The organism is Gallaecimonas pentaromativorans, from assembly GCF_003751625.1.
Classification (GTDB): Bacteria; Pseudomonadota; Gammaproteobacteria; order Enterobacterales; family Gallaecimonadaceae; genus Gallaecimonas; species Gallaecimonas pentaromativorans.
In genome coordinates, this window is sequence record NZ_RJUL01000005.1 from 225,356 (window position 1) to 283,026 (window position 57,671).

Sequence of the window (57,671 nt, forward strand, 5' to 3'; positions counted from 1 at the left end):
CCGTGCCTGGCGCCTGGATTTGGAAAACGCCGTGCTGATTGACGACCCCAAGGCCGAGCTTCGCGAGCGGCGCCAGCAAGAACTGGCCTGTATTCGCCATCATTGCCAGCAAGTGGTGCACTTTACCGACTTGCAGGCCATTGGCGATTACCCGGCCAAGGTCAAAAAACTGATCCGCCGCCTGCGCCGGGTACGCATCGACAGGCTGATTAACCGCATCCTCTGATAAGGCCTAAGCGTCTTGTCATCCGTTGGCGCTATGCTGGCCGCGCTTATCAAAAATAAGGAAAATCCACATGCCTTTTCTTCGCCCCTTGGGAATGCTGCTGGCAGTGCTGATACTGGGTGGCTGCGCCAATGCTGCGCCGCATAATGCCGATGCCCTGTGGCAACTGATTAGCCAAAAATGCGTGCCGGGTATGGCGCAAAAGGGCGAACCGGCGCCTTGCCAGTCGGTTGATGTTAAAGCCGGGTTTGTCACCCTCAAGGACCGGCGCGGCGTGCTGCAATACCTGGTGATGCCCACCACCAAAATCACCGGTATGGAAAGCCCGCTGCTGCTCAAGGCATCGACGCCGCACTTTTTTGCCCTGGCCTGGCAGCAGCGCCAGCTCGCCAGCCAGCATTATGGCCACAAGGTGCCAGACCGCGATTTGTCGCTGGCCATCAACTCGGCCTATGGCCGTAGCCAAAACCAGCTGCACGTGCATATCTCCTGTCTGCGCCCAGCCCTTCGCCAGCAGCTTGACGCCCTGGCCCCTGGCCTTGGCCGCCAATGGCAAAGCCAAAGCCTGATGGGGCATCCTTACCTGCTGCGCACCCTAAGCCCAAACGAGCTGGGCCAGCAGAGCGTCTTTATGCACCTGGCCGAGGAAGTGCCTGGCGCCAAGGGTGAGATGGGGCGCTATGGCATGGCCATGGCCACCTTGCCTGACGGCCAATTGCTGCTGATGGCCACCCGTGCCGGCAGTGGTGGCAGCCAGGGCTCGGCCGAAGAAATCCAGGACCACGACTGCGCCATAGTGAAGGGTTGATAAACCGTGTCTCGTGCTGCCCGGCTGTTGCAACTGATGCAAAACCTTCGCCGCCGCCGTTTTCCGGTAAGTGGCCAGGAGCTGGCGGCCGAGCTTGGGGTGAGCCTTCGCACTTTGTACCGGGACATTGCCGCCTTGCAGGCCCAAGGGGCAGATATCGAAGGGGAGGCGGGGCTGGGGTATAGCCTTAAACCCGGCTTTACTCTGCCGCCGATGATGCTAAGTGCCCAGGAGATTGAAGCCCTGGTGCTGGGGGCGCGCTGGGTCAGCCAGCGGGCCGACCCGGAGCTTGCCGGCGCCGCCCGTGACATGCTGGCCAAGGTCTCGGCGGTGCTGCCCCAGCGCCTTCGCCAAGAGCTCGCCGCCACCAACCTGCTGATTGGCCCCGGTCCGGCGCTGCCGGCCACCCAAACCGATCTTGGCCTGCTGCGCCAGACCATCCGCCGCCAGCACAAGCTGCTCATTGATTACCTGGACAAGGACGGCGCCCCCAGCCAGCGGGTGGTGTGGCCCTTTGCCATGGGCTTTTTCGACCATTGCCGAATGCTGCTAGCCTGGTGCGAGGCGCGGGGCGCCCATCGCCATTTTCGGGTAGACCGCATCCAGCAGCTCACCGCCCTTGACGAGCGCTACCCTGTATCGCGCCAGCGCTTGCTGCGCCAGTGGCAGCAATCTGAAGGCATCGACCCGACCGGCGGCTGCTGACACTTTCTGACACGCCCTTTTGCCACTATGGCCGAGTCTTCAACGCTGCCAAGGAAAATGCAGATGAAAACCCAAACCATGGTGCTGTTTTACGTTAATGATTGCGCCAAAAGCCAGGCGCTCTACCAGGCGCTGCTGGCCCGCCCGGCGGCGCAGCACTCCACCGACTTTGCGATGTTTGCCCTCGATGGCGGCAGCTTTGTGGCCCTGAAAAGCCGCCAGTCCGTCTTGCCTGAAACCCTGCCGGCTGCTGGCGCCGCCGAACTGGTGTTGTTGGTGGGCGACATCAGCGATGTCAACCGCAGCTTTGAGCATTGGCGGGAGCTTGGCCTGCGCATTACCCAGCAGCCCCAGGCCATGCCCTTTGGCTACACCTTTGTGGCCGAAGATTTCGACGGCCACCTGCTGCGGGTTTGTTGCCCGGCAAAATAAAGAAGGCGCCTAATGGCGCCTTCTTTATGAGGGTATTTCAGGGGCCGACCCGGTCTTTGGGGTGCCAGTACTGCGCGTTTTGGCGCAGCAGCAGGTCCAGCTCCTCTACCGGCATTGGCCTTGCAAAAAGATAGCCCTGGCCTTCGTCGCAGCCCAGTTCTGTCAGCAGCTGCATCTGCTCCTGGGTTTCGATGCCTTCGGCAATGATGGTTTTATCCAGAGAATGGCCCATGTCGATAATGGCTTTGACGATTTGCGCCTCTTTTTTATCGCGCATGGCGTTTTTGACGAAGGATTTGTCGATTTTCAGCACCTTGACCGGCAAGTCCCGCAATCTCGACAAGCTGGAATGGCCGGTACCGAAGTCGTCTATGGCCAGGGTGAAGCCGGCTTTGTCCAGGGCGCACAGCGCGGCGATGATGCGGCCCATGTCGTTCATGATGTGGGTTTCGGTTATCTCCAATTGCACTGCATCGGGGGCGATATCCTGCTGCTGGCTAAGGGCCAAAATACGGTCGCAAAGGTCGCGATGCAAAAGTTGCTTGACCGAGACATTGATGGCCATGCCGATAGCGACCCCTTCTCGCTGCCAGCGACTTAGCTGCTCCAGGGCTTGCACCAGTACCCAGTCGCCCAAGTCGAGAATAAGCCCCGAGTCTTCGGCGATAGGGATGAACTCCATGGGGGAGATCATCCCTTCCTCCGGGTGGTGCCAGCGCAGCAGCGCTTCGACGCCAATAATGCTGCCACTGCCTAAATCCACCTTGGGCTGGTAGAAGAGGCGCAGCTGGGAAGGGTCGGCCAGTGCCTGGCGCAGCTCCTGCTCTAGCTTGATGCGGCGGGTCATGTAGGTGGTCATAGCCGGCTGGAAGAAGCGGAAGCAATTACCCCCCTCGTCTTTGGCAATGCGCATGGCCTGGTTGGCGTGCATCAGCAGCTCTCTGGCACTCAGGCCATCGTCGGGGTAAAAGGCAAGACCCACCGAGGCGGTAACCTGGATACAGAAATGCTCGGTTTGCACCGGATTGGCGATGGACTGAGACAGCTGGCGTAAAAAGCGCATCAGCTCCATGTTGCTTTTACGCTGCTCAAGAGTAATGGCGAACTCCTCGCCGGTGATGCGGCCGATAAAGCCCCCGGAGCCATTGGCCAGTTTTTGCAGGCGATGGGCGATGGAGAACAACAGCTCATCACCTTTGTCGTGGCCCAGGCTGTTGTTCATGTCTTCAAAGCGGTCAATGCCCACCGAGATCACCACGAAGTTGCCTTTGTCCCGTTCGGCCAGTTCGATAGAGGTTTGAATGCGCTCGAGCAGCGACAAGCGGTTGAGCAGGCCGGTAAGGGAATCAGTAAAGGTTTGAAAGCGCACCCGCTCTGTTATCTCGCTATCCATTTCCTTTAACAGCTTGAGGTATTGCTGTTCGCGCCGGTACAGGCTGAGCAGCAGTGGCCTGAAGATAAAAAGAGCTTCGACTATCAAGGTGATGATCATGCCCAGTAAGGATATCTTGTTGTAATTCTGAAGCTTGCGTATCGCCGTTTCGCTGTCTTTTTGGTACTGGAACAGCAGGGTGTCAAGGGAGCCGACAATATCGTAATAGGCGGTGGCCTTTATTTGCTCAAAGGCGTTGGTGCGTTCATCAAGGCTCAGGGCCGGGTTGGCAATACGCCTAGCTTGGCTTAGAAACTGCTTGATGCGTTGGTCTAGGTTGATCGGCGTGGCGGTGAAAATCTGCACGACATCTCTAGATGTGGGTTTGGGAATGTGCAGCTCCTTGGAGCCGTTAAGGAGGGCCAGATGTACCTTTTCCAAGGTGTTGATGGCGTCGAGGTAGTCGTCACGCAAAATCTCGGCGGCGTAATTTTGGCGGCTGGTCAGCAGCTCGCTGGCAAAAAGGGTAATGCGCTGCGACAGCATCCGCTGGCGGCCAGCCAGGTTAACGACACGGGCGGTGGCTTCCTGTTTATTAACAATGCTTTGCACCAGGAAATGAGAGGTAAGGGATAACAGCGCAATAAAAGCCAGCGCCAACACGTAGACAAGTGTGCTGCGCCGCCAGTGCTGGCGCTGTTGTTGGGGGTTGGTATAGGCAGCCTTGTGCATGTGGGGTGAAACTCCTTGGTGCGGGATACCTAAAGCACCTGCTACAGGCCACTGCGAACATCGGCAGAGTGGGGTGGCAATTATTTTTGAATGTGCCGATATCCAGCTTAGTCGCTGTCTGGCGAGGCTGCGGCCTCGCCAGACAGCGAGTTGATCCCTATCAAGTTTAGGTGGGGCGCTACAGAGGTAAAGCAGTTGAAAAAGACAGGGTTGCAAAGATGCCAAGGCCGGGCGGCTTTGGCGCAAATAAAAAGCCCCTCGATTGAAGGGCCTCTGTTTAAACGCCTATCTCGTGCAAGCGTGTCATTGCTTCGGCTGGCAGCACCAAGTGGGCCGCGGCGAGGTTCTTTTCAGTGCTTGACCAGCAGCCGCCTGGCGCCGGGCGCCAGCACTGTGGCAAGGGTAATGGCGGCCAGCACCAGCACGTAACCGGAGTGGCTGACCACCGCCAGGGGCGAGAGGGTAAAGCTTGAGCCCAGCAGCAAGGCTTGGGCGCCCCAGGGCACCAGGCCCTGGTTTACGCAGGCAAAGATGTCTAAAAGACTTGCGCTTCGCACCGGGCTGATGGCGTTTTGCTGGGCGATGTCCTTGGCCAGTTGGCCGTTGACGATAATGGACACGGTGTTGTTGGCGGTGCAGAAGTTGGTGGTAAACACCAGGCCGGCAATGGCCAGCTCACCGTTTTTACCGGTGCTGCCGTGGCCCAGTTTGGCCGCTAGCCAGGCAAGGCCCCCTTGCTTTTCCATCAGGTAGGCAAGGCCTCCCATCAGCAGGGACAGCATGAAAATTTCCTGCATGCCGGTAAAGCCGGCGTAAATGTCTTTAACGTATTTGGCCAGACTATAGTCGCCGCTCAGGCCCACCAAACCGGCCAGTACGATACCCAAAATGAGCACCACAAAGACGTTAAGCCCGGCCACCGCCAGCACCAAAATGGTGACATAAGGCAGTATCGGCAGCAGTTGGAAGTCTTTGGCGTCAATCACATGGCTGCCGCTGCTGGCAAAACCCAACCACAGCAAGGTCAGGATGGCGGCGGGCAGGGCCAGGCGGAAGTTGGCGCGAAACTTGTCTTTCATGTCGCAGCCCTGGGTGCGGGTGGCGGCGATGGTGGTATCGGAGATGATGGAGAGGTTGTCGCCAAACATGGCGCCACTGAGCAGTGCCCCGGCGGTCAACGCCAGCGGCAAATCCCCTTGCTGGGCCAGGCCCAGGGCCACCGGCGCCAGGGCGGCGATGGTGCCCATGGAAGTGCCCATGGCGGTGGCAATAAAAGCGGCAATCACAAAAAGCCCCGGCAGCAGCAAGGAGGCCGGCACCAGGCTCAGGCCCAGGGCCACGGTGGCATCAACTCCGCCGGTGGCCTTGGCCACGGCGCCAAAAGCACCGGACAACAAATAGATGATGCACATGGCCATGATGTTGGAATGGCCACAGCCTGCCAGGAACTGCTCGACGGTTTTGTTGATGCTGTCGCGGGAGATAAGCACCGCCACAATCAGCGCCGGCAGTACCGCCACCGGCGCTGGCAGCTGGTAAAAGGCGTAGCTAACACCGGTCAGGCTCAGGTAAGTACCCACACCCAAGAACAGCGCCAGAAAGACCAGCAGCGGCAACAGGGGCAGGGGAGAGGCGTGGGGCTTGGACATCAAATTCCTCAAGGGTACCGATTAAAAAAGGAGCCCACCGGGCGTAAAGGCGCGCAAATTTACGTCAGCAGGCTATCAGTGTCAACGTCTGGACGTCCAGATGGAAATCCCTGTTGCCACCGGGTTACACCTCTTATCGCGGCCCGCCATCGGCATATCTGATCCCGTAACAAGGTATTCACTATTGGTGCGACTATTACCAATAGTGAAAAAAGAACGGAAGTACACCGACATGAAAAAAGCAGCGGTAATGGGGGCCGTGATCCTGGCAGGAGCCGCAGCGGGGCTCTGGTGGCATCAGGACCAGGCGCCAGCAAGCAGTGCCACTCCCAAAGCAACGGTGGTACGGGTGGTAACCAGCCCGGTCAAGCTGCAACTGCTGTCTGATGAAATCGAGGCCCTGGGCACCACCAAGGCCTTTGAGTCCATCACTGTGACCGCCACCGTCAGCGACAAGATTGAAAAGGTGCACTTTCGTGACAACCAGCAGGTCAAAGCCGGGCAACTGCTGGTGACCCTGACCCATCAGGAAGAACAGGCCGCCCTGGATGCGGCCAACGAAGATTTAAAAGAACAAAATCGCGAATACCGCCGCATTACCGATTTGGTGCGCACCAAAACCATTGCCGCCTCCGAGCTTGACCGTCTGCAAAGCGCCGTGGAAATAGCCAAGGCCAAGGTGGCCCAGGCCCAGGCCCAACTGGACGACCGCTTTGTGCGCGCCCCCTTTGACGGGGTGCTGGGTTTTCGGGAAGTCAGTACCGGCGCCCTGATCAGCCCCGGCACCGCCATCACCACCCTCGATGATGTCAGCCCCATCAAGCTCGACTTCACGGTGCCGGAGCGGTTTTTGCCCATCTTAAAACCCGGCAAGGACATTTACGCCACCGCCGAAGCGGTGCCCTCCGAGCGCTTCCAGGGCAAGGTGTCCAGCGTTGATACCCGTATCGACCCAGTGTCGCGCAGCGCCACAGTCCGGGCGGAGCTCGACAACAAAGACGGCCTGCTGCGCCCCGGCATGTTGCTGCGTATCCGCCTGGTCAAAGAGGCCCGTGAGGCGCTGGCGGTGCCGGCCGCCGCGATTTTTCAAATCAAATCCCAGCACTATGTGTTTGTGGTGGATGAAGACAACATCGTTGAGCAGCGCCCGGTGGTCATTGGCCTGCGCCAGCCCGGTATTGTCGAGGTCACCCAGGGCCTTAAGGAAAAAGAGCAGGTGATCATCCGCGGCCTTCTGAAGGTGCGAGAAGGAGCCAAGGTGGAAGTGCGTAAGGAAGACTTCCCGGAGGCCAAGGCATGATGCTCACCGATATGTCGGTGCGCCGCCCGGTGGTGGCGTCGGTGCTGTCGCTGCTATTGGTTATCTTCGGCATCGTCGCCTTTGGCAAATTGCCGCTACGGGAATACCCCAGCATCGACCCGCCGCTGGTGAACATTCAAACCAGCTACCGGGGCGCCTCGGCGGCGGTGGTGGAGTCGCGCATCACCCAAATTCTTGAAGACAGGGTCTCGGGTATCGAGGGCATTCGCAACATCACCTCTTCAAGCCAGGACGGCAGCTCCAACATCACCATCGAGTTCGACATCAGCCGCGACATCGATGCCGCCACCAACGACGTGCGCGACAAGATCTCCGGCGCCCTTAACAACCTGCCCGAAGAAGCCGATCCGCCGGAGGTGTCCAAGGCCGGCTCCGACGACGAAACCGTGATGTGGCTGAACCTCTCGTCAGACCGGATGACGGTGCGTGAGCTCTCCGACTACGCCGACCGCTACCTGGTGGACAAATTCTCGGTACTTAACGGCGTGGCGCGGGTGCGCATCGGCGGCGAGCAGCGCACCGCCATGCGTATTTGGCTCGACCGCCAAGCCCTGGCCGCCCGTAACCTCACCGTGACCGACGTGGAAAGCGCCCTTCGCAGCCAGAACGTGGAGTTACCGGCGGGGGATCTGGAAGCCCAGGACCGCCAGTTCACGGTGCGCCTGCAGCGCCAATACGAGAAACAGGAAGACTTTGCCAACCTGGTGATAGGGCGGGGCTCTGATGGCTACCTGGTCAAACTCTCAGACGTGGCCCGGGTTGAAGAAAGCACCGACGAAACCCGCAAGCTGTTTCGCGGCAACGGTGAGAACATGGTGGGCCTGGGGATAGGTAAAACCTCCACCGCCAACACCCTGGAAGTGGCCCGCGACGCCCACAAACTGGTGGCTAGCCTCAACAAAACCCTGCCGGTGGGGATGCAGCTTGCCATCAGCTACGACTCCTCGGTCTTTATCGAGCGCTCGGTGCAAGAGGTGTACGAGACCCTCTTTATCGCCATGGTGCTGGTGGTGGTGGTGATTTACATCTTCTTAGGGTCGGTGCGGGCCATGCTGATTCCGGCCCTGGCGCTGCCGGTGTCCCTGATGGGAGCGGTGATCATCCTCTACGCCCTTGGCTACACCATCAACCTGCTGACCTTACTGGCGCTGATTTTAGCCATCGGCATGGTGGTGGACGATGCCATCGTCATGCTGGAGAACATTCACCGGCGCATTGAAGAGGGCGAGTCGCCCCTGGTGGCGGCGTTTCTGGGTTCGCGCCAGGTGTCTTTTGCGGTCATTGCCACCACGGCGGTGCTGGTGTCGGTGTTCTTGCCCATCACCTTTTTGGAAGGGGACCTTGGCAAACTCTTTACCGAATTTGCCGTGGCCATGGCTTCGGCGGTGGTGTTCTCGGCCATTGTGGCGCTGACCCTGTCACCGATGATGTGCTCCAAGCTGCTGACCCGCCACGACGGCCACTCCGGGCTTTCGGGTTTTATGGAGCGGCGCCTTGATAGCCTTGGCCGTGGTTACCGGCGCGCCCTTGAGCACCTTATTCGCCGCCCTGTTTGGGTATTGTGCTTTGTTATTGCCAGCATGGGGGCGGTGGCCTGGTTTGTTGAGCATGTGCCCAGCGAATTTACCCCCAGCGAAGACCGTGGCTCGCTGTTTGTGCTGATCAACGGCCCCGAAGGCGCCTCCTACTCCTACATGGAAAAGTACATGGACGAGATAGAGCGCCGCCTGCTGCCCATGGCTGGCCCCGATGGCGACGTTAACCGCATGATAAGCCGTGCCCCTCGTGGCTGGGGCGGGGTGCGGGCCTACAACACCGGGCAGATCGTGGTGTCGCTGAAAGATTGGTCCGAGCGCCGGCCCATCAGTGAAGTGACCGCCGATATTCGTGCTCGCATCAGCGACATCTCCGGGGTGCGGGCCTTTACCATAGTGCGCAGCGCCTTTGGCCGCGGCACCGCCAAACCGGTGCAGTTTGTTATTGGCGGCCCCGATTACGACAGCCTGCGGGCCTGGCGCGACATCATCGAAGAAGAAGCGGCCAAGAACCCCGGGCTGGTGGGCATAGACGACGACTACAAAGAAACCAAGCCCCAGCTCAAGATAACGGTCGATACCAGCCGCGCCGCCGATCTTGGCATCACTATGAGCACCATTGGCGGCACCTTGGAAACCATGCTCGGCTCCAAGGTGGTTACCACCTTTGTGCGCGGCGGCGAGGAATACGACGTGATTTTGGAAGGGGAGCGCGACAAGCAGCGCTCGCCCCAGGCCATTGGCGGCATCTATGTGCGCTCGGATAAGAGCGGCGAGCTGGTGCCGCTCTCCTCGGTGGTAAAGATCGAGGAAATTGCCGACGCCTCGGCCCTTAACCGTTACAACCGGATGCGGGCCATCACCATCGAAGCCAACCTGGCCGACGGCTACAGCTTGGGGCAGGCCCTGGATTTTATGGATGACCTTGCCGCCCGCGTGCTGCCGGCCGAGGCCTCCATCAGCTACAAGGGGCCGTCGCTGGATTACAAAAACTCCGGCAGCTCGGTGTACTTCATCTTCGCCCTGGCCCTGGGGGTGGTGTTCTTGGTGCTGGCGGCTCAGTTTGAGAGCTACGTGCACCCGGTAGTGATCATGCTGGCGGTACCCCTTGCCATGCTGGGCGCTCTGGTGGGGCTTTATCTCACCGGGCAAACTATCAACATTTACAGCCAGATAGGCATCATCATGCTGATTGGCCTGGCGGCGAAAAACGGCATCTTGATTGTCGAGTTTGCCAACCAGCTGCGCGACGAGGGCCAGAGCTTTGACGAGGCGCTCTTAAACGCCTGTGCCCAGCGGCTGCGCCCCATCTTGATGACCGGCATCACCACCGCCGCCGGCGCAGTGCCCTTGGTGCTGGCCAGCGGCGCCGGCGCCGAGACCCGCTACGTGATTGGGGTAGTGGTGCTGTTTGGCATCATTATCTCCACCTTCTTTACCTTGCTGGTAACCCCGGTGATGTATGCCTGGATGGCGCGGCGCACTCGCTCCCCTGAGCATGTGGCCCGTCAGCTTAATGAAGCGCTGAAACAGGAAGGAAAAGCGGTTAGAGTGTTGCCCTCGTTGGAGGAAGACCTATGACCATGACACGCATTGCCATTCTGGGCGCCAACGGCCGTATGGGCCGCGCCCTTATTCGCGCCCTGGCCGCCGACCCCAAAGCCGAGCTGGCCAGCGCCCAGGTGCGCCCCGGCAACAGCCTTATCGGGGTAGACGCCGGTAGCCTCGCCGGTATCGACGCCCTGGGGGTAAACCTGGGCACCGACATCCGCGGTGACGTGGTTATCGATTTCACTTCCCCACAAAACACTGCCCTGATGGCCGCTGATTGTGCCAAACATGGCCGGGCGCTGATCGTCGGCACCACCGGCCTTGATGGGGCGCAAAAAGCGGCGCTGACCGATGCCGCTAACAAGGTGCCGGTGGTGTTTGCCCCCAACATGAGCGTGGGGGTGAACCTGCTGCTGGGGCTGGTGGAGCTTGCCAGCAAGGTGCTGGGGGACACGGTGGATATCGAGGTACTGGAAGCCCATCACCGCCACAAGAAAGACGCCCCCTCCGGTACCGCCCTGGCCCTTGGGGAAGCGGCGGCCAAGGCCCTGGGCCGTGACCTTAAAGATTGCGCCGTCTATGGCCGTGAAGGCATCACCGGCGAGCGCGACCGCCAGACCATCGGTTTTGCCACGGTGCGGGCCGGCGACATTATCGGCGAACACACCGTGCTTTTTGCCGGTGACGGCGAGCGTATCGAGCTGACCCACAAGGCCCACAACCGCGACACCTTTGCCACCGGCGCCCTGCGCGCCGCCCATTGGGTGGTCGGCAAAGGCCCCGGCCTTTACGACATGAAAGACGTGCTGGGCCTCAACGGCTAAGCCGCTTTTGTTAACAAAAACCGCAGCCTTGGCTGCGGTTTTTTTATGGGCGCGCCTTGACGCAAGCGGCAATCGCCGAGGGTGACCCAGGTCAGGTTTTTTCGAACAACAGGTTAAAAGAATATGACCAATTGCTTCTGAATACGTATGCATAGCGTTGTCGGGGGTTCTGGCTATTGCGTAGCATTCAGGTCGGGTAGCGGCTGCCTGTTGACGTAAAGGTAAATCCAATAAATCAGCCGCCTGATGAGTCGAACAATAGCCCGATTGGGTCTGGGGGAAACGATGGCAACATTCAAGCCAAATGTACTGGCACTGGCGCTGGCCGCAGCAGGTATGACCGTAACCGTGCTGCCTGCCAAAGTCTGGGCCGCTGATGCTGATCAACAGGCACCGGCTGATAGCAAAGAGAAAAAACAAGACGCCGATAAAGACGTCGAAGTGATTGAAGTCACAGGCTTTCGCGCCAGTCTGCAACGCTCTCAGGCGATCAAGCAGACCAACACCTCCATCGTTGAGGCCATTTCCGCCGAAGACATCGGCAAGCTGCCCGATTCCAGTATCGCCGAGTCCATCGCCCGCCTGCCTGGCGTGGCTGCCCAGCGCCTCGACGGCCGCGCCAGCGGTATCTCCATTCGCGGCCTGAGCGAAGACTTCAGTACCGTGACCTTCAACGGCCGCGAGCAGGTCTCCATCGGTGACGGCCGTGGCGTGGAAATGGATCTCTATCCTTCCGAGATCATGAACGCGGTGGTGGTCTACAAGACTCCCGACGCCAGCCTCACCAGCCAGGGCATTGCCGGCACCATCGACCTGCAGACCGTGCGGCCCCTAAAACAAGGCAAGCGCAGCTTCTCTGCCACCCTGACCGGTGAGAAAAACGATATCGGCAAACTCAACCCCGATGGCAAAGACAAAGGCTGGCGCTCCAGCCTGTCTTACATCGACCAGTTTGCCGACGACACCATCGGTGTGGCCATTGCCTACGCCCATATGGATTCTCCCAGCAACGAGCAGCGCTGGAACAGCTGGGGCTTTGGCAACGACGACGACGGCAACCTGGTGCTGGGCGGGGCCAAGCCTTATGTGCGCTCAAGCGAGCTCAAACGCGACACCGTGATGGGGGTGGTGGAGTTTGCGCCTAACGACAAATTCCACGCCACCTTAGATGCCATGCACATCAACTTCCGTGACGAGAAGCGGCTGCGCGGTATCGAGATCCCGGCTTTCTACGGCCAGGGCAGCATCGAGAACCTGCAGGTGGACGACGGCTTTGTCACCAGCGGCATCATTCACGACCAGCGGGTCGTGGTACGTAACGACTACGACCAGCGCAAGGCCGACCTCAACTCCTTTGGCCTGAACCTTGAATACAACCTGGGCGAAAACTGGGTGCTGGGTGGCGATTTGAGCTACTCCAAGGTCGAGCGGGAAATTTTCAGCCTTGAGTCTTACTCCGGTACTGGCCGCGGCGACACCGGCGGTGTGGCTGACGACATCGGCTTTAACCTCAACGGCGGCGCCGAGGGTGCTCACTTCACCCCAGGCCTGGATTACTCCGACCCTAACCTCATCATGCTCGGCGGCCCGCTGAGCTGGGGTAACGGTATTGCCGTACCCAGCGACGGCCAGGACGGTTTTATCAACCGCCCCGAAATCGACGACGAAATCAAAGCCGTTAAATTCACCGCCCAGCGCTACACCGACAACAGCGTGATCAGCAGCGTGAAATTTGGCGTGCACTACTCCGAGCGCACCAAGAGCCGCGAGGACCACGGCACCTACCTGACCCTCAAAGCCTACCCCGGTATGCTGGCGGTGCCTGGTGAGTACCTGCTGTCGCCCACCAGCCTTGATTTCATCGGCATGGGCAACATGCTGAGCTATGACTCCAAACGCCTGTACGATAACGGCTACTACGACGAGTTCGATCAGGGCGCCACCGAGCCGCAACGGGCGCAAAACTCCTGGGACGTCAAAGAGAAAGTCACCACCGGGTTCGTGATGGCCAATATCGACAGCATGGTCTTTGGCCTGCCGGTCAAAGGCAACATCGGTACCCAATACGTACACACCAACCAAAGCTCCCTGGGTAACCAGACCACCGTCGTCAACGGTGCTACCCAAATTCAGAAGGTGGACCGTGGCACCAGCTACAACGAGTTCCTGCCCAGCCTGAACCTGAGCTTTGAAGTGGCCGAACAGCAGTTCGTGCGCTTCGGTGCCGCCCGCACCCTGACCCGCTCACGCATGGACCGCATGAACTCCAGCTACGGCTACAGCTTCAACTCGGCCCTGAACGTGCCCAATGCCCCGGTGGGTAACTCCCCCTGGAGCGGCGGTGGCGGCAACCCCGAACTCAAGCCCTATATCGCCAACCAGTACGATCTGAGCTACGAGAACTACTTTGCCGGCCAGGGGTACTTCAGTGCCGCCCTGTTCTACAAAGACCTGAAAAACTGGCAGTTTGAAGTGCCCACCATCGAGGACTTCTCCGGTGTGCCGCCGCTTACTACCGGTACCGTATACCAGTACCAGGGCGTGGTTAACACCTGGCAGAACACAGACGGCGGTTACATCAAGGGCGCCGAGTTCACCCTGTCGTTGCCGGGCGAGCTGTTTAGCGACTACCTGGAAGGTTTTGGTGCCATCCTGAGCGCCACCTACAACACCAGTGCTGTGTCCTTTAACTACCCGTCTGCCATTAACGCCGACAACAGCGTGACTTACGCCAGCACCAACATCCAGGTGCCCGGCCTGTCTCGCCAGATCTACAACGCCACCCTGTTCTACGAGAAGAACGGCTTCCAATTCCGTACCAGCATGCGTAAGCGCAGCGACTTCAACGGTGAGGTGTCCGGCCTGTCCTTTGCCCGCACCCCGGTGAATGTCAAAGGCTCCGAGATCTGGGACGCGCAGATAAGCTACGACTTCTCTGAGTCCGGTATCGAATCCCTCAAGGGCCTGACCATCATGCTCCAGGGCCAGAACCTGACCGACGAACCCTTTACCACCACCGAGTCCGGCGATGCCCGCCAGGTGCGTGACTATCAGGTGTACGGTCGTAACTACCTGCTCGGCGTTAACTACAAGTTCTAATCTCTCTGTGTGACCATGACACTTGCCCCGACAGCCAACGGTTGTTGGGGCATTTTTTTAAGGGGCGGTGATGACAATCAAAAACGTGGTGATCCTCGGCGGCGGCAGCGCCGGCTGGATGAGCGCGGCGATGCTGGTAAAGAGCCTGGGTAAGCAACTGGCCATTACCCTGGTGGAGTCGGACCAGATTGCCACCGTCGGGGTGGGGGAGGCTACCATCCCGCCCATCGGCCTTTTTAATCGCTACCTTGGCATCGACGAAGCCGAGTTTCTGACTCAAACCCAGGGCACCATCAAGCTGGGTATCGAGTTTGAAAACTGGGGCAGGGAAGGGGAGTGCTACATGCACGCCTTTGGCGAGCTGGGCCGGGACCTGGGTATCACGCCTTTTATTCATTACTGGCTGAGGGCACGCCAGCAAGGCCACGGGCGGGGGCTGTGGGATTACTCCCTTAACTACCAGGCCGCCAAGGCCGGGCGCTTTATTCCCCTGCCCAAGGTGCCAGACAGCCCTCTCAAGGGCTTGGTACACGCCTACCATTTTGACGCCGGGCTCTACGCCGGCTTGCTGCGCCGCTACAGCGAGGGCCTTGGGGTCAAGCGCATCGAGGGCAAGGTGGTGGAGGTGGCCTTGGATGAAGGCGGCGCTATTAGCGAGTTGGTGCTGGCCTCTGGCCAGCGGGTGGCGGGGGAGCTCTTTATTGATTGCAGCGGCCAGCGCGCCCGGCTGATCGGTGAGGCCCTTGGCGGCCAGTTTGAGGACTGGGGCCATTACCTGCCGGCCGACAGCGCCCTGGCGGTACCGAGCGAAAACACCGGCGAGCCGCGCCCCTACACCCGCGCCATCGCTCATGATGTGGGCTGGCAGTGGCAAATCCCGCTGCAGCACCGCACCGGTAACGGTTTGGTGTATGCCAGCCGCTACCTGGGTGACGACGAAGCCCGGGCGAAGCTGTTGGCCGCTATCGAAGGTAAGGCCCTGGCCGAGCCGAGGCTAATTCGCTTTAAAACCGGGCGCCAGCGCCAACAATGGCTGAAAAACTGTGTCAGCCTCGGCCTTGCCAGCGGCTTTTTAGAGCCCTTGGAGTCCACCAGCCTGCACCTGGTGCAAAGCGGCATTACCCGCCTTATCAAACTTTTCCCGCGCACTGGCATCGCCGCCTCGGCGGTGGCGGAATTTAACCGCCAAAGCGCCGAGGAATGTGAGGCTATTCGCGACTTTATCATCCTGCACTACCACCTTAATCAACGGCCCGAGCCTTTTTGGCAAGCCATGCGCGAGATGGCGGTGCCTTCGAGCCTTGGCCGGCGCCTGGCGCTCTTTGGCGATTGCGGCCGGGTATTCAGGGAAGGCGCCGAGCTATTTAGCGAGGTGGCCTGGCAACAGGTACTCATTGGCCAGAACCTGCTGCCAACCGACTACGACCCGCTGGCCGACAGCCTCGATGGCAAGGAGCTGGAAGGTTACTTGGCCAACCTGGCCACCATCATCACTGCCACCCGCGACAAATTGCCCCGCCATGGCGATTTTCTGGCCAGAGCCAGGGAACTGGCCGCGACCAAAGGTAAGGGATTGACGACAAAGGGTTGAATACGTTTGCAATGCCTTGTTGCCAACGGCTGTGGCCGTTAGCGTAAGCGTCAAGTTGCCCCTTGGGCCAATAACCTGTCGCCGGCATGCCCCTGCGACTGAGGAGATCACCATGCGCGCCATGTTGCCTTTATTGCTGATGCTGGGGCCGGCTTCTGTGCTGGCTCAAAGCCTGGCGGTGAGTTCGCCCGACGGCAAGCTGACCTTTACTTTGAGTGACGACGATACCCCTCACTATCAAGTCAGCCGCGAGGGCCGGGCGCTATTGGGGGATTCTGCCCTTGGGCTGAGCATGCTGGAGATTGGCGACATGGGCCCTGGCTACCGGATAGTCAAGGTAGCGCGCCATCACAGCGACAGCCAATGGGAGCAGCCCTGGGGGGAGCGCCATTATGTGCAAGATAACCACAACGAGCTGGCCGCCACCTTTGCCAACGACGCCGGCCAACGCTTTGTGCTGCGGGTCCGGGTTTTTGATGACGGCCTTGGCTTTCGCTACGAAGTGCCGGCTCAGCCGCATCTGAGCACCGTTAATATCACCGACGAGCGCACCGAATTTCGTATCGCCGGCAGCGATAAGGTCACCGCTTGGTCTATCCCTGCCCGCCAGTGGGACCGTTACGAATATCCCTATCGCACCAGCGCCCTTGAGGCGGTGCAAAGTGCCCAGACGCCCCTGACCATGAAGCTGCCGGGCGGGGTGCACTTAAGTATCCACGAAGCGGCGTTGGTCAACTACGCCGCCATGACCCTCAACCAGCGCCGCCCCGGGGTATTGAAGGCCGACCTCACCCCCTGGGGCGACGGTATCAAGGTGAAAACCGCCGCCCCTTTCATGAGCCCCTGGCGCACCATCGAAGTGGGCAGCGCCACCGATTTGGTCAATTCCAGCCTCATCCTCAACCTCAATGAGCCCAACAAGCTGGGAGATGTGTCCTGGGTTAAACCGGGCAAGTACATCGGTATCTGGTGGGCCATGCATCTGGGGCGCATGACCTGGGGCAGCGGCCCGCATCACGGCGCCACCACCGTCAATGCCGAGCGTTATATGGACTTTGCCGCCCGTTATGGTTTTGACGGCGTGTTGGTCGAAGGCTGGAACCAGGGCTGGGACGGTGACTGGGTCAAAAACGGCGATAAGTTTAGCTTTACCCAGCCCTATCCTGACTTCGATATAAAGGCCATCACCGCTTATGGCGCCGGCAAAGGGGTCAAACTGATTGGCCACCATGAAACCGGCGGGCATGTCAGCAATTACGAGGCGCAACTGGATGACGCCATGGCGCTCTATCAACGGCTTGGGGTCAGCCAGGTTAAAACCGGTTACGTGGCGGACGGCGGCGAAATCGACCGTCGCGACGCAAAGGGCATTCGCCGCCATGAATGGCACGACGGCCAGTTTATGGTTAATCACTATCAGAAGGTGGTGACCGAGGCGGCCAAATACCATATTGCCATCAACAGCCACGAGCCCATCAAAGACACTGGCCTTCGCCGCACCTACCCCAACTGGATCAGCCGAGAAGGGGCCCGTGGCCAGGAATACAACGCCTGGGGCACGCCGCCCAACAGCCCCGAACACACCGTGATGCTGCCCTTTACCCGGTTATTGGCAGGGCCCATGGACTTTACCCCCGGCATTTTCGACCTGGCACCCACCGATCTCAAAGACGGTAACCGGGTGCAGACCACCCTTGCCAAACAATTGGCCCTCTATGTGACCATTTACAGCCCCATTCAGATGGCGGCGGATCTGCCTGAAAACTACCAAAAGCACCTGGACGCCTTTCAGTTTATCCGCGACGTGCCTACCGATTGGGAAGAGAGCAAGGCGCTGGCCGGCGCCGTGGGCGATTACCTGGTGATGGCCCGCAAGGCGCGAGGTGGCAAGGACTGGTATCTGGGCGCCATTACCGATGAGCAGGCGCGGGTGCTGCCAGTGAAGCTGGATTTTTTGGACAGCGGCACACGCTATGAAGCACAAATTTACCGCGATGGCGCCAAGGCCGACTGGCAGAGCAATCCTTACGATTATGTCATCGAGAAAAAGACGGTGAGCCGCAGCGACACCCTGGCCCTGAAGCTCGCCACCAGTGGCGGCGCCGCCATCCGTTTCAAGGCTCTGGAGCAATGATGCGCCTGTTTTTCTGTGTGTTGGCCCTGCTGACAGCTACGGCAGCCCAGGCCGCCAGCCTCGATAAAATCGAGCCCGCCAACTGGTGGGTGGGGATGAAAAGGCCCACCGTCGAGCTGATGGTCTACGGCAAGGACATTGCCAAGGCCAAGGTCACCCTGGCCCCCCATGCCGGGGTGTCGCTGGTCAAAGCAGAGGCCCTTGAAAGCCCCGACTACCTTTTTGTGACCCTCGCCATAGCGCCAAAGACTAAAGCCGGTGAGCTTGATCTGGCCTTTGAGGTGGCCGGGCAGCACTTTGACCGCCACTATCCGCTGCTGGCCCGGGCCCCGGGTTCGGCGATGCGCCAGGGCTTTTCCCAAAAAGACGTGATTTATCTCATCACCCCGGACCGCTTTGCCAATGGCGACCCCGGCAATGACGATGTGAAGGGTTACGGCGACAAGGCAAACCGCCGCCTGCCCGGTGGCCGTCACGGCGGCGACCTCAAAGGGGTGATGGACCACCTTGATTACCTTGAAAAGTTGGGGGTGACCCAGCTGTGGCTGAACCCGGTGGTGGAAAACGCCATGGCGAGTTACAGCTACCACGGCTACTCGGCCACCGATTTTTACCGGGTTGACCCGCGCTTTGGCGCCAATGCCGATTACCGGGCCCTGAGCCAAGCCGCCAAGGCTCGCGGCATGGGCCTTATCATCGACGTGGTGCTCAACCATATCGGCAGCAACCATCCTTGGGTGAAAGACTTGCCCAGCCAGGACTGGCTGAACGGCACCCGCTTTCACCCCACCAACCATCGCCGCGAAACCCTGCACGACCCCCATGTGGCGGCCAGCGACCGGGCCCAGTTTAACGACGGCTGGTTTGTGCCCAGCATGCCGGATCTCAACCAGCGCAACCCGCATCTGGCCACTTACCTGATTCAAAACAGCATCTGGTGGGTGGAATACGCCGGCCTTAGCGGTATCCGCATCGACACCTGGTCTTACTCCGACCAAGCCTTCCTGGCCCAATGGAGTGCGGCGCTGATGAACGAATACCCGCACCTGAACATGGTGGGGGAGGAGTGGAGCACCAATGCTGCCATCACCAGTTACTGGCAGCGGGGCAATCACCCCAAAGACGGTTATGTCAGCAACTTGCCGTCCTTGATGGATTTTCCGCTGCAAGAGGCCCTCATCAAGGGCCTGACCGAGCCGGAGACCTGGAACAGCGGCATCAGCATGCTCTACCAGGCCCTTGCCAACGACTTTCTCTACAGCGCCCCCAATAACCTGGTGGTCTTTGCCGACAACCACGACATGGCGCGGGTGATGACCCAGCTCCAGGGCGACCGGGCCCTGTGGCAGATGGCCATGACCTTTATCCTCACCACCCGTGGCATTCCCCAGATCTTTTACGGCACCGAGCTGGCCATGGACCCCAAAAGCAGTGACCACGGCGTGCTGCGGGCCGATTTCCCCGGCGGCTGGCCGGGGGACAAGGTCAACGCCTTTACCGGCACCGGCCTTGACGGCGGCCAGCGCCAGGCCTTGGGTTTTATGCAAAAGCTGCTGAACTGGCGCAAAACGGCGCCCGCCATCAGCGGCCGCCTGGTCCACTACGTGCCCCAAGACGGGGTGTACAGCTATTTTCGCCTGAGCCCTGCCCAGCAGGTGATGGTGGTAATGAACAAGAACGACAAGGCCCAGACCCTGGACCTTGGCCGCTTTGCCGAACTCAAGGGCCACCAACTGGGCCATGAGGTGCTGAGCGGCAACACCTATTCCCTGACTGGCACCTTGACGGTGCCTGCCAAAACAGCCTGGGTGCTGGAGCTCAAATGATGAAACTGCGTTATCTGCCTTTGTCCCTTGCCGTACTGCTGGCCAGTTGTGCCAGCAAGCCTGCCTATCACCTGGACGGCAATCGCCTGGTGATCCCCAAGGCTGGCGGTGAGCTGGTGCTCACCCCCCTGGATGCCGATGCCATTCAAACCGAATACCTCAAGGCTGGCAGCCAGCAACCGGCCTCCCGGGCCATCGTTCAGCAAACGGCGGTCAAGGCCGAGCTCAGCCAAAAGGGCGACACCCTGGTGTACCGCCTGCCGGGGCTCAGAGCTGAGATAGACACCCGAGACCTTAAAATCAGCTATTACAGAGGTGAGCACCTGCTACTGGCCGAGAGCAGCGGTTTTAAAGGCGAGCAGGGGGTAAACCTTGGCTTTTCGCTTCAACAGGGTGAAAAGCTCATGGGCGGCGGCGAGCGGGTGCTGGGCATGGACAGGCGCGGCCACAAACTGCCGCTCTACAACAAGGCGAGCTACGGCTACACCACCGAAGCGGCGCAGATGTATTACAGCCTGCCGCTTATTCTCTCCAGCGAGAAATACCTGCTGCTGTTTGACAACACCGCCTCTGGCGAGATGGATCTGGGGGCTACCCAGAGCGACCAAATGACCTTCAGCGCCGAGACCGGCCGGCGCGCCTACGTGGTGGTAGCAAGTGACCACTACGCCGGGCTCACCGAAGAATACACCCAGCTCACCGGCCATCAGCCGCTACCGCCGCGCTGGGCGCTGGGTAACTTTGCCTCCCGCTTTGGCTACCACAGCGAAGCCGAAGCCCGTGATGTGGTGAACCGCTTTAAAGAAGCCGGCATTCCCCTGGACGCCATCGTGCTGGATCTTTACTGGTTCGGCAAAGACGTCAAAGGCCACATGGGCAACCTGGCCTGGGATAAAACCGCCTTCCCAACCCCGGAGCAGATGATCCGCGACTTTAAAAAAGACGGGGTAAAAACGGTGCTCATTACCGAGCCCTTTATCCTCACCACCTCCAAGTGCTGGAACGAAGCGCTCAGCGCTGGCGCTATCACCCCGGACGCCAGCGGCAAACCGGCAACCTACGATTTCTTCTTCGGCCACACGGGCCTGGTGGATGTGTTCTCGCCCAAGGGCCGCGACTGGTTCTGGGGCAAATACCAGAGCTTGCTGGATGAAGGGGTCGCCGGATTCTGGGGCGACCTTGGCGAGCCGGAAGTGCACCCTGCAAACCTGGTGCATGCCGAAGGCTCAGCCGATGCCCTGCATAACGCCTACGGCCACCGCTGGGCCGAGATGGTGTACGACGGGGTGCGCCAGCATCGCCCTGACATGCGGCCCTTTATCCTGATGCGAAGCGGTTATGCCGGCTCCCAGCGCTTTGGCATGATGCCCTGGACCGGCGACGTGTCCCGCAGCTGGGGCGGCCTTAAGCCGCAAGTGGAGCTGGCGCTGCAAATGGGCGCCCAGGGCCTTGGGTACATTCACTCGGATCTGGGCGGCTTTGCCGGTGGCGATAAGTTCGACCCGGAGCTTTACCTGCGCTGGCTGCAATACGGCGTGTTCCAGCCGGTATTTCGCCCCCACGGCCAGGAAGAAATCGCCCCTGAACCGGTGTTCCACGACGCCCATATCCAAAAAGTGGTGGGGGATTACATCAAGCTGCGCTATAGCCTGCTGCCCTACAACTACAGCCTGGCCTTTGAGAACAGCACCACCGGCAAGCCGCTGATGCGCTCGATGCTGATGCAAAGCGATGATGTCAAAGACTTTGACAACCACCACAGCTACTTCTGGGGTGATGCCTTCCTGGTGACCCCGGTCACTGAGCAGGGCGCCAAAACCGTGACCACCCAATTGCCCAAGGGCGCCTGGTTTGATTTTTGGAGCGGTAAGCGCATCGAAGGGGGCCAAAGCTACACCCGCGCCACCAGTGTCGAGACCCTACCGGTGCTGGTAAAAGCCGGCAGCTTCGTGCCCATGGTGGCGCCAACCCAAAGCACCGACAGCTATTCCAGCAAGGCGCTGACCCTGCACTACTGGGCCGATCCCTCGGTAACCGAGGCCCAGGGCCAAATGTATGAAGACGACGGCCACACCCCGGACGCCTACGCCAAGGGCCAATACCAGCTGCTGCGCTTTAGCGCCCGCCAGCAAGGGGGCCTGACCGTGACGCTTGCCAGCCAAGGCCAATACCCCGGCATGCCCAAAAGCCGCCAGCTGACCTTGGTTATCCACCACCCGGGCGCCGTCAAGGCCGCCTTGCTGGACGGCAAGCCCCATAGCTTTAAACAAGACGGCGACCAGCTGACCCTAACCTTTGACTGGGACGGCGCCGCGCGTACCCTCGACTTGCAGTAAGGATGACATCATGAACAAGCTCTCTTCCCTGGCCCTTTGCGTGATGCTTGCTGCCTGCTCAGAGGCACCCGTTGCCAGCAACGCCGCCCAAGAGGCGCCGGCCAGCGTGCAGCCCCAAGGCTCCGGCAAGCCGGTTATCTACCAGATGTTTACCCGTCTTTTTGGCAACAAGGTCGACAGCCAGGTGCCCTGGGGCACCCTAGCGCAAAACGGGGTCGGTAAATTTGCCGACATCAACGACGCTGCCTTGGCCTCCATCAAGGCACTGGGGGTCAATTATCTGTGGTACACCGGCATTCCCGAGCATGCCCAGGTCACCGACTACAGCGCCTACGGTATAGCCGCAGACGACCCGGACGTGGTCAAGGGCCGGGCCGGCTCGCCCTACGCGGTCAAGGACTACTACAACGTTGACCCGGACTTGGCCACTCACCCTGCCAAGCGCTTAGAAGAGTTCGAGGCCCTGATTGCGCGCACCCATGCCCACGGCATGAAGGTCATCATCGACATCGTGCCCAACCACGTGGCCCGCCGCTATCACTCCAGCGTCTACCCGGAGCGGGACTTTGGCCGAAACGACGACACCAGGGTGGTCTACAAGCGCGACAACAACTTCTATTACGTGCCGGGCCAGGCGTTTAAAGTGCCCAAAGGCGACAAGCCTCTGGGCGGCTTGCCTCATCCCCTGGCCGACGGCCAGTTTGCTGAAAACCCCGCCAAGTGGACAGGTAACGGCAGCCGCAGCCCGCAGCCGGCTCTGGACGACTGGTATGAAACGGTCAAGATAAACTACGGGGTGCGCCCCGACGGCAGCTATGACTTCCCACAACTGCCCGCCGGTTTCGAGAATCAGGATTACCGCGCCCACGCGGCTTTTTGGCAGGGCAAATCGGTGCCGGACAGCTGGGTCAAGTACAAGGACATCGCCCTTTACTGGCTGGATAAAGGCGTCGACGGTTTTCGCTACGACGTAGCCGAAATGGTGCCGGTGGAATTTTGGAGCTACCTCAACAGCGCCATCAAGATGCACAAGGCTGACACCCTGCTGATGGCCGAGGTCTACAACCCGGCCCAGTACCGGGACTATATCCGCCTGGGCAAAATGGATTACCTCTACGACAAGGTAGAAACCTACGACAGCCTCAAGGCCATCATCCAAGGCAAAGAGGGCACCCAGGCGCTCGCCGATATCCTGGTGCGTAACCAGGACATTGCCGCTCACCAGCTGCACTTTTTGGAAAACCATGACGAGCAGCGCATCGCCAGCCCCGAGTTTGCCGGCGATCCGGTCAAGGCCATTCCGGCCATGGCGGTGTCGGCGCTGATGGACGACGGCGCCACCATGGTTTACTTCGGCCAGGCCCTTGGCGAGCCCGGCGCCCGTGACGCCGGCTTTGGCAAAGCCAGCCGCACCACCATCTTCGACTATTGGGATGTGCCGAGCGTGCAGCGCTGGATGAACGGCGGCGCCTTTGACGGCGGCCAATTGTCTGCCAAGGAAAAGGCCCTGCGCGGCTTTTACCAAAAGCTGCTGAACCTCAGCCGCAGCCAGGGCGCTTTCGGTGGCACCAGCCAGGCGCTGGCGCAAAGCGATGACAAGGTCTTTGCCTTTGCCCGCTGGCAGGGCAGCCAGCAGGTGTTGGTGGCCACCAACTTTGCCGCGAGCGCCAAAGAGGGCCAGATAGCTGTGCCCAAGGCCTTGATTGAAAAGTGGAAACTGGCCGACGGCCAATACGCCCTTAACGACCTTCTTGGCAGCAACAGCGGCACCCTGGTGGTCAGCAAGGGGGCAGGGCAGTGGCACTATCAGCTGGGCGCTTACGGCGCTGCCGCCTTCGAGCTAAAACTGCAATAACACCCAGAAAAAAAGGCTAAACTATTGAAACCGGCGTTGTGGCCGGTTTTTTATTGCGCCAGATTGAATTTTTATGTGAGAATTCGCGCGCTTTATGCAGTCAGTCAGCGGCGGTTTGCGTGCACGTAAAGCTGTAAAAATAACGATTTGGCGTCATTTTCGTCACGAAAACCTTTTCTAAAAATTAATGGACAAGGTCGGCCCACATCTTTATCATACCGCCAATTTGCCAAAAGCTCGGTAAAACGCATCGTTTTGATGCTCAGCTCCGATGGTAAGTTACTGATTTCTCTCAGTTACTAACTCTATGGAGGTTGTCTTGAGTCAGCCAGCGCTCTTGGTCCTTGAAGACGGGACCGTCTTCCAGGGCACGGCCATTGGGGCCACTGGAAAAGCGGTCGGCGAAGTAGTTTTTAATACTTCAATGACGGGTTACCAGGAAATTCTTACTGATCCCTCGTATTCCCAACAAATTGTTACCCTGACCTACCCCCATATCGGCAACACCGGTACCAATACCGAAGACGAAGAAGCCGATAAAATCTGGGCTACTGGCCTTGTGATCCGCGATCTTCCCCTTGTCGCTTCCAACTTCCGTAATCAGGCTTCTCTTTCTGATTACCTCAAAGCCCGCAATATCGTTGCCATCGCCGATATCGACACCCGTAAGCTGACCCGCATTCTGCGTGAAAAGGGCGCTCAGAACGGCTGCATTATCGCCGGTGAGGTGGACGAAGCGGCGGCACTGGCCGCCGCCAAAGCCTTCCCTGGCCTTAAGGGCATGGACTTGGCCAAGGTGGTGTGCACCAAGGAAAGCTACCAGTGGACGGAAGGCAGCTGGACCCTGGGTGAGGGTTTCAAGCAATTCGGCGACGAGCACTACAAATATCACGTAGTGGCGTATGACTACGGCGTTAAACGCAACATCCTGCGCATGCTGGCTGACAGGGGCTGCAAACTGACCGTAGTACCTGCCCAAACCTCTGCCCAAGAGGTGCTGGCCCTGAACCCCGATGGCATCTTCCTCTCCAACGGCCCTGGCGACCCGGAGCCTTGCACCTACGCCATCGACGCCATCAAAGCCTTCTTGGAAACCGAGATTCCGGTGTTTGGTATCTGCCTGGGCCACCAGTTGCTGGCGCTGGCCAGTGGCGCCAAGACCATCAAAATGGGCCACGGCCACCACGGCGGTAACCACCCGGTTAAAGACCTGGACCGTGACGTGGTGATGATCACCGCCCAGAACCACGGCTTTGCGGTAGACGAGGCGAGTTTGCCCGCGCACCTGCGCGCTACCCACAAATCCCTGTTCGACGGCACTCTGCAAGGTATTGCCCGCACCGACAAGCCGGCGTTTTCCTTCCAGGGCCACCCTGAAGCGAGCCCGGGTCCGCACGATGCGGCACCGCTCTTCGACCACTTTATCGAACTGATGGCGGCCAGGGGGTAATCATGCCAAAACGTACCGACCTTAAAAGCATTCTCATCCTCGGCGCTGGCCCCATCGTTATCGGCCAGGCCTGTGAGTTCGACTACTCCGGCACCCAGGCCTGTAAGGCCCTGCGTGAAGAGGGTTACCGGGTTATTCTGGTGAACTCCAACCCCGCCACCATCATGACCGACCCGGGCATGGCCGATGCTACTTACATCGAGCCGGTGCACTGGGAAGTGGTGGCCAAGATCATCGAAAAAGAACGCCCCGACGCCATTCTGCCCACCATGGGCGGCCAGACTGCGCTCAACTGCGCCCTGGACCTGGACAAGCACGGCGTGCTGGAAAAATTCGGCGTACAGATGATTGGCGCTACCGCCGATGCCATCGACAAGGCCGAAGACCGCGAGCGTTTTGTTGAGGCCATGGCCAACATCAACCTGGCCGTGCCCCGCGCCCGTATCGCCCACAGCTGGGAAGACTGCGAAGACATCATTGATGACATCGGTCTGCCTTGCATCATCCGCCCCAGCTTCACCATGGGCGGCACCGGTGGCGGTATTGCTTACAACAAAGAAGAATACGAAGAAATTTGCCGCCGCGGCCTCGATTTGAGCCCCACCAATGAGCTCTTGATTGACGAGAGCCTGATTGGCTGGAAAGAGTACGAGATGGAAGTGGTGCGTGACCGCAACGACAACGCCATCATCGTCTGCTCTATCGAAAACTTCGACCCCATGGGTATCCACACCGGCGACTCCATCACCGTGGCCCCGGCGCAAACCCTGACCGACAAGGAATACCAGATCATGCGTAACGCCTCCTTGGCGGTACTGCGTGAGATTGGTGTGGAAACCGGCGGCTCCAACGTGCAGTTCGGGGTGAACCCCAAAGACGGCCGCATGGTGGTTATCGAGATGAACCCGCGGGTGTCTCGCTCCTCCGCCCTGGCCTCCAAGGCCACCGGCTTCCCCATTGCCAAGGTGGCGGCCAAGCTGGCGGTAGGTTACACCCTGGACGAGCTGATGAACGACATCACCGGTGGCAAGACCCCGGCGTCGTTCGAGCCGTCCATCGACTACGTGGTTACCAAGATCCCGCGTTTTAACTTTGAGAAGTTTGCCGGTGCCAACGACCGCCTCACAACTCAGATGAAATCGGTGGGTGAGGTGATGGCCATTGGCCGTAACCAGCAAGAATCCCTGCAAAAGGCCCTGCGCGGCCTGGAAGTGGGCGCCAGCGGTTTTGACCCCATGGTGGACTTGGAAGACCCGGAAGCCACCTCTATTCTGCGCCGTGAGCTCAAAGAAGCGGGCGCCGAGCGGATTTGGTACATCGCCGATGCTTTCCGTAGCGGCATGACCATGGACGATGTGTTCAAGCTGACCAACATCGACCCCTGGTTTCTGGTGCAAATCGAAGACTTGCTCAAAGACGAAAAAGCCGTGGCCGAGAAGGGCCTGGCCGGTCTGGACCCGGTGTTCCTGCGCAAACTCAAGCGCAAGGGCTTTTCTGATGCTCGCCTGGCGGCCATCCTGGGTGTTGCCGAGTCTGAAGTGCGCAAAATCCGCCACGCCAACAACATCGTGCCCGTTTATAAGCGCGTCGATACCTGCGCGGCTGAATTTGCCAGCTCCACCGCTTATATGTATTCGAGCTACGACGACGAGTGCGAAGCCAACCCCTCTGACCGTGAGAAAATCATGGTTATCGGTGGCGGCCCGAACCGTATCGGCCAGGGTATCGAGTTTGACTACTGCTGCGTTCACGCCGCCCTTGCCATGCGCGAAGACGGTTATGAGACCATCATGGTCAACTGTAACCCCGAGACCGTGTCGACCGACTACGACACCTCTGACCGCCTCTACTTCGAATCCATTACCTTCGAAGACGTGCTGGAAATCGTGCGCCTGGAAAAACCCAAGGGCGTTATCGTCCAGTACGGCGGCCAGACTCCGCTGAAACTGGCTCGCGCCTTGGAAGCGGCCGGTGTGCCCATCATCGGTACCAGCCCGGATGCCATCGACCGCTCTGAAGACCGTGAGCGCTTCCAGCAAGCGGTTGAGCGCCTGGGCCTCAAGCAGCCCGAGAACGCCACCGTCACCAACCTGGAGCAGGCCATCTCCAAGGCGGCGACCATAGGTTATCCGCTGGTGGTGCGCCCCTCCTACGTGCTGGGCGGCCGCGCCATGGAAATCGTCTACGACGAAGTGGACCTGCGCCGCTACATGACCGACGCCGTGAAGGTGTCCAACGACAGCCCGGTGCTGCTGGACCGTTTCTTGGACGACGCCGTGGAAGTGGACATCGATGCCATCTGTGACGGCACCGATGTGCTGATTGGCGGCATCATGGAGCACATCGAGCAAGCGGGCGTGCACTCCGGCGATTCTGGCTGTTCACTGCCCCCTTACACCCTGTCCAAAGACATTCAGGACCGGATGCGTGAGCAGGTGCGTAAGCTCGCCTTTGAGCTGAACGTTATCGGCCTGATGAACACCCAGTTCGCGGTTAAGGACAACGAGATTTACCTCATTGAGGTCAACCCCCGCGCGTCCCGTACCGTGCCCTTTGTGTCCAAGGCTACCGGCTTGTCTCTGGCCAAGATTGCCGCCCGGGTCATGGCCGGCCAGTCTCTTGCCCAGCAGGGCATCAGCAGCGAGGTGATCCCGCCTTACTACTGCGTTAAAGAAGCGGTGCTGCCCTTTGCCAAGTTCCCGGGTGTTGACCCCATCCTGGGCCCAGAAATGCGCTCTACCGGTGAAGTCATGGGTGTGGGTAAAACCTTCCCCGAGGCCTATGCCAAGTCGCAGTTGGGCGCCAACAGCGTCACCCCCAAAGGTGGCCGGGCGCTCATCTCCGTACGCGACACCGACAAGGCGCGCGCCGTCGAGCTGGCTCGTCAGCTGCTGGCCCTGGGCTTTGAACTGGACGCCACCCACGGCACCGCCGTGGTACTGGGCGAAGCCGGTATCAACCCGCGCCTGGTGAACAAGGTGCATGAAGGCCGCCCACACATCGTGGACCGCATTAAGAACGGTGAGTACAGCTACATCATCAACACCACCGAAGGCCGCCAGGCCATCGAGGACTCCAAGGTGATGCGCCGCGGCGCACTGATGAACAAAGTGAGCTATACCACCACCCTCAATGCCGCCTTTGCCACCTGCCAGAGCTTGCTGGTCTCCGACCGCGACTCGGTGATTTCCGTCCAGGAAATGCACCAGCAGTGCTAAGCGCTCAAGTGTAAAAAAGCCCCGCTGATGCGGGGCTTTTTGTTGGTCCAAAATGGCATGTCGTTAAAATGCCAAGCTGCTTTCTTGGTCAACATCAAAAAGCTGAAGATACTGTCCTTATTGTTACCAGTATTTTCGCGATATGGCCTACAGCCCTTGTCTGCCATGGCGTGGCGGGGTGCCCTGATGACAATTTTATAGTGGCTGCGGTATAGCCCTCATAAACATCCGGTTTTGATTGAAAGCGCTGCTAACTCCATGTTTTCGATACTGACATCCTTGGCCACGCCTTGGTCGTGGGATGTGGGGCGCAAACTAACTGCATTGTTTCATCTCAGAAACCACTCTGTTTTCGGCATGTTACAGCGGTAACCCTTCTGGCTGCCGTATTTTGATCCTGATCATGGATTAATCTGTTGTACAAAAAATCTTCATGAAAATTTAGAGCTGAGACTCTAGCCCTGGACTAGCTTTAGAGAAAATCAACTGCTCTCTCAGGGGAACTCGATGGACGTACAAGGACAAGTCGCCTTAGTTACTGGGGCAAATGGCGGTATCGGCACGGCAATTTGCCGCGCTTTGGCAAAGGAAGGCTACAAGGTGGCGACGCTGTGTCGCTGCCCCGAAAAAGCCGCACGTTGGGTTGAGCAGGAAAAAGCCTTGGGCTTTGACCCTTATCTGGTACTGGCCGACATTTGCGACCAGGATGGAGTCTTCAGCGCTATCTCGGTTATCGAGAAGGAGCTGGGGCCACTGTCGGTGGTGGTTAACAATGCCGGTATTACCCGCGATAAGACCCTTAGAAAGATGATGGAAGATGACTGGCTGGAGGTTATCCAGACCAACCTCACCGGTGCCTACCATCTTTGCCGCGCCGCCGTGCCGCAGATGCTGGAGCACAAATACGGCCGTATCATCAATATCAGCTCCATCAACGGCGAAAAAGGCCAGTTGGGCCAGACCAACTACTCGGCCGCCAAGGCCGGTCTGCACGGCCTGACCATGGCCCTGGCCCAGGAAGTGGCCAATAAAGGTATTACCGTCAACACCATCTCCCCTGGTTATATCGCTACCGAAATGGTAATGGCGGTGCCTGAGGAGATCCGCAACTCCATCATTGCCCAGATCCCGGTTGGCCGCCTTGGCGACCCGGCCGAGATCGCCCGTATCGTCGCCTTTCTCGCTTCCCCCGAGTCAGGTTTTATCACCGGTTCCAATATTTCCGCCAATGGCGGACAACACATGCATTAAAAGGAGATCGTTATGTTTCAAGATTGGATCCGCCAAGCCAATGGCCAACAACAGGATGTGCTCAAGCCGCTGGCGCAAATCAACACCATGTTGCTGGACAACGTGGCCAAGCTCAGCAAGTACCAGATTGATGCCCTGGACACCTACACCCAGAGCCAAATCGAGTACGCCAAAAAGCTCAACGACGCCGCCGCCAAGGGCGATACCGCCATGGTCGGGCAGGTGCAGATGAGCCAGATGGCTGATTTGAACAAACGCTTCATGCAGGACTGCAAGTCCTTCCTGGAGCTCAATGAAGGCCTGCGAAAGGAGTTCAGCCAGGTCTTTGCCAATATCGCCAAGGAAGAGGTGAAAGGCTGATATGCCCCATGACAACCCCTGGGAGGCCTGCTGGCCTCCCATGCTGGCCATGGGTGACCAACTGGTAACTGCCGCGGCCAACCAGCCCCAGGCTTTCTGGGCTGCGGGGGCCAACTGGTGGCAGGCGCAGAGTCGCCTCTGGCAAGACAACGTCGAAAAGATGCTCAGCGACGGTAAGCCTGAGGAGTACTGGCAATACTTCCAGCAAAGCCACAAGCTGATGAATGGCTATTGGCAGGAGAGCATCGACAACCTCGAACATGTGCCTAACAAGGACAAAAAGCAGCTGGCCTTTTGGGCGCGCCAAACCATGCAGATGCAAGACCCGGCCCATTACCTGCTTACTAACCCCAAGGTGCTTGCTAAGACCCTGGAAGAGGGCGGCGACAACTTGGTGCGTGGCCTGGGATCCCTGGTGGAGGATATGGACAACAGCCCCATCGGGCTCAATATCCCCCTGGGCAACACCAAGCTCTATGAGCTGGGTAAAGACTTGGCTACCACCCCTGGCCAAGTAGTAAGACAATCTCCCCTGTTTGAGCTCATTCAATATGCCCCCAGCACCGAGCAGGTACACAAGACGCCGGTGCTGGTAGTCCCCCCCTGCATCAATAAGTACTACGTGCTGGATTTAAAACCCGAAAACTCCTTTGTTCGCCACTTGGTAGATCAGGGGCACACGGTGTTTTTGATGTCTTGGGTCAACCCCACCGCCCAGCATGCCGACTTTGGCATGGCTGAGTACATGCAAGGGGTGATTGAGGCTATCAACTGGGTTCGGGAACTGACCGAAGAGAACCAGGTGCATGCCATGGGTTACTGCGTCGGCGGTACCTTGCTGGCCTTGGCGTCGGCCTGGCTTGCTGCCCGCGGCGCCAAACGCATTGCCAGCCTGACCCTGGTGACCACACTCCTGGACTTTGCCGAGCCCGGCGAGCCGGGGTTGCTGCTGGTGCCGGCGCTGCTTAAGAGCGTGATGACGGTAACCGACCAGATTGGCTACATGGATGGCCGGCTGATGGCGACCGGTTTTTCACTGCTGCGCGAGCAGGAGCTTTACTGGCCGGCCTTTGTGAACCGCTACCTGCTGGGCCAGAAGCCACCGGCTTTCGATATTCTGGTGTGGAATTCCGATGTTACCCATCTGCCGGCCACCTTTTTCAGGGAGTACATCGAAAACACCTACCTGGAAAATCGCCTCGCCGAGCCGGGAAGCTGGAAGCTTGACGGCTACAAGATGGATCTTCGCCGGGTCAACGTGCCGGTTTATGTGCTGGCGGCAGACAAAGACCATATCGTTCCCCCCAAGAGTGCCTTTGCCTCGGCGCGGCTCTTTGGCGGTAACAAAAAGCGGCTAGTAACCTCTGGTGCCGGCCATGTGGCAGGGGTGGTCAACCCGCCGGCCAAAAATAAATATGGTTATAAGGTGGATGGTGAAGAGGATGCCAAGCCGGGCTCCTGGTGGCCGGATTGGTATCAATGGCTGGACAAGCAATCCGACGCCATGGTGCCGGCAAGAGCGGTACCTGAAGGCATTACCCCGGCCCCCGGGCAATATGTGAAAGTGAAGATATAAAAAAACGCCCCTCGGGGCGTTTTTTCTTAGTTATTGTCGACGATGGGGATGAGCTCAATCTCTACCCGGCGGTTCTTGGCGCGGCCCTCTGTCGTGGCATTGCTGGCAATGGGTTTGGTCTGGCCGTAACCAACGGTGCTCAGACGTTCGGGCATTACGCCGCGGCGCACCAAAAAGCTTTTGACCGAATCGGCGCGGTTAACGGACAAGGTCTGGTTGTAGGCCGCAGAACCGGTGCTGTCGGTGTGACCGGAGATCTCCACCATGGTCTTGGGATACTTGTTAAGGGTACTGGCCAGATCGGTCAGCACGCTTTGGAACTCGGGTTTGACGTCGGCGCGGTTAACATCAAAGGTGATGCCGTTGGGGATGGTCAGCAGCAGGTTGTCGCCATTGCGCTGTACATCAATGCCGGAGCCGGCGGTTTGCTGGCGAATTTCTTCTTCCTGTTTGTCCATGTAGTTACCAACAGCGGCGCCTGCCAAGGCGCCAACGGCTGCCCCAACCAGGGCGCGGTCACGGTGATGGCTGCCGGTCGCTTTACCAAGAATGGCACCGGCGATGGCACCAATGGCGGCACCGGTGCCGGTTTTATTGGTGCGCTGCTCACCGGTCTGGGAGTCAACTGTGGTACAGCCGGCCAACATGATGGCACCGGCCAGGGCGGTAACGGCGATACGTTTGGAGTTGAACATGGAAGTGTCTCCGAATTTTTTTTGGATATTAACAAAGCTCGTTGGAGTCAGAACAGGTCTCAACGGCTAGGTTCATAATTAATTCAGTGACTTCGAATACTGATAGCAGGGTGGAGATCGATTTTGCCCTCATCGTCGACGGTGATGTAATGGCTGCCGTGCTCCAGCACCGCCAGGGGAGCCAGGTGCGCCGCTCTGACAAAGAGTAACCGCGCGCCCACCTTCATCAAGGCATACACAGCATCCAGCTGAAGCTCTCCCAATATTTCGAAGTTTTGCCGGAGATCTTTGGGGTCGTTCCGGCGTTCAGCTGGTGGCAGCGTTGCGCTCATCTCAAGTGCTCCATTAGCCCAATCTAAAACAGTGTAGATGCTTCTGGACGCTAGATCTGGCGCTTGGGTGAGGGTTTTGGCTAGAATGCGGGAAAAGTATGACGGAACCGGCATAACCCAATGGGTTTTGTCGGTCTTCTATTGTTTGTTTCTAGCCACTTTATTAATTGGAGACGCCATGACGCCGATCCCCATGACCCAAGCGGGCGCCGACCAGCTGCGGGAAGAACTCAAGCACCTTAAAAGCGTGCGCCGCCCGCAGATCATTGAAGCCATTGCGACGGCCAGGGAACTGGGCGACCTCAAGGAAAACGCGGAGTATCACGCAGCCCGAGAGCAGCAGAGCTTCTGTGAAGGTCGCATTCAAGAAATCGAAGGCAAACTGAGCAATGCTCAGATCATTGACGTCACCAAGATGACCAACAACGGCCGGGTTATTTTCGGTGCCACTGTGACGGTGCTGAATCTTGATACCGACGATGAAGTGACTTACCGCATCGTCGGCGACGACGAAGCCAACATCAAATTGAACCTGATTTCGGTGAGCTCCCCCATTGCCAGAGCGCTGGTGGGCAAGCAACTGGACGACGTGGTTACGGTACAGACCCCGTCCGGTGCTAAAGAGTTTGAAATTACCCAGGTCGATTACGTCTGATAAAAAAGGCCGCGTTGGCGGCCTTTTTCTTTGCATTGAAACTTAGCGGGGCAGGCGGATCACCGGCTCTTTGGCCGGGCGGTACAGCACCAGCATGTGGCCGATCATCTGAACCTTGGCAGCAGACAGCTGCTGGCTGATGGTTTCAAAGATGGCAACTTTCAGTTCACGTTCTTTGGTTGGCACCTTCACTTTAATCAGTTCGTGATGCTCAAGCGCCTGGTCGATTTCGGCCAGCACGCCTTCGGTCAGACCATTGCTGCCAAGCAGTACAACTGGCTTTAGGGGATGCGCCAGCGCTTTGAGGTGTTGCCGTTGTTTCGGCGTGAGTTCCATGTAAATGACCCTTGTGGGTTGAAAACCGTAATTTTATCGCCATTTATAGTCCAAGATAAACGTCAAGAGACCTTCATGCCCAAGAAGAAGCGTTCCGCCAGCTCTAGTCGCTGGTTAAAAGAGCATTTTGATGACCCTTATGTCCTGGCAGCCCAAAAGCGCGGACTGAGGTCCAGGGCGGTGTTCAAGCTTGAAGAAATTCAGCAGCGCGACAAACTGATCCGCCCCGGCATGACGGTGGTGGACTTGGGCGCCGCTCCTGGTGGCTGGTCCCAATATGCCAGCGAACTGGTGGGCGAACAGGGTGAAGTGATTGCCTGCGACATTCTGCCCATGGACCCTTTGCCGGGAGTTGCCTTCTTGCAAGGCGACTTTCGCGACGAGGCGGTGCTTAACGCCCTTTTGGAGCGTATCGGTGGCCAGAAAGTCAGTGTGGTAATGTCCGACATGGCGCCGAACATGAGCGGCACCAAAGGCGTTGACCAGCCTCGGGCCATGTATTTGGTGGAACTGGCATTGGATATGTGCCGCCAAGTTATGGCACCTGGCGGGAGCTTTGTGGTCAAAGTCTTTATGGGTGAAGGCTTCGAAGATTACATGAAGTCGGTAAGAGCCGCTTTTACAACGGTCAAGACCCGAAAACCGGACTCATCCCGATCACGGTCATCGGAAGTATACATTGTGGCGACCGGGTACAAGTTATAGTACCCTGCCGTTTAGCGCGCCCCACAGCCTCAAGAGGTGCTTAAGTTGAGCGACATGGCTAAAAATCTGATTCTCTGGTTGGTTATCGCTGTTGTATTGATGGCGGTATTCCAAAGCTTCAACGGTTCGGACTCGAGCCGCAGCAGTAATGTAAGTTATACCCAGTTCGTTGACTGGACCGAAAAGGGCCAGATCAAGGACGTCCGGGTTGATAACAAGACCAGCGTGATCACCGGTACCAAAACCAGTGGTGAGCACTTTGAGACCGTTATCCCTGGCGGGTACGACAAGGATCTCATCAACGACCTGCGAGCCCACGGTGTCCAGGCTTATGCAACCAAGCCTGAATCCCCCAGCCTGCTGACCAGCATCCTCATCAACTGGTTCCCGATGCTGCTGCTTATCGGTGTATGGATCTTCTTCATGCGCCAGATGCAAGGCGGTGGTGGCAAAGGCGCCATGTCCTTCGGTAAATCCAAGGCAAGATTGCTGTCGGAAGATCAGGTGAAAACCACTTTCGCCGATGTAGCCGGTGTGGAAGAAGCCAAGGAAGAAGTGTCCGAGCTGGTGGATTACCTGCGCGACCCTTCGAAGTTCCAGAAACTGGGCGGCAAAATTCCCAAGGGCGTGCTGATGGTAGGCCCTCCAGGTACCGGTAAAACCCTGCTGGCCAAGGCCATTGCCGGTGAAGCCAAGGTACCTTTCTTTACCATCTCCGGCTCCGATTTCGTTGAAATGTTCGTGGGTGTGGGTGCGTCCCGTGTCCGTGACATGTTCGACCAAGCCAAAAAAGCCGCTCCCTGCATCATCTTTATCGACGAGATTGATGCTGTTGGTCGCCAACGTGGCGCCGGCCTTGGCGGTGGTCATGACGAGCGCGAGCAGACCCTTAACCAGATGCTGGTTGAGATGGACGGCTTTGAAGGTAACGAAGGCATTATTGTTATCGCCGCCACCAACAGGCCTGACGTGCTTGACCCGGCCCTGCTGCGCCCCGGCCGTTTCGACCGTCAGGTGGTGGTAGGCCTGCCGGACGTTCGTGGCCGCGAGCAAATCCTCAAGGTGCATATGCGTAAAGTGCCGGTGGCCGACGATGTCGAGCCAGCGCTGATCGCCCGTGGCACCCCCGGCTTTAGCGGTGCAGATCTCGCTAACCTGGTCAACGAAGCGGCGCTGTTCGCTGCCCGTACCAGCAAACGCCTGGTCAGCATGGAAGAGTTCGAAAAAGCCAAAGACAAAATCATGATGGGCGCCGAACGTCGCTCCATGGTGATGACCGAGAAAGAAAAGGAAATGACCGCTTATCACGAAGCGGGCCATGCCATCGTCGGTCGTCTGGTGCCCGAGCACGACCCGGTTTACAAGGTGTCCATCATTCCCCGTGGCCGCGCCCTGGGTGTGACCATGTACCTGCCGGAACGCGACCGGGTCAGCCACTCCAAGCAGCAGCTTGAGAGCATGATCTCCAGCCTCTTTGGTGGCCGTCTGGCCGAGGAAATCATCTACGGTTCTGAAATGGTGACGACCGGTGCCTCCAACGACATCGAACGCGCCACCGACATCGCCCGTAAAATGGTGACTCAGTGGGGCCTTTCCGAGAAGTTGGGGCCGCTGCTGTACGCCGACGACGACGGTGAAGTGTTCCTAGGCCGCAGCGCGGCCAAGAGCAAGCACATGTCTGACGACACCGCTCGCGCCATCGACGAAGAGATCAAGCACGTTATCGACCGTAACTATCAGCGTTCCAAGAAGATCTTGGAAGAGAACATGGACATCCTTCATACCATGAAGGACGCGCTGATGAAGTACGAAACCATCGACGCCAAACAGATCGACGATCTGATGAACCGTCGCGAGGTCCGGGCTCCTGCCGACTGGCAGCCGCCCAAGTCCGATAACACGCCGCCGCCGGAAGGAACGGCTGATAAGCCAATCCGACCAACCGGTGGTGAGGCCCCCGCCAACTGATGCCAAAACCCCGAGCTTGCTCGGGGTTTTCTTTTATCGTGCTAAGGAAAAAACATGGTTCAGCCTGAAGTAATGGGCATTCTCAACGTCACCCCCGATTCCTTCTCGGACGGCGGCCGCCACAACGATTTTGACGGCGCCCTGCGCCACGCCGAGCGGCTGATAAAAGAAGGCGCCGCCTGGCTGGATATCGGCGGCGAGTCTACCCGCCCCGGCGCCGCTGAGGTGCCCGAGCAAGAAGAAGTCGACCGGGTGGTGCCGGTGGTTGAAGCCATCAAGGCACGCTTTGACGTGAAGGTCTCCATCGATACCTCCAAAGCCTTGGTGATGCGCGAAAGCATCCGCTTTGGCGCCGACATGATTAACGACATTCGCGCCCTGCTCGAACCCGGTGCGCTGGCGGCGGTGGCAGCTTCCAACGTGCAAGTCTGCCTGATGCACATGCAGGGCCAGCCCCGTACCATGCAGCAGGCGCCTCAGTACCAGGATCTGATGGCTGAGGTCAGCACCTTTCTGGCCGAGCGCGTTGCCACTTGTGAGACGGCAGGGATTGCGCGTGAGCGCCTGTGGCTGGACCCTGGTTTTGGCTTTGGCAAATCCCTTGGTGATAACTATGTGATGCTCAAAAGACTGCGAGAGTTTGAAAGCCTGGGGCTGCCGCTGCTGGTGGGTATGTCGCGAAAGTCCATGATAGGCCATCTCTTGGGCCGGGACCTTGGCGAGCGGCTGGCAGGCTCCATCGCCTGCGCCTTGATTGCGGTTCAGCAGGGGGCTGGTATTATTCGCGTCCATGATGTCCAGGAAACCTGTGATGCAATACGGGTCTGGCAAGCGACTGAGCAGGGAGTCTAAGGCGTGAGCGAACGTAAGTATTTTGGCACCGACGGTATCCGTGGCCTGGTGGGTGAGCACCCCATTACCCCCGAATTTGCCCTGAAGCTGGGCTATGCGGCCGGTAAAGTGTTGTCCCGCCAGGGCACCCATAAGATTTTGATTGGTAAAGACACCCGTATCTCAGGCTACATGCTCGAGTCGGCTCTGGAAGCCGGCTTGTCGGCGGCCGGTATCAATATCGAGCTGATGGGTCCCATGCCCACCCCGGCAGTGGCTTACCTGACCCGTACCTTCAGGGCCGAAGCGGGTATCGTGATCTCCGCGTCCCACAACCCCTATCACGACAACGGCATCAAGTTCTTCTCCACCGACGGTGAAAAACTGCCTGACGAAATCGAGCTGGCCATCGAAGCCGAGTTGGATAAACCCATGGCCGGTATCAACTCCGAGCATTTGGGCAAGGCCCGCCGCCTGGACGACGCCGCTGGCCGTTACATCGAATTCTGTAAATCCAGTTTCCCGTCGCAGCTGTCGCTTAAAGGGCTGCGCATGGTGGTCGATTGCGCCAATGGTGCCACCTACCACATTGCCCCTGAGGTGTTTCGTGAGCTGGGCGCCGATGTGGTGACCATCGGTACCAACCCGGACGGCTTTAACATCAATGCCGGTTTTGGTGCCACCGACACCAAGGCCCTGGCGGCCAAGGTCAAGGAAGTACGGGCCGACTTCGGGATAGCCCTGGACGGTGACGGCGACCGCCTGATGATGGTGGACCATAACGGCAAACTGGTGGATGGCGACCAGCTTATCTTTATCCTGGCCAGCTTCTGGCAAAGCCAGGGGCTGCTGAGCGGCGGCGTTGTCGGTACCTTGATGTCCAACTTCGGTATGGAAGTGGCCTTCAAGGAAATGGGCATTGCCTTTGAGCGGGCCAAGGTGGGGGACCGCTACGTGCTTGAAAAACTCAAGGCCAATGGCTGGAACCTGGGCGGCGAGTCGTCAGGGCACATCATCAGCCTTAACCACACCACCACCGGTGACGGCATCATTGCCGCGCTTCAGGTGCTGCACGCCCTGGTGGTCACAGGCAAGCCCCTGGCCGAGCTGGCGGCGCAGATGCCCAAGTATCCGCAAAAGCTTATCAACGTGCGTTACCAGAAGGGCCAGGACCCGGTTACCCACGCCGATGTGGAGCAGGCGGTGGCTGATGCCGAAGCGGAACTGGCCAATACCGGCCGGGTTTTGCTGCGTAAATCCGGTACCGAGCCGGTGGTACGGGTGATGGTGGAAGGGGCCGAGTCTGGCCAAGTTGACCGTTTGGCCCGCGCGATCGCCGACGTTGTAACCAGGGTTGCCCAATAAAACAGCACTCGGTTGTCTTTTTTGAAAATCAGCTTGCGGGGGGGCGAGGGCTTCGTTAATATCTGCCCCGCTTTCGAGGTGAAGGGCGCTAAGCGCTGGCAAGTCATCTCGAAGCCGCTTGACAGTGGTTGTTAATTTGCGACAATCACGGCGCGGCGGGGACCACTCCCTGCCAGAGACAGGAAACTGCTGATATGTATGAAGTTCTGTTAGTGGTCTACCTGCTCGTGGCGCTGGCACTTATCGGTCTGGTAATGATCCAGCAAGGTAAAGGTGCCGATATGGGAGCGTCTTTCGGAGCAGGTGCCTCGAATACCGTATTTGGTGCCGGTGGTTCAGGAAATTTTCTGACCCGGGCTACCGCGATAGCTGCAACGCTGTTCTTCGTTCTGAGCCTGGTGCTCGGTAACATGACAGCCCACCAGGCCAAGCCAGACGATAAATGGCAGAACCTGGAAAAACCGGCCGCTGAGCAACAAAAGCAAGAGCAGCCGTCATCAGAAAAGCCGGACGTACCGACCAACTGATGTAAGTGAATTTGCCGAGATGGTGGAATTGGTAGACACGCTATCTTGAGGGGGTAGTGCCTTAATTGGCGTGCGGGTTCAAGTCCCGCTCTCGGCACCAAACAAGGCTCTTTGGCTTGATAAAATCCTTCAAGTCCAGTAAGATGCCGACCTGTTTGTCGCGGGATGGAGCAGCCTGGTAGCTCGTCGGGCTCATAACCCGAAGGTCGTCGGTTCAAATCCGGCTCCCGCAACCAAACAGTTAATCAGAGGCGCTGCCTTTGATTAGCCGGCCCCATGCGGGGTCTGTCAACTCAGGTTGAAGAAAGCCCCGCATCGTTCGGGGCTTTTTGCTATCTAAAGTCCACGGCAGGCCGCTTTATCGCCTCGCGGTGGGGGTATCGACTATGCTTTCGCGCGTGGTCGGCTGTGATACTGGGCGTTAGCCCTTTTTTTGTTTTTGGAGGGATTGCCCTTGGCAAGACTGGAACAGCAATTGACAGAGATGTTGACGCCCGCCGTCGAAGCCCTTGGCTTTGAACTGCTTGGCGTTGAAATGGCCCGCGCTGGCCGCAGTGCCACACTGCGGATCTATATCGATAGCCCCAATGGGGTGACGGTGGATAATTGTGCCGAGGTCAGCCACCAGGTCAGTTCTGTGCTGGATGTCGAGGATCCCATTCAGAGCGAATACTTCCTGGAAGTGTCCTCTCCCGGCCTGGACAGGCCGCTGTTTGTGCCTGAGCACTTTCAAAAAGTGGTAGGCTCGGACATCGAAATCAAACTGGTTGTGCCGGTGGCGGGTCGTCGCCGCTTTAAAGGCAAGCTGGTTGCCATTGAAGGTGACATGATCCAGTTGGCATACGAAGGCAAGGAAGACCGCTTCGCTTTCAGCAATATCGATAAAGCCAACCTGGTTCCACAGTTTTGAATAACGGCAAAGGTGTAACGAGGCATCCTGATGAATAAAGAGATCCTGCTGGTTGTCGACGCTGTCTCTAATGAGAAGGCCGTACCGCGCGAGAAGATTTTTCAAGCGCTGGAGGCAGCCCTGGCGACCGCCACCAAGAAAAAGCATGACAAGGAAATCGACGTCCGCGTCGCCATTGACCGCAAAACCGGTGACTTCGACACCTATCGCCGTTGGCTGATTGTTGAAGACAGTGACGACGTCCTGGAGCACCCGCTCAAAGAAGTGACGCTGTCCGCCGCCCGCGCCATGGAAGAAAACGACGAACTGCAAGCTGGCGAATTCGTCGAAGAGCAGATTGACTCCATCACCTTTGACCGCATCACCACCCAGACCGCCAAGCAGGTCATTCTGCAAAAGGTCCGTGAAGCCGAGCGCGCCCAGGTGGTTGAGCTGTTTGCCGACAACGTCGGTGAACTGGTGACGGGTACCGTTAAAAAGGCCAGCCGCGACATGGTTATCCTCGACCTTGGCAACAACGCCGAGGCCGTGCTGTACCGCGACGAAATGCTGCCCCGCGAATCTTTCCGTCCCGGCGACCGGGTTCGCGCCCTGCTGTTTGCGGTCAAGCCCGAGGCCCGTGGTGCCCAGCTGTTCCTGAGCCGCGCCAAGCCGGAGATGCTCATCGAACTGTTCCGCATTGAAGTGCCGGAAATTGGCGAAGAGCTGATTGAAGTCAAGGGTGCTGCCCGTGACCCCGGCAGCCGCGCCAAGATCGCCGTTAAAACCAACGATCGTCGTATCGACCCTATCGGCGCCTGCGTCGGTATGCGCGGTGCCCGCGTTCAGGCCGTTTCCGGTGAGCTGGAAGGCGAGCGCGTCGATATCGTGCTGTGGGACGACAACCCGGCTCAATTCGTTATCAACGCCATGGCGCCAGCCGATGTGGCCTCCATCATCGTTGATGAAGATACCAACGCCATGGACATCGCCGTGGAAGAGAGCAATCTCGCCCAGGCTATTGGCCGTGGCGGCCAGAACGTGCGTCTGGCCAGCCAACTGACCGGCTGGGAACTGAACGTCATGACCGTGGCGGACATGAAAGCTAAGCACCAGGCCGAGAACGACAAACTGCTGCAGCGGTTCATCGACAAGCTGGAGATCGACGAAGATTTCGCGGCGTTGTTGGTGGAAGAAGGTTTCTCGACCCTTGAAGAAATTGCTTATGTCCCCACTTCCGAGTTCCTCGAGATCGATGGTCTCGACGAGGACCTGGTAGAAGAACTGCGTAATCGCGCCAAGGCAGCCCTGACGACCGCTGCCCTGGCCAACGAAGAAAGCCTCGAAGGCGCTGAGCCGGCTGAGGACCTTTTGAATCTGGAAGGGATGGACCGCCACCTAGCCTTTAAACTGGCAGGTAAAGGCGTTCGTACCCTGGAAGACCTGGCTGAACAAGGCGTTGACGATTTGGCCGACATCGAAGAGCTGGATGAAACCAAAGCAGGCGAGCTGATCATGGCCGCCCGCAACATCTGCTGGTTCGGTGACAACGCCGAGGCCTAAAACGGGATCAACGGAGGAAAGATTTAGATGGCAGAAGTTACAGTTGAAAAACTTGCCAATGATGTAGGTACGCCGGTTGATCGCCTGATCCAACAGTTTGCTGAGGTCGGCATCAAAAAGGCCGCTTCAGACGAGGTCAGCGAAGACGAAAAGCAGACCCTGTTGTCTCATCTCAAAGAGCAGCATGGTGGCAATGCAGGTGCCCCTGACAAGTTGACCCTGACCCGTAAGACCAAAAGCACCCTGTCTGTCGGTGGTGCTGGTGGCCGTACCAAAGAGGTACAGGTGGAAGTGCGTAAGAAGCGCACTTTCGTAAAACGCGATCCGGCTGAAGAGCAGGCGCGCCAGGAAGCCGAAGCGGCTGCTGAGAAAGCCCGCCTGGAAGCTGAAGAGAAGGCTCGCCAGGAAGCGGCTGCTCGCGCTGCTGCTGAAGCTGAAGCCAAGGCTAAGCGCGAAGCGGAAGACAAAGCCCGCAAAGAAGCTCAAGCCAAAGCCGCTGCCGGTAGCCAGCCTAAAGCTGCCGGCGCTGCCAAAAAGGACGATGCTGAAGTGCAACGCCTGAAAGCCGAAGCCGACGCCCTCAAGCGTAAGCAGGAAGAAGAGGCCCTGAAAAAGGCCGAAGCCGAAGCTGTGCGCCTGGAAGAAGAAGCCCGCCGCCTGGCCGAAGAAAGCGAAAAACGCCTGGCCGAGGAAGCCAAGAACAAGCCTGCCGAAGACGAAGACGACAAGTCTACCTACGTCAAGGAAGCGGAAGTGGAAGCCGAGCGCGAGTCCGAAGGTCGCCGCCGTGGTGCTGCCAAGGCCAAAGGCCAAAGCAAACGCAACAGCGACAAGCGTGAGCGCGAGTCTGACCGCCGCAGCTCCCGCCTGCCCAAGAAGGGCAAGGGCCGTACCCCGGCTTCTATGCAGCATGGCTTTAACAAGCCTGCTCAGCCGGTAACCCGCGACGTACAGATCGGTGAAACCATCACTGTTGGCGAACTGGCCAGCAAGATGGCGGTAAAAGCGACCGAAGTCATCAAAGCGATGATGAAAATGGGCGCCATGGCCACCATCAACCAGGTGATCGATCAAGAAACCGCGCAATTGGTGGCCGAAGAAATGGGCCACAAGGTTGTGCTGCGCAAAGAAAACGAACTGGAAGAAGCGGTACTGCTGGACCGTGACACCGAAGCCCAGGCCCTGCCTCGCGCGCCGGTAGTGACCATCATGGGTCACGTCGACCACGGTAAAACGTCCTTGCTGGACTACATCCGTAAGGCCAAGATCGCCGCAGGCGAGGCCGGTGGTATTACCCAGCACATCGGTGCTTACCACGTCGAGCACGAGAAAGGCATGATCACCTTCCTCGACACCCCTGGTCACGCCGCCTTTACCGCCATGCGTGCCCGTGGTGCCAAAGCCACCGACATCGTGGTACTGGTTGTTGCCGCCGACGACGGCGTCATGCCGCAAACCAAGGAAGCCATCCAGCACGCCAAGGCGGCCGGTGTTCCCTTGATTGTTGCCGTCAACAAAATGGACAAGCCCGAAGCCGACCCGGACCGCGTCAAGAGCGAACTGGCTCAAAACGACGTGCTGACCGAAGACTGGGGCGGTGAAGTACAGTTCGTACCTGTCTCCGCCAAAACCGGTGACGGTGTGGATAACCTGCTGGACGCCATCCTGCTGCAGTCCGAAGTACTGGAGCTGACCGCCATCAAAGACGGTATGGCTACCGGTGTGGTAGTGGAATCGCGCCTGGATAAAGGCCGTGGTCCTGTGGCCACCGTGCTGGTGCAGTCCGGTACCCTCAAGCAGGGCGATATTGTGCTGTGCGGTCTGGAATACGGCCGTGTCCGCGCCATGCGTGACGAAGTGGGCGCCGAAATCAAAGAAGCCGGTCCTTCCATTCCGGTTGAGATCCTGGGTCTGTCCGGCGTGCCGGCTGCCGGTGACGAAGCCACCGTTGTGCGTGACGAGAAGAAAGCCCGTGAAGTGGCGCTCTATCGTCAAGGCAAGTTCCGTGACGTCAAGCTGGCTCGCCAGCAGAAGGCTAAGCTCGAGAACATGTTTGCCAACATGGCCGAAGGCGAAGTCTCCGAGCTGAACGTGGTACTCAAAGCCGACGTACAGGGCTCTGTGGAAGCCATCATCGACTCCTTGCTGAAACTCAGCACCGACGAAGTGAAGGTCAAAGTGGTGGGCTCCGGCGTTGGTGGTATCACCGAGACCGACGCCACCCTGGCTGCCGCTTCCAACGCTATCCTGCTTGGCTTTAACGTCCGTGCCGACGCTTCTGCCCGCAAGGTAGTTGAGACCGAGAACCTGGATCTGCGCTACTACAGCGTGATCTACGAACTGCTTGAAGAAGTGAAGCAAGCCATGACCGGCATGCTGGCACCGGAATTCAGGCAGCAGATCATCGGTCTGGCCGAAGTGCGCGACGTGTTCAAGTCGCCCAAGTTCGGCGCTGTGGCCGGCTGTATGGTCACCGAGGGTGTGGTCAAGCGCTCTGCGCCTATTCGTGTGCTGCGTGAAAACGTGGTTATCTACGAAGGCGAGCTGGAATCTCTGCGCCGCTTCAAAGACGACGTGGCCGAGGTTAAGAACGGCTACGAGTGTGGTATCGGCGTTAAGAACTACAATGATGTTCGCGTCGGTGACCAAATTGAGGTCTTTGAAACCGTTGAGGTTGCACGGACCCTCTAAGGAAACAACAACCATAAGGACGGGGGCCAAGCGCCCCCGTCCTTGTCTTTAAAAAGGCAAATCATATGGCAAGTCAAGTCAGTCGTACCCGCCGGGTAGGCCAGGAGCTGCAACGGGAAATCGCGATGATTCTGCAGCGCGAAGTCAAAGATCCCCGTATCGGCATGGTCACCGTGTCCGGGGTGGATGTTAGCCGCGACCTTTCTCACGCCAAGGTGTTTATCACCCTGTTTGAACAAGACGAAGAGAAGGTCAAGGAAACCCTTAAAGGTCTGCAAGAAGCCAAACCCTACATTCGCAGTTTGGTGGGGGGGCGTTTGCGCCTGCGTATCGTGCCGGAGCTCAAATTCGTGCACGACACCTCCCTGATTGAGGGGATGCGTATCTCCAACGCCGTTAGTCAGGCTGTTGCCCAAGACGAAGCCAAGAAAGTGCAAAGCGGCCGCGAGGACGAGGACAAGGAATGAGCAAGCGCCGGTCCAAGGGCCGTCCGCTGGACGGTATCCTGCTGTTGGACAAGCCCCAGGGTCTGAGCTCCAATGACGCCCTGCAGAAAGTCAAACGCATCTTCTTTGCCCAGAAGGCCGGCCACACCGGCGCTCTGGACCCCCTGGCCACCGGCATGTTGCCAATTTGCTTTGGGGAAGCCACCAAGTTCTCGCAGTTCTTGCTGGACTCGGACAAAGGCTACCGGGTCATCGCCAAGCTGGGGGTGCGCACCGATACCTCCGATGCCGACGGTGAAGTGGTGTCAGAGCGGCCCGTTGATGTGGTGATGGGCGACCTTTTGGAAGCCCTGGACAAGTTCCGCGGCCCCATCATGCAGGTGCCCAGCATGTACTCGGCGCTTAAATACCAGGGCAAACCCTTGTACAAATACGCCCGCGAAGGCATCGAAGTGCCCCGCGAAGCGCGGCCCATCACTGTCTACAAGCTAACCTTGGTGCGCTTTGAAGGCGACGAAGTGGAGCTGGATGTGGAGTGCTCCAAAGGCACCTATATCCGCACCATAGTGGACGACCTCGGCGAAGTGCTGGGCTGCGGTGCCCACGTGGTGATGCTGCGTCGTACCAAGGTCTCTGGCTACCCCATGGAGCGGGTAGTAACTCTGGAGCGCCTGGAAGCGCTGCTGGAAAAGGCCCGGGCCGACGAGGTAAGCCCCGGCGACTACCTCGACAGCTTCTTGTTGCCCATGGACAGCGCCGTGCAGGACATGCCAGCGGTTGAGGTGAAAGAGGCCAGCGCCTATTACCTCAAGCAAGGCCAAGCCGTGCAGGTACCCGGTGCGCCCAGCGAAGGGCTGGTGCGGCTGGTGGAAGAAGGCACCTTTATCGGCGTCGGTATTATCGACGACGACGGCAAGGTTGCCCCCAAACGTATGGTGGTTGCGCACTGACCCTTGGCAGCCATCCGGCCTTGGGGTAGAATGCGCAGCCTCGTGCATGGCTGAATTAGTGATCGGCCATGCTTTTATCAATCAGGAGTACATCATGTCACTAAGCGTTGAAGCAAAAGCTCAAATCGTTGCTGAACACAGCCGCGGCCAAAACGACACCGGTTCCCCGGAAGTTCAAGTTGCCCTGCTGACTGCCCAGATCAACCATCTGCAAGGTCACTTCTCCCAGCACAAGAAAGACCACCACAGCCGTCGTGGTCTGCTGCGCATGGTTTCCCAGCGCCGCAAACTGCTGGACTACCTGAAGAAGAAAGACGTTCAGCGTTATGCCGATCTGATCGGCAAGCTGGGTCTGCGTCGTTAATTCGACTTTGACCTTGCAAGGAAAAGGGGGCTTCGGCCCCCTTTTTTTTGTTCTAAAGCCGGGTGGCTACCTCTTGCCGAATAGCTGCTATATACTTGGCGCGCAAAGTAAGCGACCAAAAAATCAAGGATCGGCTGATCCTAAGGACAATCTGTGAAACCAATTATCAAGACCTTCCAGTACGGTCAGCACACCGTCACTCTGGAAACCGGCGCCGTGGCGCGCCAAGCCACCGCTGCCGTTATCGCCAGCATGGACGACACCGTAGTTCTGGTGAGCGTTGTCGGTAAAAAAGAAGCCGACCAATCCAAAGATTTCTTCCCGCTGACCGTGAACTACCAGGAGCGTACCTATGCTGCCGGTAAGATCCCCGGCGGTTTCTTCAAGCGTGAAGGCCGTCCCAGCGAAGGTGAAACCCTGACTGCTCGCCTCATCGACCGTCCTATCCGTCCCCTGTTTCCCAACGGTTTCAAGAATGAAGTCCAGGTTGTGGCGACTGTTGTCTCCGTCAACCCGCAAGTCAGCCCTGATCTGGTTGCCATGATCGGCACCTCCGCCGCCCTGGCCATCTCCGGTATTCCGTTCGCTGGCCCCATCGGCGCCGCCCGCGTCGGTTACATCAACGACAACCTGGTGCTGAACCCCACTACCGCCGAACTGGCTTCCTCCAAGCTGGACTTAGTGGTTGCCGGTACCGAAGGCGCGGTACTGATGGTGGAATCCGAAGCCGAACTGCTGGCTGAAGAAGTGATGCTGGACGCCGTGATGTTCGGTCACCAGCAGCTGCAGACCGTGATCACCGCCATCAACGAACTGGCTGCCGAAGTGAACACCCCCAAATGGGAGTGGACTGCTCCTGCCGAGAACACCGAGCTTAAAGAAAAAATCAAAGCCGCTGTCTGGGAAAAACTGGGCGACGCCTACCGCATCCAGGACAAAATGGAGCGTTACGCTGCCATCGGCGCCATCAAGTCTGCCCTGATGGAAAGCCTGCTGGCTGATGATGCCGAGCTGAACACCAAAGAAGCTGGCGATCTGTTCTCCAAAGTCGAGAAGACCCTGGTCCGTGGCCGCGTGCTGGCCGGCGAGCCCCGTATCGATGGCCGCGACCCGCAGATGATCCGCGCCCTGGATGTGGCCACCGGCGTACTGCCCCGCACCCACGGCTCCGCCATCTTTACCCGTGGTGAAACCCAGGCCTTGGTGGTTGCTACCCTCGGTACCACCCGTGACGCCCAGATCCTCGACGAGCTGACTGGCGAGCGCACCGACAACTTCCTGTTCCATTACAACTTCCCTCCCTACTGCGTAGGTGAGACCGGTATGATGGGCAGCCCCAAGCGCCGTGAAATCGGCCACGGCCGTCTGGCCAAGCGCGGCGTACTGGCCGTGATGCCTTCTGCCGAGCAGTTCCCCTACACCGTACGTGTGGTCTCCGAGATCACCGAATCCAACGGTTCTTCTTCCATGGCTTCTGTCTGCGGCTCCTCCCTGGCGCTGATGGACGCAGGCGTACCCATCAAGTCCTCTGTGGCCGGTATCGCCATGGGCCTGGTGAAAGAAGAAGAGAACTTCGTGGTGCTGTCCGACATCCTGGGTGACGAAGATCATCTGGGCGACATGGACTTCAAGGTGGCCGGTTCCCGCGAGGGCGTTACCGCCCTGCAGATGGACATCAAAATTGAAGGTATCACCAAGGAAATCATGCAAGTGGCCCTGAAACAGGCCCACGATGCCCGTATCCACATCCTGGGTGTGATGGACCAGGCCATCAACGGCCCGCGCGAAGACATCTCTGCCTACGCGCCCCGTATCCACACCATGAAGATCAACCCCGAGAAGATCCGTGATGTGATCGGTAAAGGCGGCAGCGTCATTCGTGCCCTGACCGAAGAAACCGGCACCACCATCGAGATCGAAGACGACGGCACCGTGAAAATCGCCGCCGTCAGCGGTGAGCAGGCTCAGGCCGCCATCCGCCGCATCGAAGATCTCACCGCCGAAGTGGAAGTGGGCCGCGTTTACGACGGTAAAGTCACCAAGATCGTTGATTTCGGTGCTTTCGTTGCCATTCTGCCCGGTAAAGAAGGCCTGGTGCACATCAGCCAGATCGCCGAAGAGCGTATCGAAAACGTGGCTGACCACTTGAAAGTGGGCCAGGAAGTGAAGGTCAAGTGTCTGGAAGTGGACCGCCAGGGCCGCGTACGCCTGTCCATCAAAGAAGCTCTGCCCAAGCCCGAGCAAGCCGAAGCCCCCGCTGAAGTTGCTCAGCCGGCCCCTGCTGCCGACGTAGCCGAGCCTGTTGCTGAAGTGGAAGCCGAAGCCCAGGCTGATGCCAACAAAACCGAATAAGACCTAGGTCTTATTTTGGAAAAAGGGGAGCTTTGGCTCCCCTTTTGTTTAGGCTTCTGGCAGGATGTAGCCATTGCAGAGAAGAGACACGGATTATGCGAAAGACACTGGCCGTCCTGATCCCACTGATGTTGGCAGGCTGTGCCTCCTTGCCTTCGACCTCCCAGCAAGACAGCAAACTTATCCTCGCCGAGCCCCTGGCCACTTCTTTTCAGTCCGAAGTGGAGCTGGCCCGTCTTGAAGAGATCCTGAGCCGTGCCGACCTGAACAACGAGCAGCGTGCCCAGGTGTTATACCGCCGTGGCGTGGTGTACGACTCGGTGGGGCTCAAGGCCCTGGCCCGGCGCGATTTTAACCGCGCCATCCAGCTCAAGCCGGACATGGCCGATGCCTACAACTTTATCGGTATCCAGGCCATTTCTGCCGAAGAGTACGAGCAAGCTTATGAAGCGCTGGATGCGGCCATCGACTTGGACCCAAAGCACGAGTACGCCTTTCTTAACCGCGGCATTGCCCTGTATTACGGCGACCGGCCAGAGCTGGCTACCCAGGATTTGGAAACTTTCCTGAACCTGCAGCCCAACGACCCGTACCGGGTGCTGTGGCTGTATCTGGCCGAAGAAGCGACCAACCCGGCAGAGGCCAAAACCCGGCTGGCCTATAACGCCACCAAGCTTCATGGCGATGTGTGGGCTAACCAACTGGTGGCGCTCTATGAGGGCAAGATCAGTGAAGCGGCCTTTATCGATGGCCTTAAAGACAACGTCGACTCCAACCGCACCCTGGCCGAGCGTCTCTGTGAAGCCTACTTTTACCTGGGCAAACTGCACCAGCAGAAGGGTGAGGTAGGAGCGGCCATCAACTTCTTCAAGCTGGCGCTCACCACCAATGTGCAGGATTTTATCGAGTTCCGTTATGCACGCCTTGAGCTGAAGCGGATGCGCCGTGACTTAACGCTGCAAAAGACCGGTTAAGCTCCAACTGCGCTACCGGCTGCGGTTTGGCCAGGAAGAACCCCTGTAGGTAATGAATACCGAGGGTCCTGGCCAGCAGCATCTGCTCTTCATACTCAATCCCTTCCGCCACCACCTTCAATGACAAGGCCTTGGCCAGTTCCACCAAAGCTTGGACCAGGGCCATGTCGCGAGGCGACTCGTGGATCCGCGCCATAAAGCTCTTGTCTATTTTCAGGCAATCAAGCGGCAGCTGCTGCAGATGCGACAGCGACGAATAACCGGTGCCAAAATCGTCAAGCGCGATGCGCACCCCCATGTCCCGCAGTTTCTGGATATTGGCGATGCTGACTTGCCAGTCTTCCATCAGCGCGGTTTCGGTGATCTCAAGCTGCAAGATGGACGGTTCCAGGCCGCACTTTTGCAGGCGCTCGCACACCTTGTCGGCAAAGCTTGGTTGATGCAGCTGGCTGTGGGAGACATTAACCGAGACCACCAGCGGCGTACCGGCGTCCTGCCAGCGCTTGGCCTGGGCCAGGGCCTCTTCCAGCACCCAAAGTCCCAGCGGCAGGATAAGCCCGGTTTCTTCGGCCAGCGGGATAAACACGTCGGGGCTACCGTAAGGCCAGCGCAGCAGGGCCTCGGCCGACACTATCTTACCGCTATGGGTGTTGTAGATAGGTTGGTAGACCAGGGTAAAGTCCTTTTGCTCTAGGCTTTTTCTGAGCTGCTCTTCCATGCTGAGCTTCAGGCGCATGTTGTCGTAGATGCACTGATCGAAAAACAGATAACGGGAGCGCCCCAGATTTTTGGCTTGGTACATGGCCACGTCTGCCCGCTGAATAAGCTCTTCACCGTTGTCAGCATCTTCAGGATGACGGGCAATGCCGATACTCACCGACAGGTACAAGACATTACCGGCCACGTGAAAAGGCCTGGAAAAGCCTTCGGTGAGGCGATCGGCAATGGCCTTGATGCTTTCTTCACAAGCCTGGTTGACCAGTATCACGAACTCGTCGCCGCCGTAGCGGGCCAAAAAGCTGCACTCGCCTCCCAGCTCTTTGAGGCGCTGAGCCGTTTTCTTTAACAGCTCATCACCGATGCTGTGGCCAAGGCCGTCATTCACCTTTTTAAAGCCATCTAAATCCAAAAACATCAGCGAAAACTGGGCGTCGGTTTCCAACTGCCGGTACAGGGCTTCTAAAAAGCTGAAGCGGTTGGGCAGGCCGGTCAGCTGGTCTTCACTGGCGCGCCGGGCCAGTTCGGTCTCAAAGCGTTTTAGTTCGTTGCGGTCGGCGGCCAGTTGGTTTCGCATGTCCAGCAGGTTTTTGGTGAGATGGTCCAACTCGTCCTGGCTGTGCTTGAAGTAAATAGTGGGAGTGGTTTCCAGGTTATCCAGACGTAGCCCCTGAGCAAACTGGGAAAGACGCAGCAGCCGGCGGGTGACCACCTTTTGCACCAGCCACAGTAGCAAGCCGGCGAGGAGCAGGGTGTAGATGCTCAAGGTCCAAAAGGCGCTGCGTACCTTGTTCCAGGCATATTGGCTGATGGCATCCTTGTCGAAACTCACCGACAGCTGACCCAGATTACTGCCGTTATCCGCCACTATGGGATATTGAAAATCGATGCTGTTGACCGGCTTTACCCCCACGGTCAAAGCGATGTCACCATTAACGGCAGCGTAGGCGGCAAAAGGTTGCTGGATGAGGTTTTGCAGATTAAGGCGGGTACGGTCAGGGTCGAAGTTCCAAATAGCAGCCGCCAATGTCGGCAGGTAGCCTTGGACAATCTGGGTGCTGGTTGCTGCAACACCGTTCTCGGCCTCTTTCTTGTCCATGAAATACTGAACCGGGATCAGCATCACCATCATCAGGAAGCTCAAGCTCAAGGTAGACAGCATCAAACGTCTGCTGAGCTTGGCTTTTTGGTGTTTGATCATGGCAAACCTGGTAGGCATGACTGCTCGTTTATTTACAGTGATGCCTTTTTACGTGAAGGTCAACAAAGCCTTAACATTATTTGCTGAAGTACAGAGACAGGTCACCCGCCGGGGATCACCCGCACTTTAGCTCGGTGGCGGTTTTATCTGAGTATCAGGGGGAGTAGCTTGAACTGAGCTGCCTTGACGCGGCACCCCATCCTAAAAATAAGAGAACGCGCTATGAAATTTCGTTACAGCTTTCTTTGCTGTCTGGCTGCTCTGGGTATGAGCGGCCAGGCACTGGCCAACAGCGGCCACAGCGGTTACTACCGCCAGCCCGATTTACGTGGCGACACCCTGGTTTTCACGTCTGAAGGGGATATCTGGGTGGATGAACTGGGCAAGGGTAGTGCCCACCGCCTGACCAGCAAACCGGCTGAGGAGTCCGGCGCGGTTTTGTCCCAAGACGGCAAGACCCTGGCCTTCGTGGCCAATTATGAAGGAGCGCCCGAGGCCTATGTTATGCCGGTTGCCGGCGGCCTGCCCAAACGGGTGACCTTCGAGCAAAGCCATGTGCGGCTGCAAGGCTGGACAGCAGACGGCAAGCTGCTCTACGCCACCGACAACGCCTTTGGCCCTTCCAGCACTTGGGTACTTAAGGAAGTGGACCCTGCCAGCCTTAAGGTTACGGCGCTGCCGCTGGCCAATGCCATCCAGGGCAGCCTGGACGAGCAAGGCCAGTACCTCTATTTTGCCCGCTTCGGCCTGCAGGTTACCGGTGACCACGCCAAGGTTTACCGGGGCGGCGCCAAGGGCGAGCTGTGGCGTTTCAAACTGGGCAGCAACGACGAGGCCCAGCTGCTGAGCGCCAAAGACGCCGGCTCTGAGCGCGATCCCATGTATTATCAGGGCCGCTTGTACTACGTATCTGACAAAGACGGCAACCCCAACCTGTGGTCCATGGCCACCGATGGCAGCGACACTCGCCAGTTGACCCACTACCACGACTGGCCGGTCAAGGGCGCGCGGCTGTCAGAGGGCCGCATCGTCTTCCAACTGGGCGCCGATGTGATGCTGCTGGATATCGCCAAGGGCGAGGCGCAAAAGCTCGATATCACCCTCAATACCGACGAGCCCTATCGCCAGCCCCGCTGGCTTAAAGAGCCGCTCAAATACGCCACCGACGCCGAGCTTAATGCCAAGGGCAACAAGGTGGTGCTGACCGCCCGCGGCCGGGTAGCCATTGCCGGCACCGATGGCTCTAGGCTGGTGGATATCGCCGTGCCGGCCCAAAGTCGGGTGCGCAGCGCGCTTTTGAGCAAAGACGGCAAATGGGTCTATGCCATTTGTGATGCCAGCGGCGAGCAGGAGATCTGGCGCTTTGCCGCCGACGGCAGCAACGATGCCAAGCAGCTTACCCAGGGCGGCCACAGCCTGCGCTGGAGCCTGAGCCTCTCGCCCGATGGCCGCTACTTGGCCAACGACGACAACGACGGCAACCTCTACTTGCTTGACCTTAAAAGTGGCAGTAACAACAAGATTTTGGGTAATGGCCCCGGCCTTGGCCCCTTTGGCGACCTTGCCTGGTCGGCCGATAGCCGCTACCTGGCCATTGGCGCCGCCCTGGTTGGCCATGAGCGCAGCCAGGTCTTGCTGTTTGACACCGCCACCGCCAAGCAGCAGTTTTTGACCAGCAGCAAATACGAGTCCTTCTCGCCGGCCTTCAGCCCCGACGGCAAGTGGCTGTATTTCCTCTCTAACCGCAGCTTTAACGCCACTCCCGGTTCGCCCTGGGGCGACCGCAACATGGGGCCGATGTTCGACAAACGCACCGACATCTTTGCCCTGGCCCTGGACCCTAAAGCGGTGTTCCCCTTCCAAAAGCCAAGCGAGCTGCTGGCCGACGCCGAGAAGGCCGATGACGGCAAAGCCAGCATCGAGTGGGGTTCTATCGCTGCTCGCCTGTGGCAGGTGCCGGTAGCAGCCGGTAACTACAGCGGTCTTAGCGTCAGCCAAGACCGCCTCTATGTAGAAGACAATCCGGCCGGGCAGGGCGCCGCCAGTCTCAAAACCCTGGCCTTTGACCGATTGTCGCCGAAGCTGGAAACCTTCGCCGGTGACGTAGCGCAGTACGGGCTGTCGGATGACGGCAAGCAGCTTTTTGTGCGCAAGCAAAGCCAGCCAGAACAGATGTTTATCGTGCTGGCCGGTGCCAAGATGCCAAGCGATCTTGCCAACCAGCGGGTGCAGGGCGAGCAGTGGCAGCTCGCCATCAACCCCGGCGACGAGTGGCTGCAGATGTTCCGTGACGCCTGGCTGATGCACCGTGATTCGTTCTTTGATCCGGCCCTTCGCGGCCAGGACTGGAACGCCATCAAGGCCCGCTTCGAGCCGCTGGTGGCCAGGGTCTCCGACCGTCAGGAACTGGCCGACCTTTTGGGCCAGATGACCGGCCAGCTCAGCGCCTTGCACTCCCAGGTCAGGGGCGGGGACTTCCCGCAAAACCCCGATGCCGCCAGCGCCGCCAGCCTCGGTGCCGAGCTGCTGCAAAGCGATGCCGGGGTGCGTATCAGCCACATTCTTGAGACCGACCCCGAGCTACCCGAGCAGGCCAGCCCTCTGGCGCGCCCCGGCGTAGATGCCCGCGATGGCGACATCATCAAGGCCATCAATGGCCGTAAGGTAAACACCTTGAGTGATGTCAGCCTGCTGCTGCGCAACCAGGCCGGCAAGCAGGTGTTGTTGACCCTCAACCGGGGTAGCGCCAGCCATGACACCATCGTCTACCCGGTGGACTTGCAGGCCAACAGCCAGCTTCGCTACCAAAACTGGGTTGAGCACAACCGCAGCGCCGTGGCCAAGGCCAGCGGCGGCAAGATTGGCTACCTGCATCTCTATGCCATGGGCACTGGCGATATCGAGAGCTTTGCCCGGGAGTTCTTTGCCAACTATGGCAAAGACGGGCTCATCATCGACGTGCGCCGCAACCGCGGCGGCAACATCGATTCCTGGGTGATCAACAAGCTGCTGCAACGGGCCTGGATGTTCTGGCAGCCCAAGCACGGCGATGCCAACACCAACATGCAGCAGGCCTTCAGGGGCCATCTGGTGGTGCTGACCGACCAAATCACCTATTCGGACGGCGAGACTTTCAGCGCCGGCATCAAGGCCTTGGGCCTGGCGCCGCTGATAGGCATGCGCACCGCCGGGGCAGGGGTATGGCTGACTGGCCGCAACAGCCTGGCTGATGGCGGCATGGCGAGGGTGGCCGAGTTCCCGCAGTTTGAGCTGGACGGCCACTGGATAGTGGAAGGCCAGGGGGTCTCTCCCGATATCGCGGTAGACAACCTGCCCCACGCCACCTTCGAGGGTAAGGATGCCCAGCTCGACAAGGCCATCAGCTACCTCGAAGCCGAGCTGAAAAAGGCCCCCATCAAGCCCCTTAAGGCCGAAGACATCAGCAAGCAGCCAAGGGCTGCGGATGTCACCCAAGAGTTTAACGAGCACCGCTAACCCAGCCAAAGGCGCCGCAAGGCGCCTTTTTTACGGCTTCTTTACGGCCCCGGCCCCAGCCTTTATAGCCCCTTAACGGCCCTTGTTCTTAGGCTTTCTTGGTCCATTGAACCGAGAGAACCCTCATGAACTGGTTGTATCTTTTCGTTGTTGTCGCCTTGCTCTGTTACCTGGGCTTTGCCCTGGTTCGCAGCGAGCACTAGGAGGCGACATGTGGCAACAATGGTTTTACCCCTTGCTGTTTATCTTGCTGGTATTGCTGCCGGCGCCCTGGCTTGGCCGCTACATTCACCGCGTGCTGGAAGGGCCGGGCCATGCCCTGGATAAAAGCCTGTTAAGGCTTTGCACCAACGATAGCCAAGGCCAGAATTGGCAGCGCTATCTTGGCAGCCTGCTGGCCTTTAACCTCGCCGGCATGGCGCTGTTGATGCTGGTGTTGATGGCCCAGGGCTTTTTGCCCCTAAACCCCCAGCATCTGCCGGGTTTGCCCTGGCAACTGGCTCTCAATACCGCCGTCAGCTTTGTCTCCAACACCAACTGGCAAGCCTACAGCGGTGAGCTGCAGCTTTCTTATTTCAGCCAGATGCTGGGGCTAACGGTACAAAACTTTGCCTCTGCCGCCACCGGTATTGCCGTGGCGGCGGCGCTGTTTCGGGGCATCAGCCAGCGCCAGGGCCGCCAACTGGGCAACTTCTGGCAGGATTTGCTGCGCATCGCGCTCTACCTGCTGCTGCCCATGGCGCTGGTGATGGCGCTGCTGCTTATCTGGCAAGGGGTGCCCCAGACCTTCAACCCCTACCCGGTGGCCCATACCCTTGAAGGCGCCCAGCAGACCCTGGCTCTGGGGCCGGTGGCCTCTCAAGAAGCCATCAAGCAGCTGGGCACCAATGGCGGCGGCTTTTTCGGGGCCAACTCCGCCTATCCCTTTGAAAACCCAACGGCACTTTCCAACTGGTTGGAGATGGTGGCTTTGCTGCTGCTGCCAGCGGCCATGGTGTTTGCCTTTGGCCGCTACATCAAAGACAGCGGTCATGGCCGCGCCATACTGGCGGCCATGCTGGTACTGCTGCTAATTGGCCTGGCGGTGGCACTGTGGCAAGAGAGCCTGCCCGACCCAACCCTTGCTGGGTTAACCACCGAGCCTGGCAACTGGGAAGGCAAGGAAAGCCGCTTTGGCCTGACCCTCTCCACCCTCTGGGAGGTGGCCACCAGCGCCGCATCCAATGGCTCGGTCAACGCCATGCACGACAGCTTTGCCCCCCTTTCCGGCCTGGTCGCCCTGGTGAACATGCTGCTGGGGGAAGTTATCTTCGGCGGCGTTGGCGCTGGCATTTACGGCATGTTGCTGTTTGTGCTGCTGACCGTGTTCCTGTGCGGCCTGATGGTAGGCAAAACCCCGGTGTACCTCGGTAAACGGCTGGGCGCCGGGCAGATGAAATGGGTGGTGGCCAGCATGCTGGTGATGCCCCTTGGGGTGCTGGTGCTGGGCGGCCTGACCCTGCTGCTGCCGGGCCATGAGGCCGTTATCGGCAGCGAGGGGCCTCATGGCCTTAGCCGCCTGCTTTATGCCTATGCCTCGGCTACCGGCAACAACGGCTCGGCCTTTGCCGGCTTTGGCGCCAGCGACAACACCCAGTGCCTGCTGCTGGCATTGGCCATGGTGTTGGGGCGCTTTGGCATCATCTTGCCGGTTATGGCGGTAGCCGGCTCCCTGGCCGGCGCGGCCAAGGTAGAAACCGGCCAGGGCGATTTTCCCATCAAGGGCGCCCTGTTCATCACCTTGCTGGTGATCACCATCCTGATGATTGGCGGCCTGGCCTTCTTGCCGGCCCTGGCTTTGGGCCCTGTTGCCGATGCCCTGACTGTGGGAGCCTTCTGATGTTCGATTCCGTTATGGCGGCTCGCGCCGCAAGCGAAGCGCTGCGCCGTTTTCACCCCAAGGCGCTGGTCAACAAACCTATCCTCTTTTGCCTGTGGGTGGCGGCGGTGCTTGCCAGCCTCGAAGCGCTGCTGGGGGCGGCCATCTCCGGTGTTGCCCCACTTCTTGCCTGGCAGCTCACCGGCTGGCTGTGGTTGACCTTGTGGTTTGCCAACGTCGCCGAAACCCTGGCCGAAGGCCGGGGCAAGGCCAGGGCCGACAGCCTCAAAGCCAATCTTAGCCAGTTGCAGGCCCGTAAGGTGACCGGCCTTGACGACACTGAGGGCCAGTGGGTTGCGGCTCCCAGCCTGCGCCGGGGCGATATTGTGCTGGTAAAAGCGGGAGAAACCATCCCGGCGGACGGCGAAGTGGTGGCCGGTATTGCCTCGGTGAACGAGGCGGCCATTACCGGCGAGTCGGCGCCGGTGATCCGCGAGTCCGGCACCGACCGCAGCGGCGTAACCGGTAATACCCTGGTGGTGTCTGACCGCATTTATGTCGAGGTGAGCGCCGAGCCGGGGCAGGGCACCCTGGACAGAATGATTGCCCTAGTGGAAGGGGCCAAGCGCCAGAAAACCCCTAACGAGCAGGCCCTTGATACCTTGCTGGTGGGGCTGACCCTTATCTTCCTGCTGGTGGTGGCCACCTTGCCCTGGTTCCTGGGTTACAACGGCAGCCAGGTGCCAAGGCTTTACCTTATCGCCCTTTTTATCACCCTGATCCCCACCACCATCGGCGGCTTGTTGTCGGCCATCGGCATTGCCGGCATGGACCGGCTGGTCAAGTTGAACGTGATTGCCAAATCCGGCCGCGCCGTGGAGGCGGCTGGCGATGTGCGCACCCTGC

The 57,671-nt window shown here is 58.9% G+C and carries 41 protein-coding genes and 2 tRNA genes (2 of these 43 running past the window's edge); 37 read left to right on the top strand and 6 right to left on the bottom strand.

The annotated features are described in order from the left end of the window. From pssA to EDC28_RS10995, 4 genes are all read left to right on the top strand, one after another. Positions 1-226 carry the 3' portion of a CDP-diacylglycerol--serine O-phosphatidyltransferase gene (gene pssA / locus EDC28_RS10980; RefSeq protein ID WP_123421624.1) on the top strand. Its footprint begins 1,130 nt before the window's first position, so 226 of the gene's 1,356 nt are visible here — the last part of the coding sequence; its start codon lies off the left edge, out of view; the stop codon is at positions 224-226. 70 nt (positions 227-296) lie between these two features. After that, positions 297-1,034, top strand: coding sequence for a CDP-diacylglycerol diphosphatase (locus EDC28_RS10985; protein ID WP_123421625.1), 738 nt, complete (start codon positions 297-299; stop codon positions 1,032-1,034). A 6-nt stretch (positions 1,035-1,040) separates the two neighbouring features. Beyond that, positions 1,041-1,739, top strand: a complete 699-nt coding sequence (locus tag EDC28_RS10990) for a helix-turn-helix transcriptional regulator (protein ID WP_123421626.1) — start codon at positions 1,041-1,043, stop codon at positions 1,737-1,739. Positions 1,740-1,802: 63 nt separating this feature from the next. Next, positions 1,803-2,171, top strand: a complete 369-nt coding sequence (locus tag EDC28_RS10995; RefSeq protein ID WP_123421627.1) for a VOC family protein — start codon at positions 1,803-1,805, stop codon at positions 2,169-2,171. Between the two features lie 37 nt (positions 2,172-2,208). On the opposite strand, the gene EDC28_RS11000 is transcribed toward EDC28_RS10995, so the two are convergent. Together EDC28_RS11000 and EDC28_RS11005 are read right to left on the bottom strand one after the other, a co-directional pair. Continuing rightward, entirely contained in the window at positions 2,209-4,275 is a 2,067-nt protein-coding gene (locus tag EDC28_RS11000; protein ID WP_123421628.1) for a putative bifunctional diguanylate cyclase/phosphodiesterase, read from the bottom strand. A 350-nt stretch (positions 4,276-4,625) separates the two neighbouring features. Continuing rightward, the gene (locus tag EDC28_RS11005) at positions 4,626-5,924 is read right to left on the bottom strand and encodes a Na+/H+ antiporter NhaC family protein (RefSeq protein ID WP_123421629.1); all 1,299 of its coding nucleotides are present in this window, start codon (positions 5,922-5,924) and stop codon (positions 4,626-4,628) included. Positions 5,925-6,156: 232 nt separating this feature from the next. On the opposite strand from EDC28_RS11005, the gene EDC28_RS11010 reads away from it, so the two are divergent. The 14 genes from EDC28_RS11010 (at position 6,157) to EDC28_RS11075 (ending at position 31,851) form a co-directional block, all read left to right on the top strand. Continuing rightward, positions 6,157-7,224 carry an efflux RND transporter periplasmic adaptor subunit gene (locus EDC28_RS11010; RefSeq protein WP_123421630.1) on the top strand — a complete coding sequence of 356 codons (1,068 nt, stop codon included), beginning with the start codon at positions 6,157-6,159 and terminating at the stop codon, positions 7,222-7,224. Further along, entirely contained in the window at positions 7,221-10,361 is a 3,141-nt protein-coding gene (locus EDC28_RS11015) for an efflux RND transporter permease subunit (protein ID WP_123421631.1), read from the top strand. Before EDC28_RS11010 ends, EDC28_RS11015 begins: the two co-directional genes overlap by 4 nt. Beyond that, on the top strand, positions 10,358-11,155 hold the full coding sequence (gene dapB / locus EDC28_RS11020) for a 4-hydroxy-tetrahydrodipicolinate reductase (protein WP_336391529.1): 798 nt from the start codon (positions 10,358-10,360) through the stop codon (positions 11,153-11,155). The genes EDC28_RS11015 and dapB overlap by 4 nt, the downstream gene beginning before the upstream one ends. A gap of 285 nt (positions 11,156-11,440) precedes the next feature. Next, on the top strand, positions 11,441-14,254 hold the full coding sequence (locus EDC28_RS11025) for a TonB-dependent receptor (protein WP_123421632.1): 2,814 nt from the start codon (positions 11,441-11,443) through the stop codon (positions 14,252-14,254). A gap of 70 nt (positions 14,255-14,324) precedes the next feature. Further along, on the top strand, positions 14,325-15,845 hold the full coding sequence (locus EDC28_RS11030) for a tryptophan halogenase family protein (protein ID WP_123421633.1): 1,521 nt from the start codon (positions 14,325-14,327) through the stop codon (positions 15,843-15,845). A gap of 112 nt (positions 15,846-15,957) precedes the next feature. Beyond that, positions 15,958-17,979, top strand: a complete 2,022-nt coding sequence (locus EDC28_RS11035) for a glycoside hydrolase family 97 protein (RefSeq protein ID WP_123421634.1) — start codon at positions 15,958-15,960, stop codon at positions 17,977-17,979. After that, complete coding sequence (locus EDC28_RS11040) at positions 17,976-19,805, top strand: glycoside hydrolase family 13 protein (RefSeq protein ID WP_244946577.1); 1,830 nt, start codon at positions 17,976-17,978, stop codon at positions 19,803-19,805. The genes EDC28_RS11035 and EDC28_RS11040 overlap by 4 nt, the downstream gene beginning before the upstream one ends. Beyond that, positions 19,802-22,141: a glycoside hydrolase family 31 protein gene (locus EDC28_RS11045; RefSeq protein WP_244946578.1), complete on the top strand. Its 2,340-nt coding sequence runs from the start codon at positions 19,802-19,804 to the stop codon at positions 22,139-22,141. The genes EDC28_RS11040 and EDC28_RS11045 overlap by 4 nt, the downstream gene beginning before the upstream one ends. 10 nt (positions 22,142-22,151) lie before the next feature. Then, positions 22,152-23,996: an alpha-amylase family glycosyl hydrolase gene (locus tag EDC28_RS11050; protein ID WP_123421637.1), complete on the top strand. Its 1,845-nt coding sequence runs from the start codon at positions 22,152-22,154 to the stop codon at positions 23,994-23,996. A 319-nt stretch (positions 23,997-24,315) separates the two neighbouring features. Continuing rightward, positions 24,316-25,446 (top strand): glutamine-hydrolyzing carbamoyl-phosphate synthase small subunit, encoded by a 1,131-nt coding sequence (carA, locus tag EDC28_RS11055; RefSeq protein ID WP_123421638.1) that lies wholly within the window; start codon positions 24,316-24,318, stop codon positions 25,444-25,446. Between the two features lie 2 nt (positions 25,447-25,448). After that, positions 25,449-28,664 (top strand): carbamoyl-phosphate synthase large subunit, encoded by a 3,216-nt coding sequence (carB, locus tag EDC28_RS11060; RefSeq protein WP_050658477.1) that lies wholly within the window; start codon positions 25,449-25,451, stop codon positions 28,662-28,664. A 507-nt stretch (positions 28,665-29,171) separates the two neighbouring features. Further along, positions 29,172-29,915 (top strand): acetoacetyl-CoA reductase, encoded by a 744-nt coding sequence (phbB, locus tag EDC28_RS11065; protein ID WP_050658479.1) that lies wholly within the window; start codon positions 29,172-29,174, stop codon positions 29,913-29,915. 12 nt (positions 29,916-29,927) lie between these two features. Further along, positions 29,928-30,275, top strand: a complete 348-nt coding sequence (locus tag EDC28_RS11070) for a phasin family protein (protein ID WP_123421639.1) — start codon at positions 29,928-29,930, stop codon at positions 30,273-30,275. A gap of 1 nt (position 30,276) precedes the next feature. Next, a complete protein-coding gene (locus EDC28_RS11075; RefSeq protein ID WP_123421640.1) occupies positions 30,277-31,851 on the top strand; it encodes a PHA/PHB synthase family protein in 1,575 nt (524 codons plus the stop codon). A gap of 26 nt (positions 31,852-31,877) precedes the next feature. Here the strand turns inward: EDC28_RS11075 and EDC28_RS11080 are convergent, their stop codons facing one another. Then, positions 31,878-32,546, bottom strand: a complete 669-nt coding sequence (locus tag EDC28_RS11080; RefSeq protein WP_123421641.1) for a YiaD family glycine zipper/OmpA-like lipoprotein — start codon at positions 32,544-32,546, stop codon at positions 31,878-31,880. An 83-nt stretch (positions 32,547-32,629) separates the two neighbouring features. Continuing rightward, positions 32,630-32,878, bottom strand: coding sequence for a hypothetical protein (locus EDC28_RS11085; RefSeq protein WP_050658483.1), 249 nt, complete (start codon positions 32,876-32,878; stop codon positions 32,630-32,632). A gap of 178 nt (positions 32,879-33,056) precedes the next feature. On the opposite strand from EDC28_RS11085, the gene greA reads away from it, so the two are divergent. Further along, positions 33,057-33,533, top strand: coding sequence for a transcription elongation factor GreA (greA, locus tag EDC28_RS11090; RefSeq protein WP_050658484.1), 477 nt, complete (start codon positions 33,057-33,059; stop codon positions 33,531-33,533). 42 nt (positions 33,534-33,575) lie between these two features. On the opposite strand, the gene yhbY is transcribed toward greA, so the two are convergent. Beyond that, entirely contained in the window at positions 33,576-33,869 is a 294-nt protein-coding gene (gene yhbY / locus EDC28_RS11095) for a ribosome assembly RNA-binding protein YhbY (RefSeq protein ID WP_050658485.1), read from the bottom strand. A gap of 75 nt (positions 33,870-33,944) precedes the next feature. Between yhbY and rlmE the strand changes: the two genes are divergently transcribed. The 15 genes from rlmE to nlpI all read left to right on the top strand — a co-directional run bounded on the left by rlmE (position 33,945) and on the right by nlpI (position 49,494). After that, positions 33,945-34,574 (top strand): 23S rRNA (uridine(2552)-2'-O)-methyltransferase RlmE, encoded by a 630-nt coding sequence (gene rlmE / locus EDC28_RS11100; RefSeq protein WP_050658486.1) that lies wholly within the window; start codon positions 33,945-33,947, stop codon positions 34,572-34,574. A gap of 45 nt (positions 34,575-34,619) precedes the next feature. After that, complete coding sequence (gene ftsH, locus EDC28_RS11105) at positions 34,620-36,542, top strand: ATP-dependent zinc metalloprotease FtsH (protein WP_050658487.1); 1,923 nt, start codon at positions 34,620-34,622, stop codon at positions 36,540-36,542. Positions 36,543-36,596: 54 nt separating this feature from the next. Then, entirely contained in the window at positions 36,597-37,394 is a 798-nt protein-coding gene (gene folP / locus EDC28_RS11110) for a dihydropteroate synthase (RefSeq protein WP_050658488.1), read from the top strand. A gap of 3 nt (positions 37,395-37,397) precedes the next feature. After that, on the top strand, positions 37,398-38,738 hold the full coding sequence (gene glmM, locus EDC28_RS11115) for a phosphoglucosamine mutase (RefSeq protein ID WP_123421642.1): 1,341 nt from the start codon (positions 37,398-37,400) through the stop codon (positions 38,736-38,738). A 194-nt stretch (positions 38,739-38,932) separates the two neighbouring features. Then, positions 38,933-39,265: a preprotein translocase subunit SecG gene (gene secG / locus EDC28_RS11120; RefSeq protein ID WP_050658490.1), complete on the top strand. Its 333-nt coding sequence runs from the start codon at positions 38,933-38,935 to the stop codon at positions 39,263-39,265. 13 nt (positions 39,266-39,278) lie between these two features. Beyond that, positions 39,279-39,365 (top strand) — tRNA-Leu (locus EDC28_RS11125). Positions 39,366-39,424: 59 nt separating this feature from the next. Further along, positions 39,425-39,501, top strand: a tRNA-Met gene (locus EDC28_RS11130). Positions 39,502-39,719: 218 nt separating this feature from the next. Next, positions 39,720-40,175 carry a ribosome maturation factor RimP gene (gene rimP, locus EDC28_RS11135; protein WP_123421643.1) on the top strand — a complete coding sequence of 152 codons (456 nt, stop codon included), beginning with the start codon at positions 39,720-39,722 and terminating at the stop codon, positions 40,173-40,175. 30 nt (positions 40,176-40,205) lie between these two features. Beyond that, positions 40,206-41,717, top strand: coding sequence for a transcription termination factor NusA (gene nusA, locus EDC28_RS11140; protein WP_050658492.1), 1,512 nt, complete (start codon positions 40,206-40,208; stop codon positions 41,715-41,717). Between the two features lie 27 nt (positions 41,718-41,744). After that, complete coding sequence (gene infB, locus EDC28_RS11145) at positions 41,745-44,408, top strand: translation initiation factor IF-2 (protein ID WP_050658493.1); 2,664 nt, start codon at positions 41,745-41,747, stop codon at positions 44,406-44,408. Between the two features lie 65 nt (positions 44,409-44,473). Further along, positions 44,474-44,875 carry a 30S ribosome-binding factor RbfA gene (gene rbfA / locus EDC28_RS11150; RefSeq protein WP_050658494.1) on the top strand — a complete coding sequence of 134 codons (402 nt, stop codon included), beginning with the start codon at positions 44,474-44,476 and terminating at the stop codon, positions 44,873-44,875. Then, on the top strand, positions 44,872-45,804 hold the full coding sequence (truB, locus tag EDC28_RS11155; RefSeq protein ID WP_050658495.1) for a tRNA pseudouridine(55) synthase TruB: 933 nt from the start codon (positions 44,872-44,874) through the stop codon (positions 45,802-45,804). Before rbfA ends, truB begins: the two co-directional genes overlap by 4 nt. A 94-nt stretch (positions 45,805-45,898) precedes the next feature. Next, positions 45,899-46,168: a 30S ribosomal protein S15 gene (gene rpsO / locus EDC28_RS11160; RefSeq protein ID WP_050658528.1), complete on the top strand. Its 270-nt coding sequence runs from the start codon at positions 45,899-45,901 to the stop codon at positions 46,166-46,168. A 153-nt stretch (positions 46,169-46,321) separates the two neighbouring features. Then, on the top strand, positions 46,322-48,520 hold the full coding sequence (gene pnp / locus EDC28_RS11165; RefSeq protein ID WP_050658496.1) for a polyribonucleotide nucleotidyltransferase: 2,199 nt from the start codon (positions 46,322-46,324) through the stop codon (positions 48,518-48,520). Positions 48,521-48,615: 95 nt separating this feature from the next. Further along, the gene (nlpI, locus tag EDC28_RS11170; RefSeq protein WP_050658497.1) at positions 48,616-49,494 is read left to right on the top strand and encodes a lipoprotein NlpI; all 879 of its coding nucleotides are present in this window, start codon (positions 48,616-48,618) and stop codon (positions 49,492-49,494) included. Here nlpI and EDC28_RS11175 read toward each other — a convergent pair. Then, positions 49,421-51,430: a bifunctional diguanylate cyclase/phosphodiesterase gene (locus EDC28_RS11175; protein ID WP_123421644.1), complete on the bottom strand. Its 2,010-nt coding sequence runs from the start codon at positions 51,428-51,430 to the stop codon at positions 49,421-49,423. The genes nlpI and EDC28_RS11175 overlap by 74 nt on opposite strands. A gap of 204 nt (positions 51,431-51,634) precedes the next feature. Between EDC28_RS11175 and EDC28_RS11180 the strand changes: the two genes are divergently transcribed. The 3 genes from EDC28_RS11180 to kdpB all read left to right on the top strand — a co-directional run. Beyond that, the gene (locus tag EDC28_RS11180; protein WP_123421645.1) at positions 51,635-54,907 is read left to right on the top strand and encodes a S41 family peptidase; all 3,273 of its coding nucleotides are present in this window, start codon (positions 51,635-51,637) and stop codon (positions 54,905-54,907) included. Positions 54,908-55,118: 211 nt separating this feature from the next. Then, positions 55,119-56,786 carry a potassium-transporting ATPase subunit KdpA gene (gene kdpA, locus EDC28_RS11185; RefSeq protein ID WP_123421646.1) on the top strand — a complete coding sequence of 556 codons (1,668 nt, stop codon included), beginning with the start codon at positions 55,119-55,121 and terminating at the stop codon, positions 56,784-56,786. Then, on the top strand, positions 56,786-57,671 hold the 5' end (the start) of the coding sequence (gene kdpB / locus EDC28_RS11190; RefSeq protein WP_123421647.1) for a potassium-transporting ATPase subunit KdpB. The gene runs 1,118 nt beyond the window's last position; 886 of the gene's 2,004 nt are visible here — the first part of the coding sequence; the start codon lies at positions 56,786-56,788; its stop codon lies beyond the right edge, outside the window. Before kdpA ends, kdpB begins: the two co-directional genes overlap by 1 nt.

Bases quoted from the DNA above. Each gene is read 5' to 3' on its own strand.
- EDC28_RS10985 (WP_123421625.1), top strand. From the start codon at position 297: ATGCCTTTTCTTCGCCCCTTGGGAATGCTGCTGGCAGTGCTGATACTG.
- EDC28_RS10995 (WP_123421627.1), top strand. From the start codon at position 1,803: ATGAAAACCCAAACCATGGTGCTGTTTTACGTTAATGATTGCGCCAAA.
- EDC28_RS11000 (WP_123421628.1), bottom strand. From the start codon at position 4,275: ATGCACAAGGCTGCCTATACCAACCCCCAACAACAGCGCCAGCACTGG.
- EDC28_RS11005 (WP_123421629.1), bottom strand. From the start codon at position 5,924: ATGTCCAAGCCCCACGCCTCTCCCCTGCCCCTGTTGCCGCTGCTGGTC.
- EDC28_RS11010 (WP_123421630.1), top strand. From the start codon at position 6,157: ATGAAAAAAGCAGCGGTAATGGGGGCCGTGATCCTGGCAGGAGCCGCA.
- EDC28_RS11015 (WP_123421631.1), top strand. From the start codon at position 7,221: ATGATGCTCACCGATATGTCGGTGCGCCGCCCGGTGGTGGCGTCGGTG.
- dapB (WP_336391529.1), top strand. From the start codon at position 10,358: ATGACCATGACACGCATTGCCATTCTGGGCGCCAACGGCCGTATGGGC.
- EDC28_RS11025 (WP_123421632.1), top strand. From the start codon at position 11,441: ATGGCAACATTCAAGCCAAATGTACTGGCACTGGCGCTGGCCGCAGCA.
- EDC28_RS11030 (WP_123421633.1), top strand. From the start codon at position 14,325: ATGACAATCAAAAACGTGGTGATCCTCGGCGGCGGCAGCGCCGGCTGG.
- EDC28_RS11035 (WP_123421634.1), top strand. From the start codon at position 15,958: ATGCGCGCCATGTTGCCTTTATTGCTGATGCTGGGGCCGGCTTCTGTG.
- EDC28_RS11040 (WP_244946577.1), top strand. From the start codon at position 17,976: ATGATGCGCCTGTTTTTCTGTGTGTTGGCCCTGCTGACAGCTACGGCA.
- EDC28_RS11045 (WP_244946578.1), top strand. From the start codon at position 19,802: ATGATGAAACTGCGTTATCTGCCTTTGTCCCTTGCCGTACTGCTGGCC.
- EDC28_RS11050 (WP_123421637.1), top strand. From the start codon at position 22,152: ATGAACAAGCTCTCTTCCCTGGCCCTTTGCGTGATGCTTGCTGCCTGC.
- carB (WP_050658477.1), top strand. From the start codon at position 25,449: ATGCCAAAACGTACCGACCTTAAAAGCATTCTCATCCTCGGCGCTGGC.
- phbB (WP_050658479.1), top strand. From the start codon at position 29,172: ATGGACGTACAAGGACAAGTCGCCTTAGTTACTGGGGCAAATGGCGGT.
- EDC28_RS11070 (WP_123421639.1), top strand. From the start codon at position 29,928: ATGTTTCAAGATTGGATCCGCCAAGCCAATGGCCAACAACAGGATGTG.
- EDC28_RS11075 (WP_123421640.1), top strand. From the start codon at position 30,277: ATGCCCCATGACAACCCCTGGGAGGCCTGCTGGCCTCCCATGCTGGCC.
- EDC28_RS11080 (WP_123421641.1), bottom strand. From the start codon at position 32,546: ATGTTCAACTCCAAACGTATCGCCGTTACCGCCCTGGCCGGTGCCATC.
- EDC28_RS11085 (WP_050658483.1), bottom strand. From the start codon at position 32,878: ATGAGCGCAACGCTGCCACCAGCTGAACGCCGGAACGACCCCAAAGAT.
- greA (WP_050658484.1), top strand. From the start codon at position 33,057: ATGACGCCGATCCCCATGACCCAAGCGGGCGCCGACCAGCTGCGGGAA.
- yhbY (WP_050658485.1), bottom strand. From the start codon at position 33,869: ATGGAACTCACGCCGAAACAACGGCAACACCTCAAAGCGCTGGCGCAT.
- rlmE (WP_050658486.1), top strand. From the start codon at position 33,945: ATGCCCAAGAAGAAGCGTTCCGCCAGCTCTAGTCGCTGGTTAAAAGAG.
- folP (WP_050658488.1), top strand. From the start codon at position 36,597: ATGGTTCAGCCTGAAGTAATGGGCATTCTCAACGTCACCCCCGATTCC.
- secG (WP_050658490.1), top strand. From the start codon at position 38,933: ATGTATGAAGTTCTGTTAGTGGTCTACCTGCTCGTGGCGCTGGCACTT.
- nusA (WP_050658492.1), top strand. From the start codon at position 40,206: ATGAATAAAGAGATCCTGCTGGTTGTCGACGCTGTCTCTAATGAGAAG.
- infB (WP_050658493.1), top strand. From the start codon at position 41,745: ATGGCAGAAGTTACAGTTGAAAAACTTGCCAATGATGTAGGTACGCCG.
- rbfA (WP_050658494.1), top strand. From the start codon at position 44,474: ATGGCAAGTCAAGTCAGTCGTACCCGCCGGGTAGGCCAGGAGCTGCAA.
- truB (WP_050658495.1), top strand. From the start codon at position 44,872: ATGAGCAAGCGCCGGTCCAAGGGCCGTCCGCTGGACGGTATCCTGCTG.
- rpsO (WP_050658528.1), top strand. From the start codon at position 45,899: ATGTCACTAAGCGTTGAAGCAAAAGCTCAAATCGTTGCTGAACACAGC.
- nlpI (WP_050658497.1), top strand. From the start codon at position 48,616: ATGCGAAAGACACTGGCCGTCCTGATCCCACTGATGTTGGCAGGCTGT.
- EDC28_RS11175 (WP_123421644.1), bottom strand. From the start codon at position 51,430: ATGCCTACCAGGTTTGCCATGATCAAACACCAAAAAGCCAAGCTCAGC.
- EDC28_RS11180 (WP_123421645.1), top strand. From the start codon at position 51,635: ATGAAATTTCGTTACAGCTTTCTTTGCTGTCTGGCTGCTCTGGGTATG.
- kdpA (WP_123421646.1), top strand. From the start codon at position 55,119: ATGTGGCAACAATGGTTTTACCCCTTGCTGTTTATCTTGCTGGTATTG.